Source organism: Novosphingobium huizhouense (genome assembly GCF_020179475.1).
GTDB lineage: Bacteria > Pseudomonadota > Alphaproteobacteria > Sphingomonadales > Sphingomonadaceae > Novosphingobium > Novosphingobium huizhouense.
Genome location: NZ_JAILXZ010000002.1, coordinates 445606 through 501172, shown reverse-complemented (window position 1 = coordinate 501172; position 55567 = coordinate 445606). Strand labels below are relative to the sequence as shown.

Genomic DNA, 55567 nt, shown 5'->3' with positions numbered 1-55567 from the left:
AGGTGGATCAGCGTCAGGCACAGCCCGATCGCGATCGGACCGAAGCCCTTGGGGGCGCTGCCGTGGGTGGCGCCCATGATCACGAAGAGGAAGGCGAAAGTCATCGCGACTTCGCAGACGAAGGCCGAGAACTGCGAGTAGCCGCCGGGCGAATGTTCGCCGAAGCCGTTCGAGGCGAAGCCCCCGGCGAGGCTGAAGTCGGGAACGCCGCTGGCGATCGCGTAGAGCACGCCGGCGCCGAACACCGCGCCTGCGACTTGCGCGGCGATGTAGCCGGGCAGGTCGGCGGCGCTGAACCGGCCGCCCGCCCACAGCCCGACCGAGACCGCCGGATTGAGGTGGCATCCCGAGATGTGCCCGATGGCGAAGGCCATGGTGAGCACGGTGAGCCCGAAGGCGAGCGACACGCCGGCAAGGCCGATGCCGACGTCGGGGAAGGCGGCCGCCAGCACCGCGCTGCCACAACCGCCAAGCACGAGCCAGGCGGTGCCGATGAATTCCGCCACAAGTCGCTTCGCCATGTCCGTTCCCCTTTCGATGCAATCGTTTTGCAGGGTGCAGCGTAATGCTCGCGGGCTTGCGCCAGTATAGGGCAAATGGCGTCACCGGATGGGCAAGCGATGCCATTGTCTCGCTGCGTTGCCGGCGCAGTTGACAGCGGCGCGGCGCTGCAGTCTCGTCACGCGGTTTCGATAGCCGGGAGATGACGATGTCCAAGCCGTTTCGCCGCGTGACCGCTTTTGCCGTGCTGATCCTGCCCGCCGTGCTTGCCGCGTGCGCGGCGCAGACGCGGCCCGAAGCAGCGACGCCTGCGCCTGCGCCGGTGCCTGCCCCAAACCCTGCCGCGCCCGCCGACCCGCTGGCCGGCACGCGTTGGAAGCTCGCCGCGATCCAGTCGATGGACGATGCCCAGGGGACCACGGCGCCGCAGGCCGACCGGACCTACGAAGTCGCCTTCGGGCCCGATGGCCGCGCCATCTTCCGCCTCGACTGCAATCGCGCCAATGCGGGCTACACGCTGGTGCCCGGCAGCGAGCCGGGAGCGGGCGGGGTGACCTTCGCGCCCGCGGCGATGACCCGGGCGATGTGCCCGCCCGGCTCGCTCGACACCAGAATCGCGCGCGACCTCGGCTATGTGCGCAGCTACCGGATCGAGGGCGACACGCTGTCGCTGTCGCTGATGGCCGACGGCGGGATCTACGTGTGGAAGCGCCAGCCCTGATCAGGCCGGGGTCGGCGCGCCCTGGCGCAGCGTGATCTCGCGCTGGGGGAAGGGGATCGCGATGCCGCGCTCGGTGAACAGGCGGTAGACTTCCATCCGCAGCTGCGAGCGCGCGAGCGGGGCGGCGGCGACATCGCCCACCACGCAGAACAGCTTGAGGACGAGCGCGCTGTCGTCGAAGCGGTCGAGCACGACCAGCGGCGCCGGCTCGCGCAGCACCGCCTCGACCGCGCGGGTGGCGTCCATCACGGCGGCGAAGGCGAGCGCGAGGTCGGTGCCGTAGGCGACGCCGACCTCGAGATCGGTGCGGCCCGAGCGGTCGGCCAGCGTGCGGTTGCGCACCGCGCCGTTGATGATCTCGGAATTGGGAATGATCACGTCGTCCATCGCCAGCGTGCGCAGGCGGGTGGAGCGGACCGAGATGCGCTCGACCGTGCCGGCAAAGCCGCCTACCTCGATCCAGTCGCCGACGCGGACGGGGCGCTCGATCAGCACGATGATGCCGCTGACGAAGTTGGCGACCACGCCTTGCAGGCCGAGGCCCGCACCGACCGACAAGGCGCCGGCGACGATCGCGAGGCTCGACAGGTCGAGCCCGGCCGAGACGATCGCGACCAGCAGCGAAAGGGTGAGCCCGGCATAGCCGATGACGGTCAGCAGCGCGGACTCGACCCCGCGTTCGAGTCCGAGCGCGCGGAACAGGCTGAGCTGGAGCATGCGCTGCACCCAGCGGGTGAGGCCGTAGCCTGCGGCGAAGACCGCGAAGAACACCACCACGTCGCCGGCCGAGAGCCGGAAGCTGCCGATCGCCACGCCATCGCGCAAGGTCGCGAAGACGTCGGCGATCGTCCCCGAGCGGACGCCCCAGAGCAAGGCGATCAGGGGCAGGCTGACGCAGACGATGACGAGCGCGTAGAGGGCCGGCAGCAGCCGCACGCCGTGGCGCGTCTCGCCCGCGGCGCGGGCGACGACCGCGTCCGACAGCATCGTCAGCCGCCAGAAGGTGAGCAGCCCGACCCCGATCGTCGCCAACGTCAGCAGCGTCGGCATCAGGCACCCGCGGGCGAGTTCGACATACCCCGCCGCACCGGCGGCGACGCCGCCGATCCCGATCAGCCGCATCAGCCAGGCGATGTGGAAGCGGAAGTCGATCGCGCGCATGTCCTCGGCCGCGGCGCCGGCGAGGGGCGAGAGGATTTCGGCGAGCAGCCAGAGCAGCGCTCCGGTCGCGGCGAGCACCGGGAAGGCGATGACCGCTCTGGTCGCGGGCGAGAACGGATAGCTTTTGAGCGCCTGTTCGACCGCGAGTTCGGCGACGAGCGCGAGCCCGAGGAGCAGGACGATCAGCACCGCGCGGCGTGCCTCGGCATCGCTCAAGCGCACGAAGCGCAGCTCGGCAGAGGTCGGCGAGAACAGGCTTCGCCCGACCCACATCGCGAAGATCACCAGCCCACCGCCGCTCGCGACGATCGATTCGATGGCGAAGGCCGCCGGGACCCGGGGAAGGCGCAGGAACACGATTCCGAGCATGACGAGCAGCACCGCAAGGGGCAGGAGAAGAATGCCAATGTCCTGGAGAAAGGTCAGCAGGACCGCAGCCGCCGGCGTCCGCACCCGCAGCAGCGCGGCATTGGTGCGCACGCGAAAGGCGCGCTGGACGACGACGGCGACATAGATCCCGAGCGCCGACGCTAGGATCGCGAAGGCGAGCCCGACGCCGCCTTCGCCTTGCCCCGCCGATCCTGGGTGCTGCAGCTGGCGGCGCAGTTCGCCAAGCGCGGCGCGCGTCTCGGCGAGCGCGCCCGACCACGCGAACGGCAGCAGTGGCGAAGGCTGGCGCGCGAGCAGTTCGGTCGAGGTCTTGCGGTTGAGCCGCGCGTCGATTTCGGCGACGAGCACCGCAGCGGTCACCTGCGCGTCCTGCGCCAGCAGCATCGGCGCGCGCGCGAGCTTGATCCGCGCTTCGAGATCGGCCCGCTTGTCCGCCGCCCATTGCGGCTCGACCTTGCCTTCCGCCGGGGCCGGTCCGAGCGCGGCGCGCTGGGCTTCGAGGATGCGCAAGGTGATGCTGGGCGTTTGCGCGGCGCGGAAGGCGCGATCGCGATCGGCCGCAAGCACGGCGCGGATCGTTTCGAGCGCGCGCGTGTCCGACGGAACCGAGGGGGTTGCCTGCAGCAGCGCCCGCGCTTCGAGCGCGTGGCGGTTCCACAGATCGAGGTAGGTCTGCGGGGTGGCCGGGGTCGGGACCGCAATCGGGACGGCGGCCGAAGGCGAAGCGGGATGCGCGATCGGGCGAGGGGGGGCGGCGTGCGCCGGCGCCCATAGCGCGAGCCATACCAGCCAGGCCAAGAGAACGCCCATCCGCACGTCTATTCCCCTGCAACGTACCGCATCTTTTCGATGCTGCTTGCTGGGGCGGCAACGATCGCCGCAAGCTCGTCCACAGCCGTGCCGTAACCAACGGTAATGGCGGGTGAAAATTCAGGCGGTCGAGCAGCGGGGCGGGAGGGGAAGGGCCGCCGCGGTGGCGGGACCGGCGGGACCGGAGCTTCCGGTCCCCTCCGGGCGGCGTCCGCGGCGGGGGTCAGTCCGCGATCAGGCCGATCGCGAGGTAGACCAGCAGGAGCGAGCCGAAGCCGGCGAGGGTGCCGACCACCCAGGCGATGCGCACCAGAGTCACGTCGATGCCGAAGTAGTCGGCGATGCCGGCGGACACGCCCATCAGCTTGCCGCGCTGCTTGTCGAGGCGGAAGCGGCGGCGCGGGGTTTCGACCGGGCGGACGGACGAGTCTTCGAAGCGCAGGTCGGTCATGCGACGTACTCCATGCTGGCGGCGACGGGCGCCTTGGCGGTGGGGGTGGCGACGGTGCCGCTGATCAGCGTCAGCGAAAGCGCAAGGGCGATAGCGGCGCTGGCGAGGTGGGCGGAGGCGGAACGAATGGCAGTCATGGTCGGGTCCTTTCTTGGCAGTGGTTGGCGGCGGAGGATGTCTTCGCCGGATGTCCATGGCTTTGCAGAAGGCGTGCCAAATCACCCGAACGGCGGTTTTCCGTGCTGTTGGCGCAGCGGCGCCGAAGGTGAACCTCAGTTGAATACTAAATATTGGCGTCATTCACCGATGATTCGGTAGGAGCGGTTCATGCCCTGAATGGCAGTGACGGGCAGGGAGCCGGCCGTTTCCCCTTTTTCGGCAGGCGGCGCATCGTGGGTACGGGTCCACGTCGCTTCCGGAGCAATCCGGCGGCTCCCGATATCTCTCGTCGTCCGAAGGCCTTGGGGCTTGCAATCGGGCGGCCGGGCGCGTATTCACGGATCAATCCCGACATTTGTGAAGGCAAAGTCAGGGCTGGCGCCGCAAGGGGCCGGCGCCGGACCGCTTTGCACTCTTGTCGCTTGTGGCATTTGGAGCAGGTAGCAGACTGGCATGGCGGATATCGCGCGGATCATCGAGGTCGTGGAGCCGGAGGCGAAGGCGCTCGGCTTCCATCTCGTGCGCGTGCGCTATTTCAAGGGCGGCGAGATCGGAGACGAGGAGCATACGCTCCAGATCATGGCCGAGCGGCCCGAGACCGGCCAGCTGGTGATCGAGGATTGCGCGGCGTTGTCGCACCGCATCTCCGACCGCATCGATGCGCTGGAAGAGGCGGGCGACGTGCTGATCGAGGAAGCCTACCGGCTCGAGGTCAGTTCGCCCGGCATCGACCGGCCGCTCACCCGGCCCAAGGACTTCGCCGCCTGGATCGGCCACGAGGCGCGGATCGAGCTGTCCGAGCTGATCGACAATCGCAAGCGTTATCGCGGCGATCTGATCGGGTTCGACGCCGTGACCCAGACGATTTCGATCGAGGACGACGGCACGGTGTTCGACGTTCCCTTCGCGCTCGTCGCCAATGCCAAGCTGATCCTCACCGACAAGCTTATCGCCGCTTCCCGGCCGCTGGACACCAGCGGCGCGGATGAAATCCTCGAAGAACAGGAAGACTGAACGTCATGGCAAGTGCGATTTCCGCCAACCGCGCCGAGCTGCTCGCCATCGCCAATTCGGTGGCCTCGGAGAAGATGATCGACAAGGCGATCGTCATCGAGGCGATGGAAGAGGCGATCCAGAAGTCCGCGCGCAACCGCTATGGCGCCGAGAACGACATCCGCGCCAAGCTCGATCCGCGCACCGGCGACCTGCGCCTGTGGCGCGTGGTCGAGGTGGTCGAGCATGTCGAGGACTACTTCAAGCAGGTCGACCTCAAGCAGGCCGAGAAGCTGCAGCCCGGCGCCAAGATCGGCGACTTCATCGTCGACCCGCTGCCCCCGGTCGACCTCGGCCGCATCGACGCGCAGTCGGCCAAGCAGGTGATCTTCCAGAAGGTCCGCGATGCCGAGCGCGATCGCCAGTACGAGGAGTTCAAGGACCGCGCCGGCGAGATCATCACCGGCGTGATCAAGTCGGTCGAGTTCGGTCACGTGATCGTCAACCTCGGTCGTGCCGAAGGCGTGATCCGCCGCGACCAGCAGATCCCGCGCGAAGTGCCGCGCGTGGGCGAGCGTGTGCGCGCCTGGATCATGAAGGTCGAACGCCAGAACCGCGGGCCGCAGATCTTCCTCAGCCGCGCGCACCCCGAGTTCATGAAGAAGCTGTTTGCGCAGGAAGTGCCCGAAATCTACGACGGCATCATCGAGATCAAGGCGGCCGCCCGCGATCCTGGCTCGCGCGCGAAGATCGGCGTGATCAGCCGCGACGGCTCGATCGACCCGGTCGGCGCCTGCGTCGGCATGAAGGGCAGCCGCGTCCAGGCGGTCGTGCAGGAGCTGCAGGGCGAGAAGATCGACATCATCCCCTGGAGCGAGGACACCGCGACCTTCGTCGTCAACGCGCTCCAGCCCGCCACGGTCAGCCGCGTGGTGATCGACGAGGAAGAGAGCCGGATCGAGGTCGTGGTGCCCGATGACCAGCTCAGCCTCGCGATCGGTCGCCGCGGCCAGAACGTGCGTCTTGCCTCGTCGCTGACCGGCTCTGCCATCGACATCATGACCGAGGCGGAAGCTTCGGAGAAGCGCCAGAAGGAATTCGCCGAGCGCTCGAAGATGTTCGAGGAAGAGCTCGACGTCGACGAAACGCTGTCGCAGCTGCTGGTCGCCGAGGGCTTCAGCGAGCTCGAGGAAGTCGCCTACATCGACATCGCCGAACTGGCCGCGATCGAGGGCTTCGACGAGGAGCTGGCCGAGGAACTGCAGAGCCGCGCCACCGAAGCGCTCGAGCGCCGCGAGGAAGCGCAGCGCGAGGAGCGCCGCGGCCTCGGCGTCGAGGACGCGCTGGCCGACCTGCCGCACCTCACCGAAGCGATGCTCGTCACGCTCGGCAAGGCGGGCATCAAGACGCTCGACGACCTCGCCGATCTTGCGACCGACGAGCTGATCGCCAAGAAGCGCGGGGGCGAGCAGCGCCGCCGCAACCCGACCGCCGAGCGCCGCGAGCGTTCGGAGCGCGTCGAGGACAAGGGCGGCGTGCTGGGCGAATACGGCCTGAGCGAAGAGCAGGGCAACGAGATCATCATGGCTGCGCGCGCGCACTGGTTCGACGAAGAACCCGCCGCCGAGCCGGCAACCGAGGAGGCCGCCGATGCGGGATCCTCGCAATGACACGCTAGGCGCCGAAAGGCCGAAGGCGCGCCCGGCGGGGGAGACCTCGCCGGAGCGCAAGTGCATTCTTTCCGGCAGCCACGGCGGCCGGGACGATCTGCTGCGCCTGGCGATCTCGCCCGAAGGGCTGGTGCTGCCCGATCCGCTGGCGCGTGCGCCGGGGCGCGGGGCCTGGCTGGGCGTCGCACGGGCGGACCTTGAAAAAGCGATCGCCAATGGCAAGCTTAAGGGTGCGCTGGCGCGCGCCTTCAAGGGCGCGCCGCTGACCATCCCCGACGACCTTGCCGATCGCATCGAGTCCGCGCTGCGCCGGACCCTGACCGACCGGCTGGGCATCGAGCTGCGGGCCGGCAACATCCTGCTCGGGACCGAGAAGATCGCGCAGGGCTGCCGGGCGGGCGCGGTGCGCATGCTGGCGCACGCCAGCGATGCCGGAAGCGACGGCCCGAACAAGCTGGCGCAGGCCTGGCGCGTGGGCGAGGAGGCCGAAGGCACCGGGTTGCGCGGGATCATCTTGCCGCTGGACCGGGCGGCGCTGTCTGTGGCATTGGGCCGCGACAACGTCGTACACATTGGCGTAACCGATGCCGCCGCGGCCGAGCGCCTTGCCGGTCCGCTGCGGCGACTGACGCGTTTTCTCGGGGTTGGGACCGAAGGCCTTCAGGCCGATGCCGACGCCGCGCCATCCGACGGCGAGGCGGCGAACGACGATATTGATACGAAGGGCGAATGAGTTCGATGAGCGATGACAAGAAGCCGACGCTTGGCCGCAGGCCCCTGGGCCTGAAGACTTCGGTCGAGGCCGGCGAGGTCAAGCAGACCTTCAGCCATGGTCGCACCAACAAGGTCGTGGTCGAGGTCAAGCGGCGCAAGCTGATGGGACGTCCCGGCGAAGCCGGCGCGGCGCCGGCCGCCGAAGTGGCCAAGCCGGCCGCGCCCGCGCCTGCCGCCCCCGTCGAACGTCCGACGCCCCCGCCGCCGCCGCCCGTTTCGCCGACCGCCTCGCGCGAGACGCGCCAGGAGCTGCAGGCGCGCCTGCTGCGCGAGGCCGAGGAAGCGCGCCTCGCCGCGCTCGAGGCGGTGAACCGTCGCGAGCACGAGGAACGCCAGCGCGCGCTCGAGGAAGAACGTCGCCGCGCCGAGGAAAACCGCGCGCAGGATGCCGAGCGCGCGGCCGAGCCGGCGGTCGCGCCGCAAGTCGAGCAGGCTGCGCCCGCTCCCGTCGCGGAAGCGCCCGCAGCTGCCGAAGCGCCCGCGCCGGCGCCTGTCGCCGCCGCGCCGCAGGCCGAAGCGCCTGCCGAGACCAAGGCTGCCGCACCTGTCACGCCCGCACCGCGTCGCTTCACGCCGGTGGCCCCGGTCAAGCGCCCCGAGCCCGTCGCCAAGAAGCCGCAGCCCGCGGCGCGCGACCGCAAGGGCGGCGATGAACGCCGCGGCGGCAAGCTGACCGTCACCCGCGCGCTCAACGAGGACGAAGGCGCGCGCGCCCGTTCGCTCGCCGCGCTCAAGCGCGCCCGCGAAAAGGAGCGCCGCGCGCACTTCGCCGGCCAGTCGCAGCCGCGCGAGAAGCAGGTCCGCGATGTCGTGGTGCCCGAGGCGATCACCGTGCAGGAGCTTGCCAACCGCATGGCCGAAAAGGCCGCGGACCTGGTCAAGGCGCTGTTCAAGATGGGCATGATGGTCACCATCAACCAGACCATCGACCAGGACACCGCCGAACTGCTCGTGACCGAATTCGGCCACAACATCCAGCGCGTGAGCGAGAGCGACGTCGACATCGACACCGCCGCGGACGTCGATGCCGAGGATACCCTGCAGCCGCGCCCGCCGGTGGTCACGATCATGGGCCACGTCGACCACGGCAAGACCAGCCTGCTCGACGCGCTGCGCGGCACCGACGTGGTGCGCGGCGAAGCCGGCGGCATCACGCAGCACATCGGCGCCTACCAGATCAAGACCAAGGGCGGCGACCACATCACCTTCCTCGACACCCCGGGCCACGAGGCCTTCACCGAGATGCGCATGCGTGGCGCCAACGTCACCGACATCGTCATCCTGGTGGTTGCGGGCGACGACGGGCTGATGCCGCAGACGATCGAGGCGATCAACCACACCAAGGCGGCCGGCGTACCGATGATCGTGGCAATCACCAAGGCCGACAAGCCCGAGTACAACCCGCAGAAGATCCGCGAGCGCCTGCTCGAGCACGAAGTCATCGTCGAGGCGATGTCGGGCGACGTCCAGGACGTCGAGGTCTCGGCCAAGAGCGGCGCGGGTCTCGACGAGCTGATCGAGAAGATCCTGCTCCAGGCCGAACTGCTCGAACTCAAGGCCAACCCCGACCGCGCCGCCGAGGCGACCGTGATCGAGGCCAAGCTCGACAAGGGCAAGGGGCCGCTCGCGACCGTGCTGGTCAACCGCGGCACGCTCAAGGTCGGCGACATCCTCGTCGTCGGCACCCAGTCGGGCCGCGTCCGCGCGATGCTCGACGACAAGGGCCGCCAGGTGAAGGTCGCGCCGCCGTCGCTGCCGGTCGAGGTGCTCGGCATCGGCGGCGTGCCGATGGCCGGCGACACGCTGACCGTGGTCGAGAACGAGGCGCGCGCCCGCGAGGTTGCGGCCTATCGCCAGGAGAAGGCCAACGCCAAGCGCACCGCGACGGCGCCGACCAGCCTCGAGAACATGTTCTCGGCGCTGGCCGCGAAGGCTGCGGTCATCGAGTATCCGCTGGTGGTCCGCGCCGACGTGCAGGGCTCGGTCGAAGCGATCGTCAATGCGCTCAACAAGATCTCGACCGACGAGATCAAGGTGCGCATCCTCGCCTCGGGCGTGGGCGCGATCACCGAGAGCGACGTCAACCTCGCCCAGGCGAGCGGCGCCCCGATCGTCGGCTTCAACGTCCGTCCCAACGCCAAGGCGCGCGAGCTGGTCGAGCGCAACAAGGTGCGGATGAAGTACTTCGACGTGATCTATCAGCTCACCGACGACATCCGCTCGGAGATGGCGGGCGAGCTGGGTCCGGAGCGGATCGAGACCGTCGTCGGCCGCGCCGAGGTCAAGGAAGTGTTCCCCGCGGGCAAGAAGGACAAGGCCGCCGGCCTGCTCGTCGTCGAAGGCTATATCCGCAAGGGCATCAACGCGCGCCTCACGCGGCAGGACGTCATCGTCAGCCGCACGGTCATCGCGTCGCTGCGCCGGTTCAAGGACGACGTCGCCGAAGTGCGCGCCGGGCTCGAATGCGGTGTGGTCCTGCAGGACACCAACGACATCAAGCCGGGCGACCACCTCGAAGTCTTCGAAGTCGAGGAACGCGCGCGGACGCTTTGAGATTGAATAGATGGCCTATCAGCCGCAGCAGCGCCTCAGGTTCGGTGTCGGCTGTGTGCTGATGGGCCTTTTCGCCATTGTGGCGGCAGTTCCCCTTTTCATCTGGTTGGCCGCGAAGAACTAACCGCGGTTCGTATCACCAAGACAAATCCGTTCCGAGGTCGCAACCAGCGACAGAAGGGACGGTGATGTCATTGAAAGTTGATACAATTGCGATTCTGGTTCTCGGCGTTGCGACCTTGATGGTCAGCCTCGTCGGACTGGTGAACAAGCTCATCGAGCTTGGCCGCAAGTAAGCCAGTGAGGGGGTGCTGTAGCAGCGGCACCCCCGATACCAAAAGAGCCTGGACGTAGCAGCGTCCAGGCTCCGGGATGGTGATCTTGAAAATCTCAACTATTGCGATCGTCGCCACTTAGCACGTTCTCCGGAAAAAGCAAGAATGACCCGCTACGTAGCCCTTCTCGGATCGATCAACGTCGGCGGCAATCGCCTGACGATGGCTGACTTGCGCTGGGCGTTCGAGCGGGAAGGGCTGGAGGGGCTCGAGACCGTCGTTGCCAGCGGCAACCTGCTGTTCGACTACGACGAACGGCCGCTCGAAGGGCTCGAGGACCTCTTCGCCCATGTGCTGCGAGACCGTTTCGATATCGACACCTTCGCGGCGGTGCGCGATCGCGCTGCCGTGGCTGAGGCGATCGAGGGCAACCCCTTTACCGGCATCGGCGCGGACAATCTGGTCCACACGCTGTTCCTCGAGCGAGAGCCCGATCCTGCCGCGTTCGCGAAGCTCGCCGCCGATCACGCAACGCGCGGACCCGAAAAACTCGCAATCGGACCGCGCAGTCTCTATATCGATTTCGTCGAGGGGGTCGCGGGCAGCAAGCTGTCCAGCGCCTTCATCGAACGGCGGCTCGGCTGCCGGGGCACCGCGCGCAACGTGCGCTCGATCGCCCGTATCCTTGCGAAGATGAGCTGAATTTGGCCAAGCACACCACTCCCGAAACCCGCTCCGTCCGCCTGCTCAAGGTCGGCGAACAGGTGCGTCACGTGATTTCCGAACTGCTCGCGCGCCAGCAGGTGCACGACGACGTGCTGACCGGCCACACCGTGTCGGTTACCGAAGTGCGCATGTCGCCCGACCTGCGCCACGCGACGGTGTTCGTGAAGGCGCTGCTTGGCGAGGACGAGGACGAGGTGCTCAAGGCGCTGCGCACCAACACCGCGTTCTTCCAGAAGGAAGTCGCGGGCAAGCTGAAGCTGAAGTATGCCGCGAAGATCAAGTTCCTGGCGGACGAGAGCTTCGACGAGGCCAGCCGGATCGACATGCTGCTGTCCGACCCCCGCGTCCGTCGCGATATTGCCGGCGAAGACGGGGCCGGCGAAGAAGGCCCCGAAGCCGGGGCATGAACGGTCAGGCCGGAGACATCTGCGCGTCGATGGTGATCGTTACCTTGCGGCTGACGATCAGCGGGTAGGCGGTCATGCCGAAAGCGGTGCGATCAATCGTGGTGCGCGCCGAAAGCCGAAGCGGTTGACGACCGCTCGCCTGCGCCGGCGGATTGGTGAAAGTCACGGCAAGGCGCGCGGGACGCGTGACGCCGCGCGCGGTCAGGTCGCCGTCGATGGTCGCGGACACTGGCCCGGTCATGGACATCCGGTGACCGAGGAAGCGGACCGCCGGATAGTGTTCGACATCGAAGAAGTCCGGCCCCTTCAGCCGCGCGAGCGTGACCGTATCGCCGGCCTCGAGCGCGCGCGCGTCGAGCAGGACCTCGAGCCGGATCGTGCCGAGCCGCTCCGGGTCGAGCTCGATCCCGCCGCTCATCGCCGGGAAGCGCGCGGTCTTGCTGGCAATCCCGAAGAAGCCGACGCGGGCGTGGACGCTGCTGGCGGCGGCGTCGAGCGTATAGCGCAGCGGTCCCGGCTGCGCCGAGGCGGCAGGCCGCGGCACAATCACGAGGAACGCGGCGAGGAGCAGCGCCGAGCCGAGGAGGCGAGTTGGGGCGGAGGTCCGGGCTGAAAAGCTGAACATGGTCGCTCGACGCTCCTTGCTGGCGATTCCCGACGAAAAGTCGCTCATTGCGCTGGCGTTCCGGCCCGGTCGCCCTATTTCTCCGCGAGCGATGGCCAAGCTCTACTTCTACTACGCCAGCATGAACGCGGGGAAATCGACCACGCTGCTGCAGGCCGACTTCAACTACCGCGAACGCGGCATGGAGACCATGCTGTGGACGGCAGCGGTCGATTCCCGTTCGGGCAGCCGCGCCATCGCCAGCCGCATCGGCCTCGACGCAGACGCCCATCGCTTCGATCGCGAGACCGACCTCTGGGCGCGCATCCACGCCGCGCATCTCGTTGCGCCGCTGTCCTGCGTGCTGGTCGACGAAGCGCAGTTCCTGACCGCGGCCCAGGTTTGGCAGCTGGCGCGTCTTGCGGACGACGCGGATATCCCGGTGCTGTGCTATGGCTTGCGCACCGATTTTCGCGGCCGGCTGTTCGAAGGTTCGGGGGTGCTGCTCGGAATCGCCGACGCGCTGGTCGAACTGAAAGCCGTGTGTCACTGCGGGCGCAAGGCGACGATGAATTTGCGCGTCGATGCCGATGGCGCTGCGGTGCGCGCAGGGGCGCAGACCGAGATCGGTGGCAACGATCGCTACGTTGCATTGTGCCGTCGCCACTTCAGCGAGGCATTGCGGGGAGCCGGAGATGAGTGACGAGGCCTTGTACGTGCCGCTTTCCGAGGGCGATCTTCGGCTCGAGCCGATCGCCGAGCGCCATCGCGAAGGCCTGCGCGCGGCATGCGCGCGCGATAGGCAGATCTGGCAGATCTATCCCTTCACGTATGAAGGCGCCGCGTTCGACCCGCAGTTCGACAGCCTGCTGGCGGGGCCGCCCCGACGCCGCGCCTATGCCGTGCTGCGCGCGCAGGAGGTGGTCGGCATGACCGCGTGGATCGAGCAGGGCCAGCCGGGCTGGTCGATCGAGATCGGCAACAGCTACATCGTGCCCGAGGTACGTGGCACCGGCTTCAACACCCGCCTCAAGACGCTCATGCTCGACCACGCCTTCGCCTGCGGCCTCGAGCGGGTGGGTTTCAAGGTGGACGAACGCAACACGCGCAGCCAGGCGGCGGTGCTCAAGCTGGGCGCGGTGCGCGAAGGCGTGCTGCGGCACGAGCGCCGGACCTGGACCGGCCACGTACGCGACACCGTGTCGTTCAGCATCCTGCGCGAGGAATGGACCAAGCGATGAATTCGACGCTCTACTCGGTTGCGACGCTGGTGGTGCCGCTGGTCTTCGCCATCGTGTTCCACGAGGTGGCGCACGGGTGGATGGCCCGCGCGCTGGGCGATCCGACCGCGCACGAGCGGCGCCGGCTGAGCCTCAACCCGCTGCGCCATGTTGATCCGGTCGGCACGATCATCCTGCCCGGCGCGCTCAAGCTGATGGGCCTGCCGGTGTTCGGCTGGGCCAAGCCGGTGCCGGTGAACTATCGCCGGCTCAACAATCCCAAGCGCGACATGGCATTTGTCGGCGCGGCGGGGCCGGTGACCAACTTCGTCCTGGCGCTGCTCGCCGCAGTCGCCCTGGGGCTGCTGGTGCGCGTGGCCGATACCCAGGCCGAGCCCGGCTTCTGGCTGCGCTTTGCCGCGGACAACCTGCAGAACTTCATCCTGATCAATGCCTTCCTCGGCATGTTCAACCTGATTCCGCTGCCGCCGTTCGACGGCTCGCGCATTTTGCGCGGGCTGTTGCCGATGTCGGGCGCGCGCGTGATGGACCGCATCGAGCCTTACGGAATTCTTGTTTTCATGGGGATTTTCCTGGTGCTGCCCTACCTCGTGCCCGGCCTGCGCCTCGTCGACCGGATCGTGCTGCCGCCGGTGCAGTGGCTGGTCGAGCAGTACCAGCACGTCGCGGCCTGGGCCGCCGGGCCGGAGCCGATGTAACGCCGATGGTCGATGGCTGGATCATTCTCGACAAGCCGCTCGAACTCGGCTCGACCCAGGGCGTTGCGGCGGTCAAGCGCAACTTGCGCGAGGCGGGCCTGGGCAAGGTAAAGGTCGGCCACGGCGGTACGCTCGATCCGCTGGCGACGGGCGTCCTGCCGATCGCCGTGGGCGAGGCAACCAAGCTGTGCGGGCGAATGCTCGATGCCAGCAAGGAATATGCCTTCACCGTGCGCTTCGGGGAGGAGACCGATACGCTCGATCTCGAAGGCAAGGTCGTCGCGTCCAGCGCGGTGCGTCCGCCGCTGGCGGCGTTGCAGTCCGCACTGGGCGAGTTCCTCGGTCCGATCGAGCAGGTGCCGCCGACCTATTCGGCGCTGATGATCGAAGGCCAACGCGCCTACGATCGCGCGCGCGCGGGCGAGGACTTCGCGATGCCGACGCGGTCGGTAACGATCCGGGCCCTGACGCTGGAGGCGCGCGAAGGAGCCGACGATGCGCTGGAGGCGGCGACGTTGGTTGCCGATGTGTCGAAGGGCACCTATATCCGCAGCCTGGCGCGCGACATTGCCCGGGCGCTCGGCACGGTGGGCCACGTCACCATGTTGCGGCGGCTGCGCGCAGGGCCGTTCGGCCTGCGCCAAGCGATTTCGCTGGACAAACTGAACGAGGTCGGTAAAGGCGCGCCCCTTGAACGCGTACTCTTGCCGCTGGAGGCAGGGCTGGTCGACATCCCGGCTCTAGACCTCGATCCCGAGCAGGCGAGGGCGGTCCGACAGGGCCGCGTTCTGACGGGGTTGCCCTGCAACGACGGGCTTTTCTGGGCGAGACTGGGCAGGGTGCCCGTTGCGCTCGTGGAGATTTCGGGCGGAAGCCTGACCGTCGCCCGGGGATTCAATCTGACCGATGTCGCGGAGTGAATGATATGTCGATTACCGCGGAAAAGAAGCAGGAAGTCATCCAGAGCAACGCTCGCGCCGCCAATGACACCGGTTCGCCGGAAGTCCAGGTCGCGATCCTGACCAGCCGCATCCAGACGCTGACCGAGCACTTCAAGGCCCACCACAAGGACAACCATTCGCGTCGTGGCCTGCTGATGATGGTCAACAAGCGCCGCTCGCTGCTCGACTACCTCAAGAAGAAGGACGTCGAGCGCTACAACGCGCTGATCCAGAAGCTCGGTCTGCGCAAGTAACCAAGCGGAGCGGCCCCTAGCGGGCCGCTTTTGCGTTTGGGCGCCCACGCAATTCGGCGGAGCGCCTTCGGGGCCAGGAAAAACGCCCCACACCGGACCGGGACGGTATCCCCGGCAGCAAACCCCGCCAGCAATAGGGCCGGCGGGCTGAAGGAAACGACATGTTCGACGTCAAAAGCGTATCGCTGGAGTGGGGCGGAAAGACCCTCACCCTCGAAACCGGCCGCATTGCCCGTCAGGCCGACGGCGCGGTCCTCGCCACCTACGGTGAAACCGTGGTGCTCTGTGCGGTCACGGCCGCCAAGTCGGTCAAGGAAGGCCAGGACTTCTTCCCGCTGACCGTCCACTACCAGGAAAAGTATTCCGCTGCCGGCCGCATCCCCGGCGGCTTCTTCAAGCGCGAACGCGGCGCCACGGAAAAGGAAACGCTGGTTTCCCGCCTGATCGACCGTCCGGTCCGTCCGCTGTTCCCCGAAGGTTTCTACAACGAGATCAACGTCATCGCCCAGGTGCTGAGCTATGACGGCGAGACCGAACCCGATATCGTCGCGATGATCGCCGCCTCGGCTGCGCTGACCATCTCGGGCGTGCCATTCATGGGTCCGATCGGCGCCGCGCGCGTCGGCTTCATCGATGGCGAATACGTCCTCAACCCGAAGCAGGACGCGGCGCTGACCGACGGCCGCCTCGACCTCGTCGTCGCCGCGACCGACTCCGCCGTGATGATGGTGGAATCGGAAGCCAAGGAGCTGAGCGAGGACGAAATGCTCGGAGCCGTGCTGTTCGCGCACGACGAAATCCGCAAGGTCATCGGCGGGATCATCCAGCTGGCCGAAAAGGCCGCGAAGGATCCCTGGGAGATCGACCTGTCGGACAACACCGCCGACATCAAGAAGAAGCTCAAGGACATTGTCGGCGCCGACGTTGCCGCCGCCTACAAGCTGACCGACAAGTCGGCGCGCTCGAATGCGCTGAACGAGGCCCGCGCCAAGGCCAAGGCCGCGTTCGCCGACGAGACACCGCAGACCCAGATGGTCGCGATCAAGACGATGAAGAAGGTGGAAGCCGACATCGTCCGTGGCGCGATCCTCAAGGACGGGCAGCGCATCGACGGCCGCACCACCACGCAGGTGCGCCCGATCGAGGCGATGGTCGGCCTGCTGCCGCGCACGCACGGTTCGGCGCTGTTCACGCGTGGCGAGACGCAGACTATCTGCACTACCACGCTCGGCACCAAGGACGCCGAGCAGATGATCGACGGCCTCGAAGGCCTGCGCTACGAAAGCTTCATGCTCCACTACAACTTCCCGCCCTACTCGGTCGGCGAAGTCGGCCGCTTCGGCGCTCCGGGCCGTCGCGAAGTGGGTCACGGCAAGCTCGCCTGGCGCGCGCTGCACCCGGTGCTGCCGACCAAGGAAGAGTTCCCCTACACCATCCGCGTCCTGTCGGACGTCACCGAGTCGAACGGCTCGTCCTCGATGGCGACCGTCTGCGGCGGCTGCCTGTCGATGATGGACGCCGGCGTACCGATCGCGCGCCCCGTCTCGGGCATCGCCATGGGCCTGATCCTCGAGGGCAGCGAATTCGCCGTTCTTTCGGACATCCTGGGCGACGAGGACCACCTCGGCGACATGGATTTCAAGGTGGCGGGCACCTCCGAAGGCATCACCACGATGCAGATGGACATCAAGGTCGCCGGCATCACGCGGGAGATCTTCGAGGTCGCCCTCAAGCAGGCCAAGGAAGGCCGCGCCCATATCCTCGGTGAAATGACCAAGGCGCTGGGCGAAGCGCGCACCGAGCTTTCAGCGCACGCGCCGCGCATCGAGACGCTACAGATCGACAAGTCGAAGATTCGCGACGTCATCGGCACCGGCGGCAAGGTGATCCGCGAGATCGTCGCCACCACCGGCGCCAAGGTCGACATCGACGACGAGGGCCTGATCAAGATCAGCTCGTCCGATCTCGGCCAGATCGAAGCCGCCAAGAACTGGATCCTCGGCATCGTCGAGGAAGCGGAAGTCGGCAAGATCTACGACGGCAAGGTCGTCAACATCGTCGACTTCGGCGCCTTCGTGAACTTCATGGGCGGCAAGGACGGTCTCGTCCACGTCAGCGAAATGAAGAACGAGCGCGTGGAAAAGCCGACCGACGTCGTCAAGGAAGGCCAGGCCGTGAAGGTCAAGGTCCTCGAGATCGACAACCGCGGCAAGGTTCGCCTGTCGATGCGCGTCGTCGACCAGGAAACCGGCGAGGAGCTTGAGGACACGCGGCCTGCGCGTGAGCCGCGCGAGGCCCGCGGTGACCGTGGCGGCGATCGTCGTGGCCCGGGCGGCCGCGGCGGTGATCGTGGCGGCGATCGTGGCGGGCGCGGTGATCGTGGTCCGCGTCGCGACGGCGGTGAAGGCCGCGGCGACCGCGGCCCGCGTCGCGACCGCGACGATGGTCCGGCACCCGACCACATGCCTGCCTTCCTGAAGTCGGACGACTGATCCTCCGACGTCATGCTGGAAACGAAAGGACCCGCGAGCAATCGCGGGTCCTTTTGCATGGAGCGAAGGCAAGGCGGCCCGGTCAGGCGGCCTTCTTGAGCGGCTCTTTGGGCGGGCCGCTGGCCATCACGATCTGGTTCCGCCCCCCCTCCTTGGCGCTGTAGAGGGCTTCGTCCGCCGCCTTCATCGCCGCGCTCTTGCCGGGATAGGCGAACACGTCGGCCAGTCCCCCCGAGAAGGTGATCTGGCCGAACGGCATGTCGTTCGCGCGATTGACCAGGCGCCGGTCGGCGATCTCCGAGCGCGCGCCGTCGAGCCGTTTCCAGGCTTGCTGCAGGGAAAGGCCCCGGAACAGGACCGCAAACTCCTCGCCTCCGTGGCGCGCGACATGACAGCGGGAATCGGAAATCCGGTCGAGCGTTTCGGCAACGACCCGCAGCACCCGGTCACCCGCCGGATGACCGTGGGTATCGTTGATCCGCTTGAAATGGTCGATGTCGACGAAGGCGAGCGCCAGGGGCTCCTTCGCTGCCTGCGCCTCGCGCAGCTCGCGGTCGAACATGTAGTCGAAGGCGCGACGATTGGGCAGGCCGGTGAGATGGTCCTGCTCGGCAGCACGACGCGTTTCCTCCAGCGCCGCCTGGAGTTCCTGCGCCCGCTGTTCGCTGCGCACGAGGTCGCTCTCGATCGCGCGGGTACGCTCGATCATCGCCCGCGTGAGCGCGGTCAGATCGGCGATGGTCGCCTGCGTCGAATCTGCCGCATCGAGATCGTCGGCGTGGCGGCTGAGCGCGGAATTGTACTCGCTGGTCGCCGTTCGGGCGCCCTTCATGGTGTCGCCGAACTTGGCAAGGTCGCCTTCGAGTTGCTCCATCAGCGCGTGAAGCGTCTCCTCGGCCTTTGCCGGCCCCGCGTCGCGCACCGCTTCGTCAAGCCAGCGCAGCGTCACCGGCAGGCCTTGCTCGGTGCGCTCGAGGATCATCTGGACGAGGCGCGGGCTTGCGCCGGTGACGCAGTCGTAGGCGATCCCGAGCGTGTAGGGCAGGATCTCCAGGTCGTGGTCGATCAGGAAGTCGGCCACCTTGCCGAGCATCCGGCGCTTGGCGGGGAGCCAGATCTCGCGCGCCGTCGGATCCCGATACGCACCGGCAGGCGAGGCCGGACGTGGCCGCTCAGGCTCGCTCTCCGGTTCGTCCGCGGCGAAGCGCAGGCCGAACCACTGGAGCCAGCTGCCGCGGCGTCCATTCCCATCGGAGTCCTTGTCGGTCATGACGGACAGAACGACCGACCGACCGGCGGGTTAATCCGATATGGTTGCTTAGCCCGCCGGTAACGCTGCCTTCACGGATTGTCCGTGCGGCCTTCAGCGAACGCGCGGACCCCCGAACGGCATCGGCGGCGGAGGGCGACGATGTCCGCGCGGCAGCTGCGCCTGATAGGCCCGACCACAATGGTCGACGCAATAGGGAAAGCCAGGGTTCACCTTCTCGCCGCAGAAGTGGAAGTCGGGTTCGCCCGGGTGTCCCATCGGCCAGCGGCAGATGCGATCGTTGAGATCGAGCAGGCTGGTCTTGTCGGCCACTTCCGGGCTCGGCCGCGCGGGCACGAGGCGGCGCGGCGGAGCAGGCGGGATCGGCGCCTGCTGGTCGCCCGGTCCCTGCCGCAGAAAGCCGCCGGGGCCAACCGAAACGATGCGCGGCTGGGGGACGGGCTTGGCGTCCGCTGCCGAAGCCGCAGGCGCTGCCGCAGGGGCAGGGGCAGGGCGCGGCGCCGCGGGCGGCGGCGGCGGGGCGGGCGGGGTCGCGGCAGGCGCAGCAGCCTTCGGCGCCGGCGCAGGTCGCGGCTCGGCCGGGGCGGGCGCGGGCTTTGCCGCCTTGGGCGCCGCTGCCGGGGCTTCGGCCTTGTCGTTGGGCTTGACCGGCGAAGGGCGCGCCTTGAGGCCCAGGCGATGCGCCTTGCCGATGACCGCGTTTCGGCTGACTCCGCCGAGTTCGTCGGCGATCTGGCTGGCGGTTGCCCCGCCCTCCCACATCTTGGTCAGCTTCTCGATGCGCTCTTCCGTCCAACTCATGCCGTCAAAATTCCTTCGTGGATCCGCAGCATGAGACGCTGCGTGTCCGTTCCTTGCCATCGGGCCGCCCGCGCGATACCGCAGGGATCATGGCCGATCAATCTCTGCCCCGGACCGGGGACGCCGCCCAGACCGCAACTGTCCGTCGCAGCGCAGGATTTCCCGCGCCCGGCGAGCCGCTTTTCCGCAGCATCAACAGATTGGGGCTGTGGACCCTCTATATGAAGGAAGTGCGCCGCTTCTTCAAGGTGCAGACCCAGACGATCTGGGCGCCGGCGGTCACCACGCTGCTATACCTGATGATCTTCACCCTGGCGATGGGGCGCGGTGGACGCGAAGTGCTCGGCGTGCCCTTCGCGAGCTTCGTCGCGCCGGGCCTGATCGCGATGGGCATGATCAACAACGCCTTTGCGAACGCGAGCTTCGGCCTGCTCGGTGGCAAGATCCAGGGCACGATCATCGACTACCTGATGCCGCCGATCTCGGAAGGCGAACTGCTCGCTGCCCTCGTCGGCGCGGCGGTCACCCGCGCCGTGCTGGTCGGCCTCGTCGTCTACGGCGCGATGCTGCTGTGGCCGGGCGTGCACATGGAAGTCCGGCACGGCTGGGCGATCGCCTGGTTCGGCCTGATGGGCTCGATCCTGCTGTCGCTGATCGGCGTGGCGACCTCGATGTGGTCGGAAAAGTTCGATCACCTTTCCGCCGTGACCAATTTCGTGATCACGCCGATGTCGATGCTTTCGGGCACGTTCTACGTGATCGACAACCTCGCTCCCGCGTTCCAGGCGGTCAGCCGGGTCAACCCGATCTTCTACGTCATTTCCGGCTTCCGCTTCGGCTTCCTCGGCCAGAGCGACATCGGCGACACCAACGAGGCCGTGCTGCACGGCGCGATCGGGCTCGGCGTGCTCAACGCCGTGCTCGGCCTGGGCCTCTACGCGCTGCTGCGCTCGGGGTGGAAGCTCAAGAACTGAGCGGCGCTGCGCCCAGGTATGTGGCGCTGCGATCCGCCGGGGGGCGACGCCGCAGCGTCAGTGGGACAGGCCGCGGCGCAGACGGTAGCGGCCGTCCTGGAATTCCTCGAAGATCTGTTCGAGCGAAGGATGATCGACCGGCCCCGCCTCGGGATCGGCGAGCAGGTTCTGCTGGCTGACGTAGGCGACGTAGCTGCTCTCGTCGTTTTCGGCGAGGAGATGGTAGAACGGCTGGTCGCGGCGCGGTCGCAGGTCCTTGGGAATGGATTCGTACCATTCCTCGCTGTTGGCGAAGACCGGGTCGATATCGAACACCACGCCGCGGAAACCGAAGAGGCGATGCCGCACGATTTCGCCGATGCCGAAGCGCGCCTCTGCCACGGGTGGCGCCGAAACCTCGCGGCCGGCCTGGGGCGAAAAGAAGCTCGTGCGGTCCATGTCCGGGATATAGGATCGCTCCGTATTCGAGACAAGTCGATGACTGTGGGTGGTTTTGCCCTTTTCGCTTGAAAGCCGCAAACCCATGCGCTAACGGCGCGCTTCCCGACCGGGGGCGGCTGGTTCCGCCCTCATGCGCTTCGCGGAGAGGTGGCAGAGTGGTCGAATGCGCCGCACTCGAAATGCGGTGTACGGGCAACCGTACCGTGGGTTCGAATCCCACCCTCTCCGCCAGCAACTCCCCTGCAAATTTTTGCATCGATCTAACCCTCGCCGGGGAAGCTGGCAGCACCGCGTCATTTTTGCGGTGCTGGGCCACGATGCCATTTTCGCACGAGTGACGATCTGTCCGCGCGGCAAGCATTGCGCGGGCGTCGCGTGCGACCGGCTGTCCGGCGGCTTTCGAGCGTGAGGTGACAGCTTCGTCGGCCGCGTGCGGCATATGCCCGGTCCTCGCGCGCGAGGGCGCTTCGAGAGGGCCCTGATGGGGCGTATTGCGCAGCCAGCGCTCTTGCGTTCAGGAGCCCTGGAACGGGCTTGCGATGCCTATGGGCTTCGCAGAGGCGGGGAAGGGGCGCGAGGCCTTTCAAAACCCGGCAGCGGGCGCCGCAGCGACTTCTGGCCGAGCGTCTCGGGCCGATATGCCGGATTGTGGCGTCCGGTTTCCGGGAGTGGCTGCGACGGGCTAGGAAATGTCCGTCGAGCGCCGATGGACGATCGTCCACGGCCTTTGGAGTTCGCAAAGCGGAATGTTGACCGCTCGGCCGGGCCCGCAGCGCGCACCCGTATTGGCGGTCGCCCGCTTGTGGCTGGTGGGAGAGGATTGCCGCAAGGCGGGCGACCGCCGATCGGAAGCCCTGCCCGACGCGAGGGAGCGTCGGACAGGCCTTCGCCGTCGTCGGGTCAGTCGAACTTGAAACGCACGCCCAGCGCGAAGGTGCGCGCGAGAAGCGTGGTGCCGAGGTTGAATTGGTCGGCGTTGCCGACATCGCCGAACCGGTAATAGTTCTGCTGGGTCGAATTGGTCAGGTTGACCGCATCGAAGGTCACACCGACCTTGTCCGTGACGTTCCAGGTGAGCTGGAGGTCGAGGCTCTTCTCGGGGCGGAACCACACTCCGATCGGGTTGGCGAACAGGCGCGCCTCGTTGTTGTGGAGGAACTCCTTGCGCCAGATGTACGACAGGCGGGCATTGAACGGGCCCTTGTCGTAGGCGAGCGTCGCATTGTACGACAGCTTCGACACGCCGAAGAACTGCGACGTCGACTGGCCGACGATGTTGCCGGCGCTGTCCGATTCCGGGATGTTCTGCTTGGAGTCGAGGATCGTGACGCTGCCCTGGAAGCCAAGGCCGTCGAGCGGCCCCGGCAGGTAGTGCGGGAAGTAGGTCAGGCCCACCTCGACGCCCTTGAGCACGCCGTTCGAGGCGTTCACCGGCCGGGTGATGGCGAAGTAGTTGGTCGCGCCGGCCTGGATCCCGTTGTTCGGGATGTATTCGCGCACCGTCAGCGGCACCACGAGCCCGTCGATTTCCCGGCGGAAGCCGGTGACGTAGATCGCGCTGTCGCGGTCGAAGTACCATTCGAGCGCAAGGTCGAAGTTCTTCGAATGCGTCGGGCGCAGGTTCGCCGTCCCGGCCGAGCCCGAGCCGTAGCCGACGTTGGTGAGGTCACCGGTCAGGCTGTAGTTGGGGTTGATGTCGCTGAAGTTCGGACGGCGCAACGTTTCACCGTAGTTGAACCGCAGGCGCAGGTTGTCGGTGAACTCGTAGCGCAGCGTGAACGCGGGCAGGAGCTTGTTCGAGCCGTTCGAGGCAATCGTCTCGGCGCCGCCGTTGTAGCGATCGAAGAAGCGGCTGTTGGTGTCGACGTTGACGAAGCGCACGCCGCCTTCGAGCTTGAGCGGGCGCCCGAACAGGTCGATCTGCGCGTCGGCCATGATGTAGGCCGACATCGTGGTTTCGGTGATGTCGAACACCCGGTCCAGCACCAGCTGGTCCGAGGTCTTCAGCTTGTAGAGCGCGCGGACCTCGTCGGCGTGCGCGTTGATCCAGTAGCCGTTCGGCAACACCCAGCTGGTCGGAACGTCGGCGCGGCCGTCGAAGAACCCGCTGTTGGTGAACAGGCCCTCGGCGGGGAGCGCCGTGCTCAGCGACTTGTTGAGGCGGCCGCCGTCCTGGGTGCGGACATAGGTCTGGGCGGTACGGCGATCGAGGCGCACGCCGGCCTTGATCGCGCGGATGAAGCCTTCATCCCAGGTGTAGTAGCCATCAAGCGTTCCGGTGATCGCGTCGCCCTTGGCCTTGTTCGCGTTGTCGTAGAACTCCGCGACGTTCCACACCGAAGGATCGGCCAGCAGGCCGTCGTCGTTGAAGTGGAACGAAGGAATGCCACCGCCTGCGTTGAAGTCGACGACGATCTGGTTGGCGACGCGGTCGGTGCGCATTGCCTGGAACGTCGTCTCGTTGGTGCTGGTCTGGTAGGCGACATCGGCCGTGATCTTGCCGCGGTCGCCAAGGTCCCACTTGCCGTTCAGACCGTAGACGTAGCTGTCGGTCCGGTTCGTCGCATAGTCGCCGCTGTTGAAACCGTAGACGTTGTCGACGGTGCGCGACTTGATGATGTTGGTGCCGTCATAGAGCTCGACCGGGCCGGGGTTGCCCCACCAGTCGACGAAGCTGAACTGCAGCGAGTTGAAGGTGTTGCCCCGGAAGCCCGAGTAGAACATCTCGGCGGTGTAGACCGAGCTGCTGTTGGGCGCCCACTGCAGCGCGACGTTGACCGAAGGGCGCTCGCGCTTGCCGTAGAGGTCGGAGCTGAACACCGCGTCGCGGCCAAGGTAGTAGGGAACGTCGACGCCGTTGATCCGCAGCGTCGAGCCGGCTTCGGTGGGCAGGCCCGCGTTGAGGCCCGGCTGCCAGTTGACGTTGTCCGGACCGGGGAAGATCCGCTCGAGCTTGCCGAGGCCGGACCCGGCAGGCGGGGTCTCGGTGGCGAAGGGCACGAAGGCGCCGGCCGTCGTGCTCATGTTGCGGTACTTGGTCTTGCTGTAGCTCGCGTTGACCAGCAGGCCGATTTCGCCCGCACCCGTTTCCCAGCGATCGCTGACCAGCAGCGCGACGTTGGGATTATAGCTGTCGGCCTGTTCGTTGTAGATGCCGCGGGCGAGGCCGGAAATGGTGAAGCCGTCGAAGTCGAACGGACGGCGGGTCTCGACGTCGATCTGGCCGGCAAGACCGGTCTCGATCTGGTCGGCCGAACGGGTCTTGTAGACGTTGACCGACTTGACCAGGTTGGCCGAAATGTCCTGCAGCGCAAACGACTGGCCAGCGGCAGTGAAGATGTTGCGGCCGTTGAGCGTGGTCAGCGGATCGGACAGACCGCGGATGGTCACCGCGCCTGCTTCGCCGCCGGCGCGGTCCGTGATCTGAACGCCGGTAACGCGCTGTAGCGCTTCCACGACGTTGTTGTCCGGCAGCTTGCCGACGTCTTCGGCGACGATCGAATCGACGATCTGGGTCGATTGCTTTCGCACGTTGAGCGCGCCCACGATCGAGGCGCGCACGCCGCTCACGACGATCTCGCCGGAATCGTTCTCGGCGGGGCTCGCGGGCGAGGCGTCGGTGGTTTGCGCGTGCGCCACGGTCGACAGCGTCAGCGCCAGAATCGAAGTGGTACCGAACGCAAATGGCTTGAGCGCCATGAGATCACCCTCCCTGGTACGGGCCAGCCCCTATGCCATGCCCAAATTTGTCGGACTAATTATTTGTCCGAGTTAATCGTGGCAAGAAAAATTTTGCGTACGGCAAAGGATCAGCAAAATTCACGGAGAGAGTGATGCGCGCCGGCAACGCGGCTGCGGAGCCGGCGTGCATTCGAATGAAAAACCCCGAGTAATCAGTCGATCCGCCAGCGCGTCGCCTCGGCCATCGGCACGAGCCTCGCGGTGGTCGGCGACGCCAGTGCGAACGAGCGGCGCATAACCGATTCGAGGATCACCGCGCCGTCGCGCTCGCGATGGAGAACGAAGCGCTGGGCCGGGCCCTGTGCCAGCGGGGAGAGCGCGATGCCGCCGTCGGCCAGCACAGTCAAGCGATCGTCGCGGCGCAGGATCGGCGCGACGGTCACGATCCCGGGCGCATCTTCGAGAAGGCGGAACTGGGTTGCGGCAAGGGGGGCAGCGCCGGCAAGGACGCGGCTTCCCTCGCAGGCAAGCGGGGCGCCGTCGGTACGGAGCAGCCGGACCGGCAGGGGCCCGTTGCCTACCGGCACCCCGAAGTCCGGGGTGCCATCGGGCTTGTAGTAGAGCCGCTGCACCCGGGTGTGCCGGTTGGGATCGAACAACGGGTCGCCATCGATGTGTTCGTAGTCGCGCCCGTGATAGACGAGGATGTCGCGTCCCTGCTCGTCCACGGTGAAGCTGTTGTGGCCCGGGCCGAAGACCCCGGTTTCGGGGCTGGTCACGAACACCGGCTGCTGCGACTTCTGCCAGACGCGGGGATCCATGATGTCGGCGTCGTCGGGCGCGGCCAGCAGCCCGAGGCAATATCGCGCGTCGGTGGCGCTCGCGGAGTAGGTCATGAACAGGCGACCGTTGCGCGCAAGGACCGCGGGCGCTTCGTTGACCTTGAACCCGCGGACTTCCCAGTCGAGCGTGGGAATGCTCAGCCGGGTCGCGGCTCGCGCCAGCGTCAGTGGCGATGCGAGAGGGGCGATGTAGAGGTTCGAGTTCGTCTCGATCCCCGGTTCGCGCTGCGCCCAGGCGAAGTAGCGGGTGCCGCGATGGAGGAAACTGGTCGAATCGAGGCAGAAGCTGTCCCACGGCGCCTGGAACTGGCCGAGCACGGTCCAGTTGCCAGCCATCGGATCGGGTCCATCGCAGACCACGGCGAACGTGCGGATGCGGAAAACGTCTTCGCCGCCGCCACTGGGGCCTGCAGCGAAGTACATGATCCAGCGCCCGTCGATCAGATGGAGTTCGGGCGCCCAGATGAAGCCCGACATCGGTCCGCTCGCCTGATGGCGCCAGAGTACGCGCTCATCGGCCGTGGCAAGGCCTGCAATCGTCTTCGACCGGCGCAGCACGAGGCGGTCGTACTCGGGGACCGATCCGGTCAGGTAATAGAAGCCGTCGTCATGCCGGAATACCTGGGCATCGGCGCGCTGGCGGACCAGCGGGTTGACGGGGCCGGCATCAGCCGGTGGCAGGGGCAGGGGTGCCGCCATGGGCGTGCAGGCGATGGGCAGGGCCGCGCTGCCGGCAAAGAAGGCACGGCGCGAGAGCGAGAATGTCATGGCAAGTCCTCTCTGTCGGATTGGCTTCAGTCGATCGGTTCCGCCACGGGCCAGCCGGTCTCGTCCCAGCGCAGCTTCCCGACGCGCAGCTTCGGCGCGCCGTTGGCGTCACGATCATAGGCATGCCACACGAGCCAGGTCGTCCCGTCGGCGTCGGTGAACGCGCCGGCATGGCCTGGTCCGCGATAGCGCTGCTTTTCCTGCGGATCGGCGCGAAGCAGTATGGTGCCGCCTCCCTGCAGCATCGAACTGCCGTCGCGGCCCTTGTAGGGACCGGTGATCCTGTCCGCCCGTCCGACCACGGTGTAGTAGGTGCTGTTCACGCCCTTGCAGCAGTAATCGTACGAAGCGATCAGGTAGTAGGCGCCCCCGTGCGGTACGATGAACGGCGCTTCGATCGCTGCGGGTGCGGTGGCAGGGGCTGGCCGGCCGGCAAGGCTGTAGGGTTCGGTTCCGGGAACGGGTTTGCCTGTTTTCGGATCAAGCGCAAACAGCTTGATGCCGCTCCAGAAACTGCCCAGCGCAAGCCATTGCCGCCCTTGGCCATCGGCCACGAAGTTCGGATCGATGGCGTTGAAATCGTCTTGCGGCGTGGATTGCACAACCAAGCCGCGGTCGGTCCAGCGATAGGCCTTCGACTTGGGATCGAGAGTCGGGCTCGTGGCAAGGCCAATTGCGGAACGGTTCGAACCGAAGGTGGATACCGAATAATAGAGCCGGTATTCGCCGTTCACAAAAGCGATATCGGGCGCCCAGATTCCTTCCGTCCCCGGCACGGCTTGCCTCGCCCAGGCGGGTATGTCGGCGAACACCGATCCGGCATCTGTCCAGTGTCGCAGGTCGGCCGACGTCTTGATCCCGATGTACTTGCCCACGGTGCTGAACACGTACCATGTCGCCCCTTCGCGGATCAGAACGGGGTCGTGTACCGTCAGGTCGCCGGTCAACGGCATCGACTGCGCGTGGCTCGGCGTGGGGGCAACCCACAGGGCAAGCGCCAGGATCGTGCTGCGCAGCCGGCTCATGCCTCGCACGCCATCCAGGCCTCGATGAGAGCGCGCGCCTTCGCGCCTACCGTGGCGGGCTCGTCGCCCGGCTTGTACAGGCTACCTCCCACACCGATACCGAATACCCCGGCCTTGCGGAATTCGGCAACGTTGGCCGGACCCACCCCGCCCACGGCCCATATCCGCGTGCCAGCGGGCAGGACTTCGCCAATGGCTTTGACATAGGCGCTGCCAAGCACCGATCCGGGGAACAGCTTCAGGCTTGTCGCGCCCGCGCCGATGGCGGCGAAGGCTTCGGTGGGAGTGAGGAAACCGGGCAGGACGTCCATCCCCAGCTCCAGCGAGCGCCGGATGATCCCGGGATCGACGTTGGGGGATACCATGAAGGTTCCTCCCGCCTGCGCGAGTGCCTCGGCCAGTTCGATGCTCGTCACCGTACCGCCGCCAATCGCAGCTCGATCGCCGAGCGCGCCGGCCATGGCCGCGATCGAGACCGCCGGATCGGGAGAATTAAATGGCACCTCGATCAGGCGGACGCCGGCGGCAACCAGGGCTTCGGACACAGCGACCGCTTCGTGCGGGCCGATGCCGCGCAGGATCGCCACGATCGGTGGAGCGCCCGCAGCCAATGCTTCTTCGATGGTCATGTCCGGTCCTGTTGCTGGAGCGATTGGGTAAGGCCCGCGAGCACGGCGGCATCGCCGTCGATGGTGCGCGAGGCGATGCCACGGCTTTGCAGCGCGCCTGAATAGAGCGTGGCGAGCGCTGGCGCGCCGATGACGACCACGGTCCCCGTACCCGGCGCAAATTGCGCGACTTCCGCCCCGATCAGCAGACCGGAGAGGTAACCGCGCGACCATGCCTGTGATCGCCCGTCCATCAGGCGGGCTGCCCGGGCCTCGAACAGGGCGCCTGGCATGGGCTCTCCCGCGCGCTCGAGCCCGCGGGCATATCCCTCTTCGAAACTGCCGGTGCCGCCCTCGTTGCTTCCCGTCAGCGACGACTTTCCCGCGAGCAGGGCGAAAACCTCACCGGTCGGTGCGGTCGAGAAGCGACGGATCGCGCCGTCGTCGAGCGTTACCCACTTGCTGTGGGTCCCGGGCAGGACAATGACGTGGCTGCCCTGCCCGAGAGAGGGTTCCAGCGCAGTCGCCCCGAAAACCTGCGCTTCCTCGCCGCGCATCACGTCGGGCACAGAGGCATCGCTACGGTGCGACAGGCCCGGCAACACGTCGACGTTGATACCTGCCACCTTCACCGTGGCCGGCGCGGCGAGCCACTGCGCCACGGTGCAGGGGCACGGCACATACGGGGCCAGCAGAAGTCCGGCGGGAGAGCCGGCCATGCCGCACAGCGTAACGCGCTCAATCAGTCCCTGCGCGGCCCAGGACGTCAGGCGCTCCTCAAGAACCTGCGCTGCATTTCCAGCAAGCGCGGTCGTTCCGGGTCCGTCAATCCGGTCGGTGATCGTCCCGCCGCGCAGCCGCCACAGCCGCAGGTTGGTGCCGCCCCAGTCGCCAAGGACCTGCGTCGCGGTCATTGCAGCGTCAGGACCACGATGGACTTGGCAGGAAGTGTGACGGAAAGCGCACCGTCGCTGATCGAAGCTGCGTCGAAGGACACCGGCCTGACCACGTCGGGCGCATCAAACGTGTTGTGCGAATTGATTGCCGGCGCGGTGAGCACGCGGCCCGAGACACCGCTGGCCGCCACCCCGGTCAACTTCACCCGCACGGTGTTGGCCTGATTAGGATCGAGGTTGGACAGCGCGACGTAGGTCTTGCCATCCTTGGCCTTGACCGCCGACCCGCTGACCGCCGGCATCGTGAACTGGTCCTTGGCGTACCACGGCGCGTCGATGTCGATCGGCAGGACGGTCCCGTCCTGCCAGGGCTTGTACATCTCGAACACGTGGTAGGTGGGGGTAAGGACCATCTTGCGACCCTCGGTCAGGATCATCGCCTGGAGGACGTTGACCATCTGCGCGATCGCGCTCATCCGCACGCGGTCGGCGTGACGGGCGAAGATGTCGAGGTGGATCGAGGCGATCAGCGCATCGCGCAACGTGTTCTGCTGGCGCAGGAAGCCGGGGTGCGTGCCGGGGTCCTGCGCATACCACGCGCCCCATTCGTCGACGGCAAGGAAGACCCGCTTGGCGGGATCGTACTTGTCCATGATCGCGGTGTGGCGGGTGATCAGATCGTCCATGCGACGCGCGCCGGCCAGCGCATCGGCCCAGCCGTGCTCGTCGAAGTCGACCGCCGGAGCACGCGGCGGCCAGCCCCCGGCAGGGTGAACGTAATAGTGCAGCGATACGCCGTCGAGCATGTCGCCGGCGACGCGCATCATCGTCTCAGTCCAGGCGTAGTCGTCGACATTGGCGCCGGCCGCGATCTTCATGATCCGCGTGCCGGCGGGCGCCTTGATGAAGGTGGCGTAGCGACGCGTGACGTCTGCCGCATATTCGGGCCGCATGTTGCCGCCGCAGCCCCACAATTCATTGCCCACGCCGAAGTAGGGCACCGCCCACGGCTGCTTGTGCCCGTTCTTGCCGCGAAGATCGGCGAGACTTCCCGCGGGCGCGGTCATGTACTCTACCCACTCGGCCATTTCCTGCGGGGTGCCGTTGCCGACGTTGCCTGCGATGTAGGCTTCGGCTCCGACCTGGCGCAGCAATTCGAAGAACTCGTGCGTGCCGACCGCATTGGGCTCGGTCACGCCGCCCCAGTGGGTGTTGACCTTGACCGGTCGGCCGGCCTTGGGGCCAATGCCCTCGCGCCAGTGGTATTCGTCGGCAAAGCAGCCGCCGGGCCAGCGGATCACCGGCACCGACAGGTTCCTGAGCGCGGCGACGACATCGTTGCGGAACCCGTTGGTCTGGGGGATCGACTTGTCGTCGGCCACCCATAGCCCGCCATAGATGCCGTTGCCGAGGTGCTCGGCGAACTGGGTGAAGATGCGCTTGTCGTAGACCGGCCCCGGCGTGTCGGCATGAAGCACGGCGCTGGTCGCCCGTCCGCCGGTGTCGGCGTGGGCCGGCGCGGCGAGCGCGCTGGCAGCTAGCAGGAAAGCTGCGGCAGCACGGCGTATGTTCTTTGTCATCGTGACCTCTCCCAAGAGGCGTTCAGTCGATAAAGGCGTCGGTCGTCTCGCGTTTGCCGCGCAGGAATGCGTCGGCGACCAGCCGCAGCGGATCGACATCCACGTCGCTCCGGCCGCTGCGGATCAGCGTGGCGAAACGAGCGTAAAGGCCGGGATATTCGTGGTCCTCGGCATGCTCGGTGCCGCTGGGCAGGGACAGCACCGCGCCGCCGTTCGACAGCTTGAGCGCGCCGGCATCGGTCTCGACGACGATGTCCCAGCTCTGCGGACCGGTCTGCCGCCAGTCGAGGTCCATGTGGATCTTCGCGCCAGCGGTATCGCAGAAGTGCATATCCGCCGCGATCGGCGCGGCGCGGTTGCTGGGGATTTCGAGCGTCGCGGACTTGAGGAAGAACGGGCGCGGAAGGATGTGCGTGACGATCGACAGCGCGTTGATGCCGGGATCGAACACGCCGAGCCCGCCCGGCTCCCAGATCCACGCCTGCCCGGGGTGCCAGACTCGCACGTCTTCGCGCCAGGTGATTTCGACACGTTCGATCCTGCGTTCGGCGAGCCAGGCGCGGGCAGGCGCGACGCCTGCGGCAAAGCGCGAATGCCACGCGGCGAACAGCGTTGCCCCGACCTTTTCGGCCCGGCTTTCGAGCGCGGCCACTTCCGCCAAAGTCGCCCCCGGCGGCTTTTCCAGGAAGACGTGGATGCCGCGCTTGAGCGCCATCGCCGCCAGCTCGTAGCGAACTTGGGGCGGCGTGCAGAGCGAGATCGCGTCGACCGCGGGGCCTTCCTCGAGCAGTTGCTCGAAGCTTCCGAGATGGGGGACGTTCGGCACGCCGCTGTCGTGCGGACTGACGGTGGCGGCAAGGCTGAAGGTGCGGTTGCCGGCGATCGCCGGGAGGTGCTGGTCGCGGGCGATCTTGCCGACGCCCACGACCGCGATGCGGATCGGGTCCATCGCGCCTAGAGCACCCTGACCGAGATCGGGGCGCCATCGCCGCTCGCGCGGGCGAGCGGATTGCGCAGCGGCAGCGTGAACGGCGCGGCTTCGATCTCGAAGGTATCCCCGACCTCGGTGGTTACGCCGTCGGCAAACGACAGTGTCGCGGTGCCGAAGAAGTGGACATGGATGTCACCGGGGCGACGAAACAGTCCGTATTTGAAATGGTGGTGTTCGAGGTTCGCCAGGGCGTGGCTCATGTTGTCCTCGCCCGAGAGGAACGGCTTTTCCCAGAGCACGTCGCCGTTACGAACGATGCGGCTGGTGCCGCGCACATCGGTCGGCGTCTCGTTGATCAGCAGTTCGGCGCCGATCGCGGCCTGGCGCAGCTTCGAGTGCGCCAGCCACAGGTAGTTGTGCCGTTCGGTAACGTGGTCCGAAAATTCGTTGGCAAGCGCGAAGCCGAGCCGGAACGGCGTGCCGTCGCTGGCGATCAGGTAAATGCCGGCGAGTTCGGGTTCCTCGCCGCCATCCTTTGCGAACGACGGCATCGCGAGCGTCCCGCCAGGTCCAACCAGTTGCGAGCCGTCACCCTTGTAGAACCACTCGGGTTGTTGCCCGATCGCGCCCGCTGCGGGCTTTCCGCCTTCGAGCCCTTCGAGGAACATGCGCATCGAATCGGTCTGGTGCGAAGCGGCCGCGGCGTCGCGGTGCATCTTGTCGCGCCCTTCGGCCGAACCAAGGTGCGTAAGGCCGGTGCCGGTCAGCAGCAGATGGGCAGGGTCCGCATGGTCGATGGGGGCGAGAAAGCGCCCGGCGGCGAGCTCTTCGGGCAGGTCGACGCCGGCGCCCGTCGGGCAGGCGCGGGCCGCAGCGGCAAGACTGGTCCCGGCAGCGATTGCGCGCTCGGCGAGTTCGCGGACGCTGGAGACTCCCCCGAGCACCCATGCGGCGCCCTGGTCCGCGAGTACCACCGAACGCGCGCCGTCGTCGGCACGGTGCTGGAGCAAACGAAGCGACATCGTTGTTCCTCTCTCAAACAGTCAGGACGCCGTCGACCAGGCGCGGCGCGCCATCCCCTAAGGCATCGTCGCGCAATTCGGCGGGAAGCAGGCCGGTGGCGAGGTTCTGGTAGCTGACCGGGCGGAGGAAGCGGTCGATGGCAAGGCTGCCGACCGAGGTCGTGCGCGCATCGGACGTGGCCGGGAAGGGGCCGCCATGGACCATCGCGTGGCAGACTTCGACGCCGGTCGGCCAGCCATTGGCCAGAATGCGTCCGGCCTTGGTCTCAAGGGTCGGAAGCAGGCGGCCGGCGAGCGCTTCGTCGGCGGCGTCGAGATGGAGCGTGGCCGTCAGCTGGCCTTCGAGACCCTTGAGCACGCTCAGCACCTCTTCCTCGTCCTTGCAGACGACGACGAGCGAGGCTGCGCCGAACACTTCGTGTCCCATTGCCTTGTCGGCCAGGAACGCCCCGGCCGTGGTGCGGAACAGCGCGGCGGCGCCTTGCGTGCCAGCGGCCGGCAAGCCCTTGGCAAGCGTTTCTATCTTGCCGTTGCCTTCGAGCGCGGTCACGCCCTCGGCATAAGCCTTGCAGATGCCGGTCGTCAGCATGGTCTGCGGCGCTGCCGCCTCGAGTGCTGCAACGGCATTGGCGATGAACTCGTCGAGGCCTGCGCCTTCGATCGCGAGCACGAGCCCCGGGTTGGTGCAGAACTGGCCCGCGCCCATCGTCAGCGAGCCGACGAAGGCCGTCCCGAGCGCAGCGCCGCGCGATGCAAGCGCCTCGGGCAGCAGCACGACGGGATTGATGCTCGACATTTCGGCATAGACGGGGATCGGAACCTCGCGCGCCTGTGCGAGGCGGGAGAGGGCGAGTCCGCCCGCCCGCGAGCCGGTGAAGCCCACGGCGGCGATCCGCGGGTCCTGCACGAGTGCTGCGCCAAGCTCGTTCGACGGGCCGACCAGATGGCCGAACACGCCCTGGGGCAGGCCCGATGCCGCCACCGCGCGCGCAATCGCGTCGGCGACGAGCGCTCCGGTCTGCGGGTGCGCCGGGTGGCCCTTGACCACGACGGGGCAGCCTGCGGCGAGAGCCGACGCCGTGTCGCCGCCTGCGGTCGAGAAAGCGAGCGGGAAGTTCGAGGCGCCGAACACCGCGACCGGCCCCAGCGGGATCATGCGCAGACGGATGTCGGGGCGGGGAAGCGGCTGGCGCTCGGGCAAGGCCGGATCGATGCGCAGCTGCTGCCACGCTCCCTTGCGCACCACCCCGGCAAAAAGGCGAAGCTGACCGGCGGTGCGTCCCCGCTCGCCCTCCAGCCGCGGGCGCGGCAGGCCCGATTCGCGCATCGCTGCTTCGATCAGCTCGTCGCCGATGGCCACGATCTCGTCGGCGATCCGCTCGAGAAAGGCCGCCCGCGTTTCGCGGTCGGTGGTGCGATAGACATCGAATGCCGCGGACGCTGCGGCGCAAGCGGCTGCGACGTCATCGGGGCCGTGGACGGCAAAGGAAGGACCGTGCGGCTGGCCGGTTGCGGCTTCGATCGAGCGGAATTCGGTCATCGGAATCTCCTGATTTACTCCGACATATTGCGACAGGGCCAGAAACGCAACACGACTGCGCGGAGAAATGCATTTGTCGTTTGCCCACGCCCGGCAGGCTGTTAAGCCGTGCACCAGGAGGACCTTCAGGACGTGACGGAAGCTGTAACCGAGACCCAGTCCGAGCGGCAGCCGAAGGGTTCGGACGAAAGGAAGACCATGACGCGCGGTCCCGGGCGGCGCTTGCATGGCGCGCTTGCGCACAAGCTGGGTACGGCGATCTTGTCGGGCCAATATGCGCCGGGCGACGTGCTTCCGGGCGAAGTAGCCTTCGCCGAAGAGCTCAAGGTCTCGCGAAGCGCCTATCGTGAAGCGATCCAGGTGCTCGCGGCGAAAGGTCTGGTCGCCAGTCGTCCGAAGGCGGGCACCCGCGTCCTGCCTCGCGAACGCTGGAACCTGCTCGATCCCGAGGTGCTGGCCTGGGCCTTTGCGGGCGAACCCGATGTGGCTTTCGTCCGCGACTTGTTCGAGTTGCGCTCGATCATCGAGCCGGCGGCGGCACGGCTCGCCGCGCACCGGCGCACCAAGGACGATGTCCGCGTGATGCGCGAGGCACTCGCCGCGATGCGGCGGCATACGCTGACCACCGATGCCGGACGCGCGGCGGACCGGGACTTCCACGACGCAATCCTTCGCGCCACCGGAAATCACGCGATGGTCGTCCTCTCGGCGAGCATCGGCGCCGCTGTTCACTGGACCACCCAGTTCAAGCAGCGCACCCGCGAACTGCCGCGCAATCCGATCCCCGACCATGCGCGCGTGCTCGAGGCGATCGCCTCGGGAGACGCAGACGCGGCGGCCGAGGCCATGGGCGTGCTCGTCGATCTCGCGCTCGAGGATACCCGCAGCTCGATGGAGCGCAGCGGCGACTGAGCGCAAGGGCCCCCGCGGCACTGTCCGAGCGCACCAAACCGAAAAGGGCGGCAACCTCGCGGTGCCGCCCTTCGTCGTTTCGCCGCGGTGGGCGTTTGGCAGTGCGCGACCGGTCAGTCGCTCGCGGATTCGGGCTCCACTGCGTGCGTGGGGCGCGAGCCCCAGAGCGCGTAGAACAGCACGTAGAGTTCGCAGGCGGCGGTGAGCAGGAAGGAATTCTGCAAGCCGTAGCTGTCGGCAAGGTAGCCTTGCACGACAACCAGCGCGCCGCCGGCGATGGCCATGATCAGCAGTCCAGAGCCTTCCTCGGTCAACGGGCCAAGGCCCTTGATGCCCAGCGTGAAGATGGTCGGGAACATGATCGAGTGAAACAGCCCGACAAGGATCAGCGACCACATCGCGACCGGCCCGGTGGTGAAGACGGTGACGAGCATCACCAGGAAGGCGCCGATCGAGAAGGCCGCGAGCACGCGGGCTGCGTCGATCTTCTGCATGATCGCGGAGCCGGCGAACCGGCCGATCATCATGCCGCCCCACAGGAACGTAAGGTACTTGCCCGCCTGCTCGTGCGTCAGGTCCGCGATCTGCGGCTGGCTGACGAAGTTCACGAACAGGTTCGCGACCCCGATCTCGGCGATCAGGTAGATGAAGATGGCAGGCACGCCGAACACCAGGTTGCGGTGCAGCCACAACGAGTGCTTCCGACGCTCTTCCTTCGCCAGTCGTTGCGTGGCCGATCCCATCGCCGGCAGGGGGAAGCGGGCGATGACGAGCGCAAGCACGACCAGCACGGCGGCAACCAGCGCATAGGGCAGGATCACCGACTGGGCATCGGCGATCCGCTCTGCGGGCGTCAGCACCGTGCCGGCGGCAGCGGTGCCGCTCTTCGACCGGCCGAGAATGAGATAAGCGCCGAACATCGGAGCGAGCATGGTCCCGGCCGAGTTCATCGCCTGGACGAGGTTGAGCCGCGAGGAAGCGGTTTCGGGCTTGCCCACCACCGCCACGTAGGGGTTGGCCGCAACCTGCAGCAGCGTGATGCCGCTCGCGATCACGAACAGCATCGTCAACGTCACGCCGTAGGAGGGAATGGACGCGGCGAGCATCATGCCCAAGGCTCCCGCCGCCATGATCAGCAGTCCGGTGACCAGCGACTTCTGGTAGCCGATCCGTTCGATCAGCTTCGCTGCCGGGATCGAGGCGACGAAATAGGCGATGAACCAGACGCTCTCGATCAGGGTGGTCTGCGTGTAGTTGAGGTCGAACACCGCCCGCAGGTGCGGCAGCAACGTGTTGTTGATGACGGTGATGAAGCCCCACATGAAGAACAAGCTGGCCAGCAACGTCAGTGCAGGGCCGTAGCGCACGGAGCTGTCGTGGTGGGCCCCTGCATGGGCGCCCTGCGATACCACTGGCGGCATAGTCTCCAAATCCTCTCGTTCGGGCGGATTCTGCGGACCGTCCTGGGGTCGCATAGCCGCTTGCGCACTTTCTATTTGTCGGACTATATAGGCAAATCGGCGGCGTCAATGGGCCAGCTTGCGGGAAAGGATAAGGGAATGATGGGGCGCGGCAAAGTTTCGCTAGGTCTGGCAATCCTGCTCGGTTCGACGTCGCTCGGCGGCCAGGCTGCGTCGGCTGCCGAGGCATCCCAGGAGGTTGCAGGCACCCTCGCGGACGGCACTTCGGTCCAGGCGATCACCCTGAAGGCCGCAAATGGCGTGTCCGCGCGCATCCTGACATACGGCGCGACGTTGCAGACGTTGAAGGCGCCGGGGCGCGACGGTGCGATCGCCGATGTGGTGTTGGGCTACGACAACCTGGCCGGCTACGTCGATCACCCGAACTATTTCGGCGTGACGGTGGGGCGCTACGCCAACCGCATCGCTGGCGGCGCCTTCGCACTCGACGGCAAGTCGTATCGCCTGCCGCTGAACGACAAGACCAACTCTTTGCATGGCGGGGGCAAGGGTTTCGACAAGCAGGTCTGGAAAGTCGTCTCGGTCAAGTCTGGCCCGGTTGCGAGCGTCGTGCTGTCGCATGTCAGCCCCGACGGTGACTCCGGCTACCCCGGGTCGCTCGCGACGACGGTAACCTATTCGCTCGACGAAGCGGGCGCGCTGACGATCGCCTTCGAGGCGAAGACGGACAAGCCGACCATCGTCAACCTGACGAACCACGCGATTTTCAACCTCGCCGGGGAAGGTGTTCCGCAAGGCGCGATGGGGCAACTGCTGACGATTCCAGCATCGGCCTATACCCCCGTGGACGACAAGCTCATTCCTACCGGCGAACTGCGCCAGGTGGCGGGGTCGGTCTTCGATTTCCGTGCACCGCGGCCTGTCGCCGACGGGCTTCGCGACGGGCGCGATCCGCAGATCGTGGCCGGGCGGGGCTACGATCACAACTTCGCGCTCGACAAGGGCGTGACTGCCCGGCCGGAACTGGCCGCCCGTCTCGAAGACGCGGCTTCGGGGCGCGTCCTCGAAGTTCTCTCGACCGAGCCCGGCGTTCAGTTCTACTCCGGCAATTTCCTCGACGGGACGCTCGTCGGAAAGCAGGGTCACCTCTACCGCATGGGCGATGGCATCGCGCTCGAGCCGCAAAAGTTCCCCGATGCGCCCAACCACCCCACGTTCGTGTCGGCGCGCGTCGATCCGGGCAAGCCTTACCGTCACACCATGATCTACCGCCTCAGCGTCGCACGCTGATCGCACTCCTTCCCGAGCGAAAGCTGCAATGACCCAAACGCCTTCCTTCAAGCTGCGCAGCCGTGCGTGGTTCGACAATCCCGCCAACATCGACATGACCTCGCTTTACCTCGAGCGCTATCTCAACTTCGGGATCAGCCTCGAGGAACTGCGCTCGGGCAAGCCGATCATCGGCATCGCGCAGACCGGCAGCGACCTGTCGCCGTGCAATCGCCACCATGTTGTGCTCGCCGCGCGCATCCGCGAGGGCATTCGCGAGGCGGGCGGCATCGCGCTCGAGTTTCCGGTCCATCCGATCCAGGAGACCGGCAAGCGCCCGACCGCGGGTCTGGATCGCAACCTCGCGTATCTCGGCCTCGTCGAAGCGCTTTATGGCTATCCCATCGATGGCGTCGTCCTGACCACGGGCTGCGACAAGACCACCCCGGCGCTGTTGATGGCGGCCGCCACGGTCAACATTCCCGCCATCGCGCTCTCGGTCGGACCGATGCTGAACGGCTGGCACAAGGGCGAGCGCACGGGATCGGGCACGATCGTGTGGAAGGGCCGCGAGATGATGGCCAAGGGCGAACTCGACGCCGACGGCTTCATCAAGCTGGTGGCGTCGTCGGCTCCCTCGACCGGCTACTGCAACACGATGGGTACGGCGACCACGATGAATAGCCTGGCCGAGGCGCTGGGCATGATGCTGCCGGGCTCGGCGGCGATCCCGGCGCCCTATCGGGACCGCCAGGAGTGCGCCTATCATACCGGCAAGCGGATCGTGGACATGGTGCGCGAGGATCTCAAGCCCTCCGACATCCTTACGCTCGAGGCGTTTCACAACGCGATCGTCGTCAACTCGGCCATCGGCGGGTCGACCAATGCGCCGATCCACCTTGCCGCGATTGCCCGGCACATCGGGGTCGAGCTGCCCCTCACCGACTGGCAGGACAAGGGCCACAAGGTTCCGCTGCTGGTGAACCTCCAGCCGGCGGGCGAGTACCTGGGCGAGGACTACTATCGCGCAGGCGGCGTGCCGGCCGTGGTCGCGCAGCTGATGGGCCAGGGGCTGATCGCGGAGCAGGCGATGACCGTCAACGGCCACACGATCGGCGACAACTGCCGGGACGCGACGATCGAGGACGAGCGGGTGATCCGTCGTTTTGAGGATCCCTTGCGCGAAGACGCAGGTTTCCTCGTCCTGACCGGCAACCTTTTCGATGCCGCGATCATGAAGACGAGCGTCATCAGCGAGGAATTCCGGGAACGCTACCTGTCCAATCCGGACGATCCCGAAGCATTCGAAGGACCGGCCGTCGTCTTCGACGGGCCCGAGGACTATCATCACCGGATCGACGACCCGTCGCTTGGCATCACCGCTGCGACCATGCTGTTCATGCGGGGCGCCGGGCCGATCGGCTACCCGGGCGCTGCCGAGGTGGTGAACATGCGCCCGCCGGCCTACCTCATCACCGAAGGGGTGAGCGCATTGCCGTGCATCGGCGACGGGCGGCAATCCGGCACCAGCGGCAGTCCTTCGATCCTCAATGCCAGCCCGGAAGCTGCGGCAATGGGCGGACTGGCCTTGTTGCAGACCGGCGACCGTGTCCGGCTCGATCTGCGCAAGGGCCGGGTCGACGTGCTCATTTCCGACGCTGAACTGGCGGAGCGGCGCGCGGCACTCGAAGCGGCCGGTGGATATGCCTATCCCGCTTCGCAGACGCCGTGGCAGGAAATCCAGCGCAGCGTGGTCGGCCAGCTGAACACCGGCGCGATCCTCGAGGGTGCCGACAAGTACCAGCGGATCGCACAGACGATGGGCCTGCCGCGGGACAACCACTGATGGCGAACTGGCAAAGGGTCGACCGTGGCGGCCAGCGCGATGTGCTGGGCGAAGGTGCGCTGTGGTGTCCGCGCGATCGAGCGTTCTACTGGGTGGACATCCTTGCGCCGGCACTCAACCGCCTGGTGCTCGGTGACAGCGAGGTAACGCGATGGGCCATGCCCGAGCCGCTCGGCTGGGTCGTGAGCCATGCCGAAGGCGGGCTCGTCGGCGGATTCCGCTCGGGCATCGCCCGGATCGGGCTCGAGCCCCTGTCCGTGGGCGCGCGCAAGGCGGTCGAGGCGCATCTGCCCGGCAACCGCATGAACGATGGCAAGACCGACGCGACCGGGGCGATCTGGTGCGGCACCATGGACATGGGCGAAGCGCAAGCCAGCGGCTCGCTCTACCGGATCAGCCCGGATGGCGAACTGGCAGCGGTGGATATCGGGTACCTGGTGCCAAACGGCCCGGCGTTCTCGCCGTGTGGACGCTGGCTTTATCACGCCGATAGCGGCCGTCGGATAATCTATCGCTTCGCACTCGAGGGCGGTGATGCCCGCAAGGACGGCGTGTTCACCGTCTTCGACGAAGGCGAGGGATGCCCCGACGGGATGACTGTCGACGCCGAAGGGTATCTGTGGGTCGCGCACTGGGATGGCGGCAGGATCAGTCGCTTCGCGCCGGACGGTCGTCGCGAACGCTCGATCGCAATGCCTGCGCGCCGCGTCACCAACATCGCCTTTTGCGGCGAGCGGCACGAGCGGATGTTCGTGACTTCTGCATCCATCGGTCTCGACGAACCCGGCGAGTTCGACGGCGCGCTGTTCGAAGTCGACAGTGGCGTATGCGGGCAACCGACGACACCCTACGCCGGTCCAGTCGCCTGACGGGGGCGAAGCCGATCGGCAGGCGGGCCGGTCGGCGGTTTCAGCGGCAACGCCCGCACGCTGTCCTCAGGGAAAGGTTGCGCCCGGCGTCCGGCTTTCGGCCGCGCTGCGGGGGAAACGGATACGGCAGCGCAAGCCCTCGGACCTGAGTTCGTAGTCGAGTTCCCCTGCGAGGGTACCTTGCACGGCGGTGGCTATCAGCTTGGTGCCGAAGCCTTGGGCACGGGGACCCGCGACGGGCGGTCCATCGATCTCCGTCCAGTCGAAGCTGATCATCGGCTGGTCCGCCAGCTCGAGACCGAGCCGAAGGAGAACGTGGCCGTCCGACGACAGTGCGCCGTACTTGATCGAGTTGGTCAGCAATTCGTGGACGACCATGCTCAACGCTTGCGCCGCTCCCGGCGCGAGTTGCACCGGCTGCGGCAGGTGGCGCACGTCGATCGCGTCGGCGAAAGGCGCAAGCTCCTGCGCGATGATCTCCTCAAGACCCACCCCGGACCAGCGATGGGCGGCAAGCAGCGCGTGGACCCGGCCCAGGGCCTGGATGCGCTCGACGATCGCGGCCTTGAAGGCCGCGGGCTCACCCTGGTAGCGGGTGAGTTGCACGACCGATTGCACCACCGCGAGGAGGTTCTTGGCCCGGTGGTCGACCTCGCCGATGAGCAGCGCCTCCCGCTCTTCCGCCAGCTTGGCTTCGGTGATGTCCTCGCACAGGATGCCGACACCGCCGGCGCGAGCGCCGCCGCTGCGTACCGGATAGAACATCTCCTTCCAATACCGCTTGTTCCCGGGGGCGGCTGCAGTCTCGCCGGACAGCTCGACCTCGTTGATCACGACGCCGCAATCGAGCACGCTGCGCAGAAGGGGTTCGGCCGAGGCGCGAAGGTCCGGAACGAGATCCCACGCGGACTTGCCGATATGGTCCTCCACGCTGTGACCGTTCATTTCGGCAAGCGCGCGGTTGATCCGCACGAAGCGCAACTCGTCATCAAGGAAGCCGAGACCGATCGGCGCCTGTTCGTAGATCGCCTCGAGTTCGCCGAGGCGTTCGGCGGTCTCCACCTCGCGCCGCGACAGTTCCTCGGCTTGCGCGAGGAGGTGGACTTCCCGTTCGCGCAGCCGGTCCGCGAGGCTGGTCAGCTGCACCAGGATTTCGATGACGGTGAGCGCGACGACACCGAACATGGCAAGCGCCACCGGAACATCGGTCACCTCGAGCGCTCCGGAGAGGTGGTAGAAGAGGTAGCCCGAACACGCGAGCGAAAGCGCCAGCGAAAAGTTGCCTGCGAACCTGCCTCCGACCAGCGTGCTGACGAGGATCGCAGGGTAGAAAGGAATGAAAGGGGCCGCGTACCACGGGCCAAGCAGGATCCGGGCGACTACCGCGAGGGCGACGAGCGTGACGGGCAGGGCCAGTCGCAGGGCAGGATGCGAGCGGAACCGCCCGCGAAGTGCAAACCACCTCGATTCGGTGGGCGAGCGAACAAAACCGGTCGAGCCTGCAATCAAGGACGGCTTCTCCGCGAACACCGCGTCGCCTTGCGATGCTACGGCCATATCGACGCGAAGGCAAACGCAGCCGGACTAAAACCGATACATGGCGGTAGCTTACCGCATGCCTGCGGCGATCACGGCGCCCTTCGCGCCGGGTTCAGCGATACTGGGGATTGATCAGCACATCCTTTTTGCCCGCCGCCACGATCTTCGCCATCTGCGCCTGGGCCGTCGCCGCACTGCGTGCGCTCTCGAGATAGCGGCGCGCCGCCTTGCGGGCGTCTTCGGCTGCCACGGGCACGACTTCACCGCCCTTGATCCTCGAAATCTCGAGCGTCCCGCCGTCGCGGGGCGTGACGAACACCGCATCGCGCTTCATCGCTGCGATTGCCGCAGCGGCGTTCGGTTCCATGTTCAGCGTGTCGAGCACTGCGGCAGTCCGGATGTAGTCGGCGCCGACCCGGTCGAGTAGTGCGGTAATGTCCTCGATCCGGTCGAGCCCGTTGATCTGGCGCAGCGCGTCGGCATCGACGTTGCGGGCCTCTACCTGATCGACCTGGATCCGCTTGCGCCGCGCGAAGCTGGCCGGGTGGTCGACGATGAACTTGTTGACCTCGGCTTCGGGTACTGGCGGGAGGCCGGCCGTTAGGCTGCGCTGAAGCAGCGCCACGAGCGCCAGATCGTCCGCGCGCTTGAGCGCCATCGCACCGGGGGGCGTCGTGTCGACCTTGCGGCGCAGCGCCTCGTCGGCCATCAGCCTACGCGCGATCAGTCCCTGCAGGGTCGCCTTCTCCGCCGCAGCCTGGAGGCCGCCGGGCAAGGTGGCGTCCCCGAGCTCGAACTTGAGCATCGCCTCAGTAATGGGAGTGCCCGCAACGGTCGCGAGCACCCTCGAGCCCGCAGCAGTCTGCGCAAGCCCGTGCGTGGCGAGCGCGGCGGTGCACAGGGCTAACGTCCACCGGAAAAAGCGTTGACCTGGCTTGCTGCTCACGTGTTGCGATTCCCCTTTGATGTGCGTCGCCGTGCGGTTCATCGGCCGATCAGGCCGAGCCGCGCGGCGGGCGAGAGCGCTGCGATCATGCCTTGCAGGAAGCCGGACAGCGCGGTGAACTGGTCCCCGGTGGCGCCGCGCAACGCCGAAGCTCTGACCAGCACGCCATCTCCGCGGTAGCCGTGAAGCGCGTCGTCCAGACGTCCCCATGTCTGTTCCGAGGTGGTCCGCGGAAGGTTGCGTCCGATGCGGGTCCAGTAGAGGATATCCTCGGTGCGATCGCCCGATTGTGCGGTCAGCGCCACCGCAGGGACGGCTGGAGCGCCTTCTGCGGCAATCGAGACGAAGCGCCGCCCGGTAATCGCGAAGCCCACCGCAGGATAGCAGCTTTCCGGACGATGCAGCTGGAGCTGGTCGCTCTGCACGCCGCCGCGCGCGATGAGCAGCATGACGTTTGCGCCGTCGCCCGCATCGGCGTGATAGACCCGCGCGAGTTGCTCGCTGTAGAGCTGCGAGGCGAGGCTGCCTTCGGACTGCGGGATCACGATGTCTCCCGCTCCGCCCTCCTGCCATCCGCGCCAGCGGTGAGGCACGAGCTCGGTCAGCCGGGCTTCGGGGCCGAACAGCGCCAGCGTCCGCCGTGGCCGCAAGGCCTCGGCGCCGGCGACCGCGCCGACACACCCCACTCCGAGCAGGAAGTCGCGACGGTCAAGCATGGGCAACGCTCATGCGAAAGCGCTGGAAGAGAATGTCGAGCGCGAAGATGATCACGATTGCGCCGCCATAGAGGATCAGCCCGGTCGTGGCGTGCATGAAGCCCTGCGCTACCTGGTCGCCGTAGTAATAGGTCATCAGAATGAGCGCGAGCACGCGGGCTATGTTGACGGCGACAGCGATCGGGACGACCACGGCGAGCAGCCCGAGCGCATAGAGCGGCGAGCTGCGGTGTAGCACGTAGATGTAAAACAAGCTGATCGCCACGAGCCCGGTCAGGGAGTTGAGCCCCGAGCAGGCATCCTCGACGAGAAACTGGTATTGCGAAACGGCGATCGACACGCCTTGCCGCGCCACGGGATAGCCTGCTGCCTGAACCAGGCCTGCCGCCGACCAACTGACCAGCGTCTTGAGCGGCTCGGTTATCAACCGCACCAGCGAGCCGGGCAACGGGATGAGAAACGCAAGGTAGAACAGCGGGAAGGCCAGGCGGCGCAGCTCCGCAAGGCCCACCAACCGGTAGACGATGCAGACCGACATGCACCAGACCGCGAAGACCTCGAACACGAGGAAATCGAACGCCCGGCTGACCACGTAAACAAGCCAGATCGCCAGTGAAGCGAAGGCGATTGCCCACCAGGCCAGCGGGGAAACCTGTTCCTGCGGCTTAGCGCGCCAGGTGTGGAACAAGAGCCACGCGCCGCTTGCCGCGACGATCGGTCCATGCGCGCCGGTCTCGGTCGACCAGCTCTGCTCGGCGACGCGGATGAACGTCGGCACTGCCATCGCGGCAAGACCCGCCAAGGCGAGATACCAGGAGCGCGGACGCAGCAGGGGAGCGCGTGCCGGCGCCCCGGGAAGCTGTCGTGCCGCCGACCGATCGGTCATGACTGCCCTGCAGAGACCAGCGTGACCTGCTTCTGCCCCGCCTTGACGACATCCTCCAGCCGGTTGCGGAGCCGCTCTGCGGATTGTCGCGCAAGCAATGCGCGGGCCGCGGCTCGTGCTTCGGGACCGAGCAGCGCTGCCGGCTGTCGGTCAAGGACCTGGACAATGCGCGGGCCGGCGCCGTTGTTTCCGGGCAGCACAACGATGTCGCCGAGCGATGCCTTTGCCAAGGCTGCGCATGCGGCGGAATCGAGGAACAGGGTGTCGAGCACCACGCGCGCGCGGTTGGTGGGGACGTTGCCGGCGGCAAGAGCTCTCGCCGCCTCGTCGAGCGAGCGCACGCCGCCGAGGCCGGCAACGAGGGCGTTGACGGGCTGGCTCACCAGCAACTGGTCCGCGGTGACGAGCTGGCGGCGAGCGAAGGCATCGGCATTTTGCGCAAGCGTGCGGTCGATCTCGGCATTGCTCGGGGAGGCCGGTGCGCCGGCCGCGATGTCGCGTCGTAGCAGGTCGACTAGCGTCAGGTCGCGCGCTCGCGCGCGCGCAAGACTCGCGGTTTCGCCTTGTCCCAGCTTGCGCCGCTCGGCCTCCGCAACGAGCAGGCGGCGTGCCACGAGCGCATTGACAACGGCTTTCCGGGTCTCAGGCGTCTCGGCCAGATCGCGCATCTCCAGGCCCATCTCGGCCGCGGTGATTTCCTTGCCGTCGACCGTTGCGACGACCTGCCCGGCAGGAACCGATCCGTTGCCCTTGCCGCAAGAGGCCAGGGCGCCGCAGACCACGAAGAGCAGGATCGTATTCGGCCGGATCTTGTGTCGCATTTCACCCCTCGGTTCGGGCCGCTGCCAAGGTGGGCGCGGCGGGCACCAGAAGGCGACGCACCGACCAGCCGGCCGGTGCGTCGCCCATCATGTCGGTATTGTCAGGCGTAGGCCACGCGGTAGGTGACCGGGCCCGACTTGCGCGAACGCTGGCGACGCATCGCAAAGCCGATCGCGCCAAAGCCGAGGATCATCAGCGCCCAGGTGGCGGGCTCGGGGACTGCGCCTGCACCAGCCGCGAACGAGATCGTGCCGGCATAGGACCCGTTGGCGCGGGGGCCCGGCGCCGTGCCCTTGACCGTAAGCTGATAGGTACCCGGTCCGATCGGCTGGGCCGTGATCAGGCCGAACTCGATCGCATCGTTGTTGGTCACCTTGCCGACGGTCAGCGGGGTCTTGGTGATGTCGAGCGGGTAGGGACCGCCAGGACCCGAGATTTCCGCCAGGCTGAAGTCGACATCGTTCGACGGCAGCAGACCGATGGTGGAAAGCGTGGCGCTCAGAATGCCGCCAACGGCGATCGTGAACGGCATGAACACGTCGTTGAAATTCTTGTCAGGCGACGCGTTGCTGAAGGAAGCGGTGAAGCTGTCCCCCGGTCCGGTGTTGTAGGTGATGATGGGAGCCGCGCTTGCCGGGGTAGCCCCGGCGAGCACGGCGATGCTCGCTATCGACCATAATGCCTTCTTCATAGGTCATTTCCTTCATGAACCGACGCCACGGCGTCGGTCGCCATACGGATAAAAGTGCGAGTAGTTCCAATGCTTTACGAACTATTAATGCCGCGCCGCAGCACTGCTGCGGCGGGCTGCACGATTGCCGATCAGGATTGGGGCCGCGGGCGCAGGAGGGCGTAGAAAACGTAGGCCATGACCAGCACCATGAGGACGACCGCAGCCAAGGGGGAGCCGTGGTTGCCAAGGTAATTCGCTGCAGCGCAGCCAATCGCGGGAGGGATATATTGCCAGATCCGGTCCACCGGCGTGGCCCTGGACGAACGCTGGAGGTAAAGGACAACCAAGGCCGCGAAGAGGAGCACGCTGAGCCAGTCGAAGACAGTCTGCATGAAGCTTGGCGTTCCGCACGTCCGTCAGCGACATTGCCAGCGGGTCGCCGTGGGAATACGCGACGGCTCGGTCGGTTCCCAAAGAACCGACAAATATTTCAAGCGCTTAGAGGAGCAGCCCGCCGAAGCGCGGTGCTACCGGCCTTATCGCCTGGCTTTGCCGAGAGATGCTGCGAAACCTTGTGCGATCGCGAGCGCAGCTTGCCCCGATGCGCGCACCAGCGCGGTGGCAACGCCGAGGATCATCGACTTGTCCGATGTCGGTTGCAGCACGGCGGGTGCGCAAGCCGTGTCGTCGATCGGCCAGGAAGGATCTAAACCCACCGCTGCGATGCTATCGCCAGAGAACATTTTGCGGTGTTCTTCCCCGACCTCGAACAGCATGTCTTCGCTCCGGATCACGCGCTCGATGATAAGCGCCGAGCCTTCAATTATCAACGAAACCTTAAGAAGGTGTTGAGATTCCCCGCAATCGTCCATATATCAAAGGCTTAGGTGCAAGCGTGCGAAACAGGCCATGGGCCTCGGTAAATCGCGCTTCCCGAGGAACTCATTTTATTTCAATTAGTTAGCTGGAGCGAGCCGCTGGTTGCGTGCTCTCCCGCGGTCCCTGATCGGGACGGATCGCGCGGGTAGGTCCAGTTGCGCCTTGCTGATTAGATGGGAACCGTTGACGTGGCACCAAGGAACTCCGCCCGCGCCGCCCTCAAAGTGTGTCTTGCGGCTTCGGGTGGTGGCCATCTGCGTCAGTTGCTCGATATCGAGGAAGTGTGGCGCGATACCGACTACTTCGTGCTGACCGAGGATACCGCGCTCGGCAGGAGCTTTGCGACACGTCATCCGACCGTGTTCGTTTCCCATGTTGCGCTGGGCCAAGCCCGGCTCGGCCGCCCGTTCCTCATGCTCGCGCGCGCCATGCGCAACTGCTTTGAATCCTTTCGCCACATTCGCGACCTGCGGCCGCAGGTGCTTATCACCACGGGCGCGGGATCGACCTTCTTCGCGGTGATCTGGGCGCGCCTCTTCGGGGCCAAGGTTATCGTGCTCGATTCCCTGGCAAGGGTCCGCAGTCCGTCCAAGTTCGCTAGGATCGCCGGGCCGGCTGCCAATCTCCGGATTGCCCAGTCGGTGGAGTCCGCGAGTGCGTGGGAAGATGCGGTCGGCTTCGACACGGTTCGCAAGCGCGGACCCTATCGCGGCGCCAAGGAACCGCTCGTCTTCGCGACGGTCGGGGCGACCTTGCCGTTCGAGCGACTGACCCGGATCGTCACCGAAGCCAAGGCGTCGGGCGAGATCACGGAGTCTCTCATTCTTCAGGTCGGTGACGCCGAGCCGGTCGAAGGCGATATGCGCTGTGTCCAGAACCTCGCCTTCGACGAGATCAACCACATCCTTGCGCGTGCCTCGATCGTCATCTGCCACGGCGGAACCGGGTCGGTGGTCACTGCACTCAAGGCAGGTTGTCATGTGATCGCGGTCCCGCGCCGCTTCGACCTCGGCGAGCATTACGACAACCATCAGGAGGAGATCACCGAGGCGCTCGCGGCGCTCGGCGTGCTTCGCGTCGCAAATACGACCGAGGAGCTTGTCGAGGCTATTCGCGCGGTTCGTAGTGCGCCGGCGCAAGTGGTTGAGCGCGACATGCGCGACCTGATTGCATACATGACCGCCGCGATCCGCGGGTGGTTCCCGCCCGGGGGGCTTGCTAGTCCGCTTGCTGCGCGTGAGCCATTGCGGGTGCCGATGCTGGAGCCGCGACCGGCTGCGGCGAAAGCAGGCGGCGCGATCTGATGACGCGTAGCAGGTAGTTGACCCCGACCGCCGCCGGGAACGCCAGCAGCCATTCGAAACGAGCGCTGAGAATTACCCCCGCGAGCGTCGCCAGCGCTGCAAGGTCCCGCGTGAAGCGGATCGCGACAGCGCGCGTGCCCACCCGAACCTTGCTTTGCAGTAGCGCCATCGCCGCATACGTCGCGATCGCTTCGCCGACGATCCCGACGCCGATCATCAGATGCAGATCGCGGGTCTGCCAGCCCGCGGCAAGCGAGAGCGGAATGAACCCGATCCGCACCAGATTGGTATAGAGCGGGTTGGCGGTTTCGGCGACCGCCATGGCCGGGAGAGCGGGTACGGTTCTTACGAGGCGGATCACCTGCATGATCGCCAGCATCAGCAGCAGCGGAACCGCCGCGAGATAGCGCTGGCCATAGAGCAGGATGATGATCTCGCGCCCGAGCAGCGCGACCGCGACCACGAAGCCGAACACGCAAACCCCGCAAAGATCGTTGACGAACTCGTACAGCGCCTGAAGGCGGGCGCGGTTTTCCTGCGCTCTTGCCATGATCGGCAGGAACAGCGTCTGCAGCGTTCGCGCCACGAGCAGCAGCGGGTTCAAGGTGATCAGCATTGCCGCACTGAACCAGCCCAGCGCATCCAGGCCGAACAGGTTGGCAACGAGCATCCGGTCGCCATTGGTCACGAGATAGAGGAGGGCGCCGTTGAGGATCAACGGCAGCCCGAACTTCCATGCCCGTGCGGCGATCGCCCGGTCCCATCCGAGCCGGTAGCGCCGCTCGACGCCGACGTGGCTTGCCACGACTGCCGTGGTTTGCTGAACGAGGATCGCGACCAGCGCCGCGCGATAATCCCGGAGCGCCAGATATGCCGGCCAGACCGAAAGCACGCTCAGCAGCTGTGGCGTGATCTGCCGCACCGCAGCCGGGCCGAAGCGATGCTCGCGTTGCAGGCGGAAGATATCGAGGTGGCCGAAGCCGCGGACCAGGGGCACGACGGCGAGCAGCAGGTAGGCCCAGGTGATGTCGTCGGTCTTCATCAGGTGGCTGAACGGCCAGGCCACGACGAGCAGCACGGCGGTGGTCACCAGCCCGATCAGCGCCTGGACCGAATGCAGCGACGCCTGGACGTGTTCGCTGGCGCCGTCCCGGTCCTGCACGATCATCCGGTTGACGCCCGCAGCCTGCGCGACGTCCATCAGCACCACGAGGATCGAAAAGGTCGCGGCGATGCCGAAGTCGCTGACGCTGAGCAACCGCGCCAGGACCACGTTGCGCAGCATGAGCAGCGCAGCCTCGGTCGCGCCGGAACCGAAGACGACAATGCCGGAACGGATCATCGGGGAGTGCAAGCCTTTGTCTGGGAGTAAGCGGTGGGCACCGGCTGGGAGAGCCGCGGGCGCGGCGCTGCGGGCAGGCTCACCGGCGCCGCGCGGGTTGGCGAGCCGAGCCTGACACCTGGGAAAGCCGCGCAACCCCGCGGGCAGGCTTGTCCGCAGGGGCATCGTTCGTCCCGGGTAGGGTGAACCATACGCAGGCACCGAGCAGGAACATCCACCAGACATAGGTCGAGTTCCAGATGTGGACGCTGAAGATAGCGATCGCGGTGCTGACGATCACCACGTTCCCGGCGAGCATCAGCGCCCGAACATCGTCGGGCGCGTCCTTGCGCAGGCGCGAGCGCAGCAGGATCACCACGGGGATCGAAGCGATCAACAACAGGGCCGGCAGGCCGTAGCGGACGGCCTGTACAAGCCAGAAGTTGTCCATGCTCGAACTCATGAACGACGGGCGCTCCCACTCGCCCATGCCGATCCCGAACAGCGGGTGGCGTCCGACCTCTGCCGTCCCGTACTCCCAGATGCGGATGCGGTTGAACGACGATCCTGAATTGAACGTGGCGTAGCGGACGAAGGTGTGGAACGGCGTCTTGGTCGTCACCAGGTCGAGCGCGACATACCCGATCGCCGTAAGCGCGGCGAGCAGATGCCAGCGCTTGTCATAGGAGCGAAGCAGGCGGTTCCACAGCAGCAAACCGAACTGCATGTTCACCGCCAGCAGCGCACCCGTCGACAGCGAGAGCACGGCGTTGAGGATGGCCACGCCCGCACCGGCCCAACGCAGCAGCGGCCGGGTGCGGCGCAAGCCGACGAACACCAGCGTCATCAGCGTCGCGGAGAAGATGCCGAACAGGATCGGATGCTCGAGAAAAGCCTGGACCCGCTGAAAGCCGAGCCGGGGGGTCATCTGCACCGGGGGCAGCGTCGGACCGAGCTTGGAGAACAGCTGGAGGATCAGCGGTCGCCCGGCGGTGAATTCGTAAAGCGCAAAGGGGGTCGCGATCGCGAGGATCAGGATTGCCGCAGTGATCATCGCTCGCATCGTCGCGGCGTTGCGCACCAGCACCCGTCCGACGGCAAAGGCGCCGATGGTTTGCAGCAGATGAAGGCCGATCGCCTGGACATTGGCCTCCAGCCCCGACACGGCGATGGTCGCTGCCGTGGCCCACAGCCAGAACAGCCAGACGAGAAGGTCGGGCAGCGACAGACTGTTTCGGCGCCGGACCAGCCAGACGAAGCACATCGGCAGGAACGCAATCAGCAGGAACGCGGTGCTGGGCGGAAGGCGCAGGGGACCGATGCTGCCCGACAGCGGCAGGCACAAGCTGATCAGGAACAACCCGATCAGCGATTTTTCCATCCAGGTCGCCGTCGCTGCTGGTTCCTGCGTACCGATCTTCGGTGTCGCCATCGCGGATACGACCGGCTGGGCGCCGGGCTTGGTGCGGCGATCGCGGGCACGCGCCAGCCTCCGATCGAAGGCGCGGCGCGAATGGTCGACCAGCGCATTCATTTCGGCTCGCTCCGCGGCAGGCCGATCTCGTCGTAGAGCCGGACAAAGAACTCCGCCGCGGCATCGAGCGAATGATCGTTCCGCGCCGCGCTTGCCGCTGCTCGGCCCATCGCCGCGCGCCGCTCCGGGGAACGGGCGAGGTCCTCGATCGCCGCGGCCAGGCCGACAACGAACGCGTCCTCGCTCGCGACGTCGACGCTGATCGCATAGTCGGGCCGCAGGTGCTGTGCGGGGCCGCCATAGGCAGCGCCGATCATCGGCAGGCCCCAGCCCATCGCCTCGAAAATCACTGCGCCACTCGGCTCCTGGACGCTGGGGAACAGGAACAGGTCGGCGCGGCGGTAGAAGTCGTCCACCGCAGATCGTGGCACGTGACCGTGGAACCTGATCTTTTCGGAAAGCCCGGCCGCGCGCGCCTGCGCCTCGAGATCCGCACGCATCGGGCCGTCGCCGACCACGTCGAGCGCCCAGTCGATCTCCGGCGCTACGCGGCGCAGCGCCGCGATCGCGAACTGGACCCCCTTGCCCGGGACCAGCCGATTGACGCTGAGCAGGCGCAAGGTCGGCAAACTGCGCGCCGCACGTTCGGCGACCGCCTCGTCGATCCCGGGTTGGGTTCGCGCGCAGACCTCGGAGCGACTGGCGAAGCGTTTCAGCCGGAGGTCGGAAAGCTGCTGCGCGACGTACGGAGCGACCCCCACCAGGCAGGCCGCATCCTCGTAGCTCGAACGCAGCAGGGGGTCATGGCGCCACCGCCAGGAATCGAGCGAGCGCAACCGGACGAACCAGGGTTGCTTGCTCCGCGGCATGGAGAAGCCGGGCGGGGGCGGAAGACTTCCGCCAAGCGGTCCGAAGACATAGGGCAAGCCCAGTCCGTGCAGCGGCGAGGGGAAGCGCAATCCCAGCGGGCCGAAATGGTGCGCGCAACGCAGCCGCCGCGATGCGATCAGCCGCTTCAGCTCGGCCCGCGCGCGGGGATAGAAGCGCAGGAAATTGGGCTTGGCCATCGCATCGATCCGCGACGGCAGGAAATCGAGGTTCCACGGGGAATGCTCGATCACCTCGACGCCGGGGAACAGATCGCCGACGGAGAAGTCGCGGTTGTGCGGCGATTGCGCGACGATCACGACTTCGGTCCGCGCCGAGATCGCCTTTGCCAGATCATAGCACCAGCGGGGCTCGCCCACCGCTTCGGGGTCGACGAACGGGCTGACCAGGACGACCGTCACCTGGCACCTTCGGCTGGACCTGCGGGACGGGTCATTCGGCGACGAGCCTTGCGAGGTGCGGCCCGGCGCGCTCCTTCAGCCAGGCGCGCTTGGCGAGCCAGGCTCGCACTTCGCCGCCGGCGCTCGCAACCGGGCGGGTCCCGGCGACATTGTCCCGCAAAGTCGCGGCCTTGCCGTCGGCGAGGAACTGCGGCGCGGCATTACCCCGGATCTCGACATCGGCGGCCTTGTCCACGCGGATCCACGCCTTCTGGTCGCCATAGGGCACGACGCGGTTGTTGGCAATGCGCCCCCGATTGAGCCCTAGCACCGCGATCCCGTTGTACATCGACCCCACGATCAGGTTTCCCTCGATCACGAGATCCTCGAAGGGCAGCGCGTTGTTGGTGTCACGAACGAAGATCCCCTGCGTCATGCCGCCTTCGCCACGCGCTATCAGGTTGTCGCGGATCGTGATCCGCTTGGCGGGCACCGTCTGGTTGGTCGACCAGAGCTGGATGCCGTCGGGATGCTCGCCCGGCTTCGGGGAAAAACCGGTCAGCACGTTTCCGCTGATGGTCAGATCGTCGATCCCCCCGCCGCGAATACCGTCGGTCTGGATCCCGGAGAGCTCGTTGTTGGTGATCGCTACCTGCTTGCCATCGAGTATGCCGATGCCATAGCGCGTGCCGCTGAACGCGCTGTCGCGCACCTCGACCCTGGCCACATTGCGCAGCCACAGCGCATATTCGCGCAGCCGATCCTCCCCCCCCGCTCCGCGCACCCCGATGCGATCGAGCACGATGTCGGAACCGCCTTCGATGTCGACGAGATAGGGCCGCTTCGGATCGTGCGCGGGAGCGACGACCTGGATCTGTGACAAGGTCAGCCCGTCGATGCCGCGGGCCTTGATGCTCGAAAAAACCGCCGGATCGTTCGCGCTGGCCGAGACGATCGATACGGGTCCGGCCACCGGGTTCCGCTTGCCGAGGTCGAGCGCACCGTAGAGCCCGCCTCCGAGCCGGATAGTCGTGCCCGGCTGCGCCTTGCGGATCGCGCGCTGGAGGTCATCGGCATCGCGCACGATGCCCCCTTCCGCTCCGCGCGCGCTGCAGCCTGCGACGATCGACAAGGACAGCGCGAGCCCTGCCAGCAGCAGCCGCGGCGTTTGGAATCGGGCCGCAGGGAAGGGGGACGAGTGCGCAAGGGGCGACATCGGCGCGGGTCCAACTCCGTCTGGCAAACACGATTGTGCCCGCGCTCCGGTCCACGCCAAGGCACCCGGCGAACAAAACGCGCGTCGGTCGGAACAAATACGCGCGACGCGCGATTTGGTTGCAAAGAACCTTTGACGACAGTCACTTAAGTTCTGATAGCAAAATTCCGACCCCCTCATGCAAGGCATCGACATGCGCCATAGCGGCTGGCTGACACGACTTTTCGGCACGCGCGAACCGGCCCGCGAACTGCCCGAGCGCGAGAGTGCGCCGCTCCTCGAAATCGCCGCGCCCGAACCGGAGCAGAGCAGGCTCCCGACGTTCCGCAAGGCATCGGCCCGGACCCGCCCGCGCGACAGCCAGATCGAGGCGATGCGCAGCAAGGTGCGCGGTGCGTTCTCGCCCTCGCGCCCGATCGTCGACAGCGAGCTCTATTCGGGACGGACACGGCTGCTCAGATCGCTCATCAGCGCGGTCGAGGACAGCAACATGCACGTGATCATCTTCGGCACGCGCGGGATCGGCAAGACATCGACGTTGCACGTGCTCAACGCGATGGCGCGCAAGGCGCGCTATATCGTGCATTACGGCTCGTGCGGGCAGAACGTGACGTTCGCCGAACTGTTCGGCGCTGTCCTTTCGGACATTCCGCTGCTGTTCCACCAGGACTACGATCCAGTGGCGAGCGAGGTCGAGGAGGGGTTATCCTTCGCCGATCTCTACCAGGACGAACCGATCACCGTGCCGCTGCTGAGCGAGGCCTTCACGAGGATCTCTGGCACGCAGGTCCTCGTCATCCTCGACGAGTTCGACCGCGTCGAGGACGGCAACGTGCGCCGGCTGGTTGCCGAGCTCATCAAGAACCTTTCCGACCGGGCAGCCCCGGTGCAACTGGTCATCGCCGGCGTAGCGCAGAACATCGACGAGATCGTCGAGCACATTCCGTCGATCCGCCGCAACATCCTGCCCATCCGCGTTCCAAACATGGAAGCCGCCGAAGTCCGCGAGCTCGTCGGTCGGGGCGCGGACCGCAGCGGCTTGCGCTTCGCCGACGAAGCGCGCGAACGCATCGTCGCGCTCGCGCTCGGGCTCCCCTACATCGCCAGCCTGCTGGCGCACCACGCCTCGCTCCTCGCGCTCGAGGCGCGGCGCAAGACCATCACTCTCGCGGACATCGACGCCGCAGTCGAGCAGGCGGTCGGCGAAATCGAATTGCGGCTCAATCCGGCGCTGCTGCGCCTCGCGCGCAGCGCTTCGGAAAGCAAGGAAGGCCCGCTACTGGTCGACCTTGCCCGCCGCAGCCTCGAAAGCGGCGGGATCTTTTCGCTCTCCGACGCCGACGAGGCGCGCGCGCTCGACGAACTTTCGCTGGGCCGCGGCCTGGTGCGCCGTGGAGAAGGCGAGGGGGCCTTCGTCGAGGACGGGCTGCCGGTCTACCTCTGGATGCGCGCCGCACTCGATCAGTCGCGCGAGGCCCCGCTGCTCAAGGCAGCGGTCCCGGAGTAACGATCGCGGAGCGCGCCCCCGGATGATCCGGTCGGTCGCGCGCTCGCGATGCCAGAAGTGCGTCAGAAGTCGGTCAGGAAGGTACCGACGACATTGGTCTGCGCCGCTTCAAGATCGGTGACGAGATCCTGCACGTCGGCGAGGTAGCTGACGTCGCGCCGCGCGACGACGAGCGCGTAGCGGACCGCCGTGGCAATCCGGATCGCATCGGGCGAACGCTTGCCCGGCGGCGTGTCGATGATCGTGAACTCGTGGTCCCGCACCAGCTCGTCGAGCACGGCCTTGAACTCGCGCCCGGCAATCAGCTCCGACGCATTCGGGCCGCCGCCACCCGCAAACAGGATCGAGAGGTTGGGCACGACGTCGGAGCAGACGTAGTCGACGGGCATGTCGCCACTGCGGAGCATCTGGCGCAATCCGAGGCCCGGCTCGGGCGGCATCACGTACTTCTCGAGCCCGGGGCTCGCCAGGTTGGCATCGATCAGCAGCGTCTTGATCC

52 protein-coding genes and 1 tRNA gene (2 of these 53 running past the window's edge) are annotated in these 55567 nt (G+C 66.9%); 21 read left to right on the top strand and 32 right to left on the bottom strand.

The features are described 5' to 3' along the window. Window positions 1-521 carry the 5' portion of an aquaporin Z gene (aqpZ, locus tag K3A85_RS10740; RefSeq protein WP_225206503.1) on the bottom strand. 196 nt of this gene lie to the left of the window's left edge, so 521 of the gene's 717 nt are visible here — the first part of the coding sequence; its start codon is at window positions 519-521; the stop codon falls past the left edge of the window. A 188-nt stretch (window positions 522-709) separates the two neighbouring features. Here aqpZ and K3A85_RS10735 point away from each other — a divergent pair, with 188 nt between their 5' ends. Next, the gene (locus K3A85_RS10735) at window positions 710-1222 is read left to right on the top strand and encodes an META domain-containing protein (protein WP_318248082.1); all 513 of its coding nucleotides are present in this window, start codon (window positions 710-712) and stop codon (window positions 1220-1222) included. On the opposite strand, the gene K3A85_RS10730 is transcribed toward K3A85_RS10735, so the two are convergent. From K3A85_RS10730 to K3A85_RS10720, 3 genes are all read right to left on the bottom strand, one after another. Further along, window positions 1223-3583, bottom strand: a complete 2361-nt coding sequence (locus K3A85_RS10730; protein ID WP_225206502.1) for a DUF3772 domain-containing protein — start codon at window positions 3581-3583, stop codon at window positions 1223-1225. It abuts the gene before it with no gap. A gap of 223 nt (window positions 3584-3806) precedes the next feature. Then, entirely contained in the window at window positions 3807-4034 is a 228-nt protein-coding gene (locus tag K3A85_RS10725) for a PspC domain-containing protein (RefSeq protein WP_225206501.1), read from the bottom strand. Further along, window positions 4031-4171: a hypothetical protein gene (locus tag K3A85_RS10720; RefSeq protein WP_225206500.1), complete on the bottom strand. Its 141-nt coding sequence runs from the start codon at window positions 4169-4171 to the stop codon at window positions 4031-4033. The genes K3A85_RS10725 and K3A85_RS10720 overlap by 4 nt, the downstream gene beginning before the upstream one ends. Before the next feature lie 475 nt (window positions 4172-4646). Between K3A85_RS10720 and rimP the strand changes: the two genes are divergently transcribed. The 4 genes from rimP to infB are packed head-to-tail and all read left to right on the top strand — an operon-like array spanning window position 4647 to window position 10183. Next, a complete protein-coding gene (rimP, locus tag K3A85_RS10715; RefSeq protein ID WP_225206499.1) occupies window positions 4647-5207 on the top strand; it encodes a ribosome maturation protein RimP in 561 nt (186 codons plus the stop codon). Between the two features lie 5 nt (window positions 5208-5212). Then, window positions 5213-6856 (top strand): transcription termination factor NusA, encoded by a 1644-nt coding sequence (gene nusA / locus K3A85_RS10710; protein WP_225206498.1) that lies wholly within the window; start codon window positions 5213-5215, stop codon window positions 6854-6856. Then, a complete protein-coding gene (locus K3A85_RS10705) occupies window positions 6837-7589 on the top strand; it encodes a DUF448 domain-containing protein (RefSeq protein WP_225206497.1) in 753 nt (250 codons plus the stop codon). Before nusA ends, K3A85_RS10705 begins: the two co-directional genes overlap by 20 nt. 5 nt (window positions 7590-7594) lie before the next feature. Continuing rightward, complete coding sequence (gene infB / locus K3A85_RS10700; RefSeq protein ID WP_225206496.1) at window positions 7595-10183, top strand: translation initiation factor IF-2; 2589 nt, start codon at window positions 7595-7597, stop codon at window positions 10181-10183. Window positions 10184-10374: 191 nt separating this feature from the next. Here the strand turns inward: infB and K3A85_RS10695 are convergent, their stop codons facing one another. Then, window positions 10375-10596 carry a hypothetical protein gene (locus tag K3A85_RS10695; protein ID WP_225206495.1) on the bottom strand — a complete coding sequence of 74 codons (222 nt, stop codon included), beginning with the start codon at window positions 10594-10596 and terminating at the stop codon, window positions 10375-10377. Between the two features lie 27 nt (window positions 10597-10623). Between K3A85_RS10695 and K3A85_RS10690 the strand changes: the two genes are divergently transcribed. Both K3A85_RS10690 and rbfA read left to right on the top strand, forming a co-directional pair. After that, window positions 10624-11160, top strand: coding sequence for a DUF1697 domain-containing protein (locus tag K3A85_RS10690; RefSeq protein WP_225206494.1), 537 nt, complete (start codon window positions 10624-10626; stop codon window positions 11158-11160). 2 nt (window positions 11161-11162) lie between these two features. Beyond that, window positions 11163-11591 carry a 30S ribosome-binding factor RbfA gene (rbfA, locus tag K3A85_RS10685; RefSeq protein ID WP_225206493.1) on the top strand — a complete coding sequence of 143 codons (429 nt, stop codon included), beginning with the start codon at window positions 11163-11165 and terminating at the stop codon, window positions 11589-11591. A 4-nt stretch (window positions 11592-11595) separates the two neighbouring features. On the opposite strand, the gene K3A85_RS10680 is transcribed toward rbfA, so the two are convergent. Continuing rightward, the gene (locus K3A85_RS10680; RefSeq protein WP_225206492.1) at window positions 11596-12216 is read right to left on the bottom strand and encodes a YceI family protein; all 621 of its coding nucleotides are present in this window, start codon (window positions 12214-12216) and stop codon (window positions 11596-11598) included. 91 nt (window positions 12217-12307) lie between these two features. Here K3A85_RS10680 and K3A85_RS10675 point away from each other — a divergent pair, with 91 nt between their 5' ends. From K3A85_RS10675 to pnp, 6 genes are all read left to right on the top strand, one after another. Then, complete coding sequence (locus K3A85_RS10675) at window positions 12308-12898, top strand: thymidine kinase (RefSeq protein ID WP_225206491.1); 591 nt, start codon at window positions 12308-12310, stop codon at window positions 12896-12898. Further along, entirely contained in the window at window positions 12891-13436 is a 546-nt protein-coding gene (locus K3A85_RS10670; protein ID WP_225206490.1) for a GNAT family N-acetyltransferase, read from the top strand. The genes K3A85_RS10675 and K3A85_RS10670 overlap by 8 nt, the downstream gene beginning before the upstream one ends. Then, window positions 13433-14134 carry a site-2 protease family protein gene (locus K3A85_RS10665; RefSeq protein ID WP_225206489.1) on the top strand — a complete coding sequence of 234 codons (702 nt, stop codon included), beginning with the start codon at window positions 13433-13435 and terminating at the stop codon, window positions 14132-14134. Before K3A85_RS10670 ends, K3A85_RS10665 begins: the two co-directional genes overlap by 4 nt. A 5-nt stretch (window positions 14135-14139) precedes the next feature. After that, the gene (truB, locus tag K3A85_RS10660) at window positions 14140-15054 is read left to right on the top strand and encodes a tRNA pseudouridine(55) synthase TruB (protein ID WP_225206488.1); all 915 of its coding nucleotides are present in this window, start codon (window positions 14140-14142) and stop codon (window positions 15052-15054) included. Between the two features lie 5 nt (window positions 15055-15059). Continuing rightward, window positions 15060-15329, top strand: coding sequence for a 30S ribosomal protein S15 (gene rpsO / locus K3A85_RS10655; RefSeq protein ID WP_169494053.1), 270 nt, complete (start codon window positions 15060-15062; stop codon window positions 15327-15329). Between the two features lie 161 nt (window positions 15330-15490). Further along, window positions 15491-17821, top strand: a complete 2331-nt coding sequence (gene pnp / locus K3A85_RS10650; RefSeq protein ID WP_225206487.1) for a polyribonucleotide nucleotidyltransferase — start codon at window positions 15491-15493, stop codon at window positions 17819-17821. A gap of 82 nt (window positions 17822-17903) precedes the next feature. On the opposite strand, the gene K3A85_RS10645 is transcribed toward pnp, so the two are convergent. Together K3A85_RS10645 and K3A85_RS10640 are read right to left on the bottom strand one after the other, a co-directional pair. Beyond that, window positions 17904-19091 (bottom strand): GGDEF domain-containing protein, encoded by a 1188-nt coding sequence (locus tag K3A85_RS10645; protein ID WP_225206486.1) that lies wholly within the window; start codon window positions 19089-19091, stop codon window positions 17904-17906. 93 nt (window positions 19092-19184) lie between these two features. Beyond that, entirely contained in the window at window positions 19185-19892 is a 708-nt protein-coding gene (locus K3A85_RS10640; RefSeq protein WP_225206485.1) for a GcrA family cell cycle regulator, read from the bottom strand. 89 nt (window positions 19893-19981) lie between these two features. Between K3A85_RS10640 and K3A85_RS10635 the strand changes: the two genes are divergently transcribed. Then, window positions 19982-20866, top strand: coding sequence for an ABC transporter permease (locus K3A85_RS10635; RefSeq protein ID WP_225206484.1), 885 nt, complete (start codon window positions 19982-19984; stop codon window positions 20864-20866). A 57-nt stretch (window positions 20867-20923) separates the two neighbouring features. Here K3A85_RS10635 and hspQ read toward each other — a convergent pair whose 3' ends face one another. Beyond that, entirely contained in the window at window positions 20924-21304 is a 381-nt protein-coding gene (hspQ, locus tag K3A85_RS10630) for a heat shock protein HspQ (RefSeq protein ID WP_225206483.1), read from the bottom strand. Window positions 21305-21448: 144 nt separating this feature from the next. Here hspQ and K3A85_RS10625 point away from each other — a divergent pair. Further along, window positions 21449-21538: transfer RNA gene (locus tag K3A85_RS10625), tRNA-Ser, on the top strand. Window positions 21539-22207: 669 nt separating this feature from the next. Here the strand turns inward: K3A85_RS10625 and K3A85_RS10620 are convergent. The 9 genes from K3A85_RS10620 to K3A85_RS10580 all read right to left on the bottom strand — a co-directional run bounded on the left by K3A85_RS10620 (window position 22208) and on the right by K3A85_RS10580 (window position 34200). After that, window positions 22208-25006 (bottom strand): TonB-dependent receptor, encoded by a 2799-nt coding sequence (locus K3A85_RS10620; protein WP_225206482.1) that lies wholly within the window; start codon window positions 25004-25006, stop codon window positions 22208-22210. Window positions 25007-25200: 194 nt separating this feature from the next. After that, entirely contained in the window at window positions 25201-26598 is a 1398-nt protein-coding gene (locus K3A85_RS10615) for a glycoside hydrolase family 43 protein (RefSeq protein ID WP_225206481.1), read from the bottom strand. A 26-nt stretch (window positions 26599-26624) separates the two neighbouring features. Next, window positions 26625-27623 (bottom strand): arabinan endo-1,5-alpha-L-arabinosidase, encoded by a 999-nt coding sequence (locus K3A85_RS10610; protein ID WP_225206480.1) that lies wholly within the window; start codon window positions 27621-27623, stop codon window positions 26625-26627. After that, window positions 27620-28252: a 2-dehydro-3-deoxy-6-phosphogalactonate aldolase gene (locus K3A85_RS10605; RefSeq protein ID WP_225206479.1), complete on the bottom strand. Its 633-nt coding sequence runs from the start codon at window positions 28250-28252 to the stop codon at window positions 27620-27622. Before K3A85_RS10605 ends, K3A85_RS10610 begins: the two co-directional genes overlap by 4 nt. Then, entirely contained in the window at window positions 28249-29145 is an 897-nt protein-coding gene (locus K3A85_RS10600; protein WP_225206478.1) for a 2-dehydro-3-deoxygalactonokinase, read from the bottom strand. Before K3A85_RS10600 ends, K3A85_RS10605 begins: the two co-directional genes overlap by 4 nt. Then, window positions 29142-30707 (bottom strand): alpha-N-arabinofuranosidase, encoded by a 1566-nt coding sequence (locus tag K3A85_RS10595; protein ID WP_225206477.1) that lies wholly within the window; start codon window positions 30705-30707, stop codon window positions 29142-29144. Before K3A85_RS10595 ends, K3A85_RS10600 begins: the two co-directional genes overlap by 4 nt. A 22-nt stretch (window positions 30708-30729) precedes the next feature. Further along, window positions 30730-31656 (bottom strand): Gfo/Idh/MocA family protein, encoded by a 927-nt coding sequence (locus K3A85_RS10590; RefSeq protein WP_225206476.1) that lies wholly within the window; start codon window positions 31654-31656, stop codon window positions 30730-30732. A 5-nt stretch (window positions 31657-31661) separates the two neighbouring features. Beyond that, window positions 31662-32660, bottom strand: coding sequence for an AraD1 family protein (araD1, locus tag K3A85_RS10585; protein ID WP_225206475.1), 999 nt, complete (start codon window positions 32658-32660; stop codon window positions 31662-31664). 13 nt (window positions 32661-32673) lie between these two features. Beyond that, window positions 32674-34200 (bottom strand): aldehyde dehydrogenase (NADP(+)), encoded by a 1527-nt coding sequence (locus K3A85_RS10580; protein ID WP_225206474.1) that lies wholly within the window; start codon window positions 34198-34200, stop codon window positions 32674-32676. Between the two features lie 198 nt (window positions 34201-34398). Between K3A85_RS10580 and K3A85_RS10575 the strand changes: the two genes are divergently transcribed. After that, window positions 34399-35112 carry a FadR/GntR family transcriptional regulator gene (locus K3A85_RS10575; RefSeq protein WP_225206473.1) on the top strand — a complete coding sequence of 238 codons (714 nt, stop codon included), beginning with the start codon at window positions 34399-34401 and terminating at the stop codon, window positions 35110-35112. A 113-nt stretch (window positions 35113-35225) separates the two neighbouring features. Here K3A85_RS10575 and K3A85_RS10570 read toward each other — a convergent pair whose 3' ends face one another. Further along, window positions 35226-36533, bottom strand: a complete 1308-nt coding sequence (locus K3A85_RS10570; RefSeq protein ID WP_225206472.1) for a sugar MFS transporter — start codon at window positions 36531-36533, stop codon at window positions 35226-35228. A gap of 138 nt (window positions 36534-36671) precedes the next feature. Here K3A85_RS10570 and K3A85_RS10565 point away from each other — a divergent pair, with 138 nt between their 5' ends. From K3A85_RS10565 to K3A85_RS10555, 3 genes are read left to right on the top strand one after another with little or no spacing between them, the layout of a single operon-like run. Further along, the gene (locus K3A85_RS10565; protein ID WP_404822921.1) at window positions 36672-37823 is read left to right on the top strand and encodes an aldose epimerase family protein; all 1152 of its coding nucleotides are present in this window, start codon (window positions 36672-36674) and stop codon (window positions 37821-37823) included. 28 nt (window positions 37824-37851) lie between these two features. Continuing rightward, the gene (locus K3A85_RS10560) at window positions 37852-39648 is read left to right on the top strand and encodes an IlvD/Edd family dehydratase (RefSeq protein WP_225206471.1); all 1797 of its coding nucleotides are present in this window, start codon (window positions 37852-37854) and stop codon (window positions 39646-39648) included. After that, window positions 39648-40517, top strand: a complete 870-nt coding sequence (locus tag K3A85_RS10555) for an SMP-30/gluconolactonase/LRE family protein (protein WP_225206470.1) — start codon at window positions 39648-39650, stop codon at window positions 40515-40517. The genes K3A85_RS10560 and K3A85_RS10555 overlap by 1 nt, the downstream gene beginning before the upstream one ends. A 66-nt stretch (window positions 40518-40583) precedes the next feature. On the opposite strand, the gene K3A85_RS10550 is transcribed toward K3A85_RS10555, so the two are convergent. The 8 genes from K3A85_RS10550 to K3A85_RS10515 form a co-directional block, all read right to left on the bottom strand. Next, a complete protein-coding gene (locus K3A85_RS10550; protein ID WP_225206469.1) occupies window positions 40584-42074 on the bottom strand; it encodes an HWE histidine kinase domain-containing protein in 1491 nt (496 codons plus the stop codon). 94 nt (window positions 42075-42168) lie between these two features. Beyond that, window positions 42169-43044 (bottom strand): hypothetical protein, encoded by an 876-nt coding sequence (locus tag K3A85_RS10545; RefSeq protein WP_225206468.1) that lies wholly within the window; start codon window positions 43042-43044, stop codon window positions 42169-42171. Next, window positions 43041-43718 (bottom strand): exosortase-associated protein EpsI, V-type, encoded by a 678-nt coding sequence (epsI, locus tag K3A85_RS10540; protein WP_225206467.1) that lies wholly within the window; start codon window positions 43716-43718, stop codon window positions 43041-43043. The genes K3A85_RS10545 and epsI overlap by 4 nt, the downstream gene beginning before the upstream one ends. Next, the gene (gene xrt, locus K3A85_RS10535) at window positions 43711-44604 is read right to left on the bottom strand and encodes an exosortase (protein WP_225206466.1); all 894 of its coding nucleotides are present in this window, start codon (window positions 44602-44604) and stop codon (window positions 43711-43713) included. The genes epsI and xrt overlap by 8 nt, the downstream gene beginning before the upstream one ends. After that, window positions 44601-45425, bottom strand: a complete 825-nt coding sequence (locus K3A85_RS10530) for a hypothetical protein (protein WP_225206465.1) — start codon at window positions 45423-45425, stop codon at window positions 44601-44603. Before K3A85_RS10530 ends, xrt begins: the two co-directional genes overlap by 4 nt. 101 nt (window positions 45426-45526) lie before the next feature. Continuing rightward, the gene (locus K3A85_RS10525) at window positions 45527-46117 is read right to left on the bottom strand and encodes an FxDxF family PEP-CTERM protein (RefSeq protein WP_225206464.1); all 591 of its coding nucleotides are present in this window, start codon (window positions 46115-46117) and stop codon (window positions 45527-45529) included. A gap of 131 nt (window positions 46118-46248) precedes the next feature. Beyond that, on the bottom strand, window positions 46249-46491 hold the full coding sequence (locus tag K3A85_RS10520) for an XrtV sorting system accessory protein (RefSeq protein ID WP_225206463.1): 243 nt from the start codon (window positions 46489-46491) through the stop codon (window positions 46249-46251). A 144-nt stretch (window positions 46492-46635) separates the two neighbouring features. Further along, the gene (locus K3A85_RS10515; RefSeq protein WP_225206462.1) at window positions 46636-46875 is read right to left on the bottom strand and encodes a hypothetical protein; all 240 of its coding nucleotides are present in this window, start codon (window positions 46873-46875) and stop codon (window positions 46636-46638) included. Window positions 46876-47151: 276 nt separating this feature from the next. Between K3A85_RS10515 and welK the strand changes: the two genes are divergently transcribed. After that, window positions 47152-48282: a beta-1,4-glucuronosyltransferase WelK gene (welK, locus tag K3A85_RS10510; protein ID WP_225206461.1), complete on the top strand. Its 1131-nt coding sequence runs from the start codon at window positions 47152-47154 to the stop codon at window positions 48280-48282. Here the strand turns inward: welK and K3A85_RS10505 are convergent. The 4 genes from K3A85_RS10505 to K3A85_RS10490 form a co-directional block, all read right to left on the bottom strand. Further along, window positions 48197-49624: an oligosaccharide flippase family protein gene (locus tag K3A85_RS10505; protein WP_225206460.1), complete on the bottom strand. Its 1428-nt coding sequence runs from the start codon at window positions 49622-49624 to the stop codon at window positions 48197-48199. The genes welK and K3A85_RS10505 overlap by 86 nt on opposite strands. 79 nt (window positions 49625-49703) lie before the next feature. Beyond that, on the bottom strand, window positions 49704-51137 hold the full coding sequence (locus K3A85_RS10500; RefSeq protein WP_225206459.1) for an O-antigen ligase family protein: 1434 nt from the start codon (window positions 51135-51137) through the stop codon (window positions 49704-49706). Next, on the bottom strand, window positions 51134-52366 hold the full coding sequence (locus K3A85_RS10495; protein WP_225206458.1) for a glycosyltransferase family 4 protein: 1233 nt from the start codon (window positions 52364-52366) through the stop codon (window positions 51134-51136). The genes K3A85_RS10500 and K3A85_RS10495 overlap by 4 nt, the downstream gene beginning before the upstream one ends. A gap of 31 nt (window positions 52367-52397) precedes the next feature. Next, window positions 52398-53429 (bottom strand): right-handed parallel beta-helix repeat-containing protein, encoded by a 1032-nt coding sequence (locus K3A85_RS10490; protein WP_225206457.1) that lies wholly within the window; start codon window positions 53427-53429, stop codon window positions 52398-52400. 310 nt (window positions 53430-53739) lie between these two features. Between K3A85_RS10490 and K3A85_RS10485 the strand changes: the two genes are divergently transcribed. After that, window positions 53740-55068 (top strand): nSTAND1 domain-containing NTPase, encoded by a 1329-nt coding sequence (locus tag K3A85_RS10485; RefSeq protein WP_225206456.1) that lies wholly within the window; start codon window positions 53740-53742, stop codon window positions 55066-55068. Window positions 55069-55130: 62 nt separating this feature from the next. On the opposite strand, the gene K3A85_RS10480 is transcribed toward K3A85_RS10485, so the two are convergent. Further along, on the bottom strand, window positions 55131-55567 hold the 3' portion of the coding sequence (locus K3A85_RS10480; RefSeq protein ID WP_225206455.1) for a CpsD/CapB family tyrosine-protein kinase. It continues 265 nt past the right edge of the window; only the last 437 of its 702 coding nucleotides appear in the window; its start codon lies off the right edge, out of view; its stop codon occupies window positions 55131-55133.

What these genes read in the sequence shown, in the direction of transcription:
- K3A85_RS10645 (WP_225206486.1), bottom strand. Translation starts at nt 19,091, where the DNA reads ATGACCGACAAGGACTCCGATGGGAATGGACGCCGCGGCAGCTGGCTC.
- K3A85_RS10690 (WP_225206494.1), top strand. Translation starts at nt 10,624, where the DNA reads ATGACCCGCTACGTAGCCCTTCTCGGATCGATCAACGTCGGCGGCAAT.
- K3A85_RS10670 (WP_225206490.1), top strand. Translation starts at nt 12,891, where the DNA reads ATGAGTGACGAGGCCTTGTACGTGCCGCTTTCCGAGGGCGATCTTCGG.
- rimP (WP_225206499.1), top strand. Translation starts at nt 4,647, where the DNA reads ATGGCGGATATCGCGCGGATCATCGAGGTCGTGGAGCCGGAGGCGAAG.
- K3A85_RS10580 (WP_225206474.1), bottom strand. Translation starts at nt 34,200, where the DNA reads ATGACCGAATTCCGCTCGATCGAAGCCGCAACCGGCCAGCCGCACGGT.
- rpsO (WP_169494053.1), top strand. Translation starts at nt 15,060, where the DNA reads ATGTCGATTACCGCGGAAAAGAAGCAGGAAGTCATCCAGAGCAACGCT.
- K3A85_RS10485 (WP_225206456.1), top strand. Translation starts at nt 53,740, where the DNA reads ATGCAAGGCATCGACATGCGCCATAGCGGCTGGCTGACACGACTTTTC.
- K3A85_RS10525 (WP_225206464.1), bottom strand. Translation starts at nt 46,117, where the DNA reads ATGAAGAAGGCATTATGGTCGATAGCGAGCATCGCCGTGCTCGCCGGG.
- xrt (WP_225206466.1), bottom strand. Translation starts at nt 44,604, where the DNA reads ATGACCGATCGGTCGGCGGCACGACAGCTTCCCGGGGCGCCGGCACGC.
- K3A85_RS10615 (WP_225206481.1), bottom strand. Translation starts at nt 26,598, where the DNA reads ATGACATTCTCGCTCTCGCGCCGTGCCTTCTTTGCCGGCAGCGCGGCC.
- hspQ (WP_225206483.1), bottom strand. Translation starts at nt 21,304, where the DNA reads ATGGACCGCACGAGCTTCTTTTCGCCCCAGGCCGGCCGCGAGGTTTCG.
- K3A85_RS10680 (WP_225206492.1), bottom strand. Translation starts at nt 12,216, where the DNA reads ATGTTCAGCTTTTCAGCCCGGACCTCCGCCCCAACTCGCCTCCTCGGC.
- K3A85_RS10545 (WP_225206468.1), bottom strand. Translation starts at nt 43,044, where the DNA reads ATGAACCGCACGGCGACGCACATCAAAGGGGAATCGCAACACGTGAGC.
- K3A85_RS10610 (WP_225206480.1), bottom strand. Translation starts at nt 27,623, where the DNA reads ATGAGCCGGCTGCGCAGCACGATCCTGGCGCTTGCCCTGTGGGTTGCC.
- nusA (WP_225206498.1), top strand. Translation starts at nt 5,213, where the DNA reads ATGGCAAGTGCGATTTCCGCCAACCGCGCCGAGCTGCTCGCCATCGCC.
- infB (WP_225206496.1), top strand. Translation starts at nt 7,595, where the DNA reads ATGAGCGATGACAAGAAGCCGACGCTTGGCCGCAGGCCCCTGGGCCTG.
- K3A85_RS10635 (WP_225206484.1), top strand. Translation starts at nt 19,982, where the DNA reads ATGGCCGATCAATCTCTGCCCCGGACCGGGGACGCCGCCCAGACCGCA.
- truB (WP_225206488.1), top strand. Translation starts at nt 14,140, where the DNA reads ATGGTCGATGGCTGGATCATTCTCGACAAGCCGCTCGAACTCGGCTCG.
- araD1 (WP_225206475.1), bottom strand. Translation starts at nt 32,660, where the DNA reads ATGTCGCTTCGTTTGCTCCAGCACCGTGCCGACGACGGCGCGCGTTCG.
- K3A85_RS10620 (WP_225206482.1), bottom strand. Translation starts at nt 25,006, where the DNA reads ATGGCGCTCAAGCCATTTGCGTTCGGTACCACTTCGATTCTGGCGCTG.
- K3A85_RS10520 (WP_225206463.1), bottom strand. Translation starts at nt 46,491, where the DNA reads ATGCAGACTGTCTTCGACTGGCTCAGCGTGCTCCTCTTCGCGGCCTTG.
- K3A85_RS10505 (WP_225206460.1), bottom strand. Translation starts at nt 49,624, where the DNA reads ATGATCCGTTCCGGCATTGTCGTCTTCGGTTCCGGCGCGACCGAGGCT.
- K3A85_RS10640 (WP_225206485.1), bottom strand. Translation starts at nt 19,892, where the DNA reads ATGAGTTGGACGGAAGAGCGCATCGAGAAGCTGACCAAGATGTGGGAG.
- K3A85_RS10725 (WP_225206501.1), bottom strand. Translation starts at nt 4,034, where the DNA reads ATGACCGACCTGCGCTTCGAAGACTCGTCCGTCCGCCCGGTCGAAACC.
- K3A85_RS10575 (WP_225206473.1), top strand. Translation starts at nt 34,399, where the DNA reads ATGACGCGCGGTCCCGGGCGGCGCTTGCATGGCGCGCTTGCGCACAAG.
- K3A85_RS10675 (WP_225206491.1), top strand. Translation starts at nt 12,308, where the DNA reads ATGGCCAAGCTCTACTTCTACTACGCCAGCATGAACGCGGGGAAATCG.
- K3A85_RS10530 (WP_225206465.1), bottom strand. Translation starts at nt 45,425, where the DNA reads ATGCGACACAAGATCCGGCCGAATACGATCCTGCTCTTCGTGGTCTGC.
- K3A85_RS10600 (WP_225206478.1), bottom strand. Translation starts at nt 29,145, where the DNA reads ATGACCGCGACGCAGGTCCTTGGCGACTGGGGCGGCACCAACCTGCGG.
- K3A85_RS10720 (WP_225206500.1), bottom strand. Translation starts at nt 4,171, where the DNA reads ATGACTGCCATTCGTTCCGCCTCCGCCCACCTCGCCAGCGCCGCTATC.
- K3A85_RS10515 (WP_225206462.1), bottom strand. Translation starts at nt 46,875, where the DNA reads ATGCTGTTCGAGGTCGGGGAAGAACACCGCAAAATGTTCTCTGGCGAT.
- epsI (WP_225206467.1), bottom strand. Translation starts at nt 43,718, where the DNA reads ATGCTTGACCGTCGCGACTTCCTGCTCGGAGTGGGGTGTGTCGGCGCG.
- K3A85_RS10605 (WP_225206479.1), bottom strand. Translation starts at nt 28,252, where the DNA reads ATGACCATCGAAGAAGCATTGGCTGCGGGCGCTCCACCGATCGTGGCG.
- K3A85_RS10665 (WP_225206489.1), top strand. Translation starts at nt 13,433, where the DNA reads ATGAATTCGACGCTCTACTCGGTTGCGACGCTGGTGGTGCCGCTGGTC.
- K3A85_RS10730 (WP_225206502.1), bottom strand. Translation starts at nt 3,583, where the DNA reads ATGGGCGTTCTCTTGGCCTGGCTGGTATGGCTCGCGCTATGGGCGCCG.
- K3A85_RS10595 (WP_225206477.1), bottom strand. Translation starts at nt 30,707, where the DNA reads ATGACAAAGAACATACGCCGTGCTGCCGCAGCTTTCCTGCTAGCTGCC.
- K3A85_RS10570 (WP_225206472.1), bottom strand. Translation starts at nt 36,533, where the DNA reads ATGCCGCCAGTGGTATCGCAGGGCGCCCATGCAGGGGCCCACCACGAC.
- K3A85_RS10550 (WP_225206469.1), bottom strand. Translation starts at nt 42,074, where the DNA reads ATGGCCGTAGCATCGCAAGGCGACGCGGTGTTCGCGGAGAAGCCGTCC.
- K3A85_RS10565 (WP_404822921.1), top strand. Translation starts at nt 36,672, where the DNA reads ATGATGGGGCGCGGCAAAGTTTCGCTAGGTCTGGCAATCCTGCTCGGT.
- K3A85_RS10705 (WP_225206497.1), top strand. Translation starts at nt 6,837, where the DNA reads ATGCGGGATCCTCGCAATGACACGCTAGGCGCCGAAAGGCCGAAGGCG.
- K3A85_RS10735 (WP_318248082.1), top strand. Translation starts at nt 710, where the DNA reads ATGTCCAAGCCGTTTCGCCGCGTGACCGCTTTTGCCGTGCTGATCCTG.
- K3A85_RS10590 (WP_225206476.1), bottom strand. Translation starts at nt 31,656, where the DNA reads ATGGACCCGATCCGCATCGCGGTCGTGGGCGTCGGCAAGATCGCCCGC.
- pnp (WP_225206487.1), top strand. Translation starts at nt 15,491, where the DNA reads ATGTTCGACGTCAAAAGCGTATCGCTGGAGTGGGGCGGAAAGACCCTC.
- K3A85_RS10560 (WP_225206471.1), top strand. Translation starts at nt 37,852, where the DNA reads ATGACCCAAACGCCTTCCTTCAAGCTGCGCAGCCGTGCGTGGTTCGAC.
- K3A85_RS10555 (WP_225206470.1), top strand. Translation starts at nt 39,648, where the DNA reads ATGGCGAACTGGCAAAGGGTCGACCGTGGCGGCCAGCGCGATGTGCTG.
- welK (WP_225206461.1), top strand. Translation starts at nt 47,152, where the DNA reads ATGGGAACCGTTGACGTGGCACCAAGGAACTCCGCCCGCGCCGCCCTC.
- K3A85_RS10500 (WP_225206459.1), bottom strand. Translation starts at nt 51,137, where the DNA reads ATGAATGCGCTGGTCGACCATTCGCGCCGCGCCTTCGATCGGAGGCTG.